Origin of the sequence: Roseibium sp. FZY0029 (assembly GCF_036350355.1) — a bacterium.
In the GTDB taxonomy this organism is placed as follows: domain Bacteria; phylum Pseudomonadota; class Alphaproteobacteria; order Rhizobiales; family Stappiaceae; genus Roseibium.
Genome location: NZ_JAZDVZ010000002.1, coordinates 344,462 through 399,124, shown reverse-complemented (window position 1 = coordinate 399,124; position 54,663 = coordinate 344,462). Strand labels below are relative to the sequence as shown.

At 60.4% G+C, this 54,663-nt stretch carries 59 protein-coding genes (2 of these 59 only partly in view); 22 read left to right on the top strand and 37 right to left on the bottom strand.

All coding sequences use genetic code 11. The annotated features are described in order from the left end of the window. The 6 genes from V1T76_RS06395 to V1T76_RS06370 all read right to left on the bottom strand — a co-directional run. Nucleotides 1–479, bottom strand: the start of a protein-coding gene (locus V1T76_RS06395; protein ID WP_330559774.1) for a TAXI family TRAP transporter solute-binding subunit. 496 nt of this gene lie to the left of the window's left edge; 479 of the gene's 975 nt are visible here — the first part of the coding sequence; the start codon lies at nt 477–479; its stop codon lies beyond the left edge, outside the window. A gap of 28 nt (nt 480–507) precedes the next feature. Next, complete coding sequence (locus V1T76_RS06390) at nt 508–2,619, bottom strand: TRAP transporter permease (RefSeq protein WP_330559773.1); 2,112 nt, start codon at nt 2,617–2,619, stop codon at nt 508–510. A 1-nt stretch (nt 2,620) separates the two neighbouring features. Further along, nucleotides 2,621–4,276, bottom strand: coding sequence for a sulfatase-like hydrolase/transferase (locus tag V1T76_RS06385; protein ID WP_330559772.1), 1,656 nt, complete (start codon nt 4,274–4,276; stop codon nt 2,621–2,623). 106 nt (nt 4,277–4,382) lie between these two features. Beyond that, entirely contained in the window at nt 4,383–5,294 is a 912-nt protein-coding gene (locus V1T76_RS06380) for a LysR family transcriptional regulator (RefSeq protein ID WP_330559771.1), read from the bottom strand. A 95-nt stretch (nt 5,295–5,389) separates the two neighbouring features. Continuing rightward, nucleotides 5,390–6,673 (bottom strand): L-rhamnose catabolism isomerase, encoded by a 1,284-nt coding sequence (gene rhaI / locus V1T76_RS06375; RefSeq protein ID WP_330559770.1) that lies wholly within the window; start codon nt 6,671–6,673, stop codon nt 5,390–5,392. A gap of 153 nt (nt 6,674–6,826) precedes the next feature. Beyond that, nucleotides 6,827–8,929, bottom strand: a complete 2,103-nt coding sequence (locus tag V1T76_RS06370; RefSeq protein ID WP_330559768.1) for a bifunctional rhamnulose-1-phosphate aldolase/short-chain dehydrogenase — start codon at nt 8,927–8,929, stop codon at nt 6,827–6,829. Nucleotides 8,930–9,113: 184 nt separating this feature from the next. Here V1T76_RS06370 and V1T76_RS06365 point away from each other — a divergent pair, with 184 nt between their 5' ends. The 8 genes from V1T76_RS06365 to ttcA all read left to right on the top strand — a co-directional run bounded on the left by V1T76_RS06365 (nt 9,114) and on the right by ttcA (nt 17,368). Then, a complete protein-coding gene (locus V1T76_RS06365; RefSeq protein ID WP_330559766.1) occupies nt 9,114–9,920 on the top strand; it encodes a DeoR/GlpR family DNA-binding transcription regulator in 807 nt (268 codons plus the stop codon). Nucleotides 9,921–9,975: 55 nt separating this feature from the next. Continuing rightward, nucleotides 9,976–10,968, top strand: a complete 993-nt coding sequence (gene rhaS / locus V1T76_RS06360) for a rhamnose ABC transporter substrate-binding protein (protein ID WP_330559764.1) — start codon at nt 9,976–9,978, stop codon at nt 10,966–10,968. Nucleotides 10,969–11,069: 101 nt separating this feature from the next. After that, nucleotides 11,070–12,623, top strand: a complete 1,554-nt coding sequence (locus V1T76_RS06355; protein WP_330559762.1) for a sugar ABC transporter ATP-binding protein — start codon at nt 11,070–11,072, stop codon at nt 12,621–12,623. Then, entirely contained in the window at nt 12,620–13,603 is a 984-nt protein-coding gene (locus tag V1T76_RS06350) for an ABC transporter permease (RefSeq protein ID WP_330559761.1), read from the top strand. Before V1T76_RS06355 ends, V1T76_RS06350 begins: the two co-directional genes overlap by 4 nt. Next, complete coding sequence (locus tag V1T76_RS06345) at nt 13,600–14,616, top strand: ABC transporter permease (protein ID WP_330559759.1); 1,017 nt, start codon at nt 13,600–13,602, stop codon at nt 14,614–14,616. Before V1T76_RS06350 ends, V1T76_RS06345 begins: the two co-directional genes overlap by 4 nt. A 3-nt stretch (nt 14,617–14,619) precedes the next feature. Then, a complete protein-coding gene (gene rhaM, locus V1T76_RS06340) occupies nt 14,620–14,934 on the top strand; it encodes an L-rhamnose mutarotase (RefSeq protein WP_330559758.1) in 315 nt (104 codons plus the stop codon). Nucleotides 14,935–14,940: 6 nt separating this feature from the next. Then, a complete protein-coding gene (locus V1T76_RS06335; protein WP_330559757.1) occupies nt 14,941–16,323 on the top strand; it encodes an FGGY-family carbohydrate kinase in 1,383 nt (460 codons plus the stop codon). Between the two features lie 106 nt (nt 16,324–16,429). After that, complete coding sequence (gene ttcA / locus V1T76_RS06330) at nt 16,430–17,368, top strand: tRNA 2-thiocytidine(32) synthetase TtcA (protein ID WP_330559756.1); 939 nt, start codon at nt 16,430–16,432, stop codon at nt 17,366–17,368. 154 nt (nt 17,369–17,522) lie between these two features. On the opposite strand, the gene V1T76_RS06325 is transcribed toward ttcA, so the two are convergent. Continuing rightward, nucleotides 17,523–18,401: a LysR substrate-binding domain-containing protein gene (locus V1T76_RS06325; protein ID WP_330559755.1), complete on the bottom strand. Its 879-nt coding sequence runs from the start codon at nt 18,399–18,401 to the stop codon at nt 17,523–17,525. Between the two features lie 53 nt (nt 18,402–18,454). On the opposite strand from V1T76_RS06325, the gene V1T76_RS06320 reads away from it, so the two are divergent. Both V1T76_RS06320 and V1T76_RS06315 read left to right on the top strand, forming a co-directional pair. Continuing rightward, a complete protein-coding gene (locus V1T76_RS06320) occupies nt 18,455–19,507 on the top strand; it encodes an NAD(P)-dependent oxidoreductase (protein WP_330559754.1) in 1,053 nt (350 codons plus the stop codon). Then, entirely contained in the window at nt 19,507–20,931 is a 1,425-nt protein-coding gene (locus V1T76_RS06315; RefSeq protein WP_330559753.1) for an aldehyde dehydrogenase family protein, read from the top strand. The genes V1T76_RS06320 and V1T76_RS06315 overlap by 1 nt, the downstream gene beginning before the upstream one ends. 93 nt (nt 20,932–21,024) lie before the next feature. Here the strand turns inward: V1T76_RS06315 and V1T76_RS06310 are convergent, their stop codons facing one another. From V1T76_RS06310 to V1T76_RS06290, 5 genes are all read right to left on the bottom strand, one after another. Further along, the gene (locus V1T76_RS06310) at nt 21,025–21,687 is read right to left on the bottom strand and encodes a L,D-transpeptidase (RefSeq protein ID WP_330559752.1); all 663 of its coding nucleotides are present in this window, start codon (nt 21,685–21,687) and stop codon (nt 21,025–21,027) included. A gap of 7 nt (nt 21,688–21,694) precedes the next feature. Then, a complete protein-coding gene (locus tag V1T76_RS06305; protein ID WP_330559751.1) occupies nt 21,695–22,159 on the bottom strand; it encodes a DUF411 domain-containing protein in 465 nt (154 codons plus the stop codon). Continuing rightward, nucleotides 22,152–22,433 (bottom strand): hypothetical protein, encoded by a 282-nt coding sequence (locus V1T76_RS06300; protein ID WP_330559750.1) that lies wholly within the window; start codon nt 22,431–22,433, stop codon nt 22,152–22,154. The genes V1T76_RS06305 and V1T76_RS06300 overlap by 8 nt, the downstream gene beginning before the upstream one ends. A gap of 119 nt (nt 22,434–22,552) precedes the next feature. Next, nucleotides 22,553–22,909, bottom strand: a complete 357-nt coding sequence (locus tag V1T76_RS06295; RefSeq protein ID WP_330559749.1) for a hypothetical protein — start codon at nt 22,907–22,909, stop codon at nt 22,553–22,555. A 324-nt stretch (nt 22,910–23,233) separates the two neighbouring features. Beyond that, a complete protein-coding gene (locus tag V1T76_RS06290) occupies nt 23,234–23,515 on the bottom strand; it encodes an antitermination protein (protein WP_330559748.1) in 282 nt (93 codons plus the stop codon). 60 nt (nt 23,516–23,575) lie between these two features. Between V1T76_RS06290 and V1T76_RS06285 the strand changes: the two genes are divergently transcribed. Beyond that, nucleotides 23,576–23,734 (top strand): hypothetical protein, encoded by a 159-nt coding sequence (locus V1T76_RS06285; RefSeq protein ID WP_330559747.1) that lies wholly within the window; start codon nt 23,576–23,578, stop codon nt 23,732–23,734. A gap of 499 nt (nt 23,735–24,233) precedes the next feature. Here the strand turns inward: V1T76_RS06285 and grxD are convergent, their stop codons facing one another. From grxD to V1T76_RS06265, 4 genes are all read right to left on the bottom strand, one after another. Further along, on the bottom strand, nt 24,234–24,569 hold the full coding sequence (grxD, locus tag V1T76_RS06280; RefSeq protein WP_330559746.1) for a Grx4 family monothiol glutaredoxin: 336 nt from the start codon (nt 24,567–24,569) through the stop codon (nt 24,234–24,236). Nucleotides 24,570–24,659: 90 nt separating this feature from the next. Further along, nucleotides 24,660–24,893, bottom strand: coding sequence for a BolA family protein (locus V1T76_RS06275; protein WP_006932469.1), 234 nt, complete (start codon nt 24,891–24,893; stop codon nt 24,660–24,662). A 42-nt stretch (nt 24,894–24,935) separates the two neighbouring features. Then, a complete protein-coding gene (gene purL, locus V1T76_RS06270; protein WP_330559744.1) occupies nt 24,936–27,134 on the bottom strand; it encodes a phosphoribosylformylglycinamidine synthase subunit PurL in 2,199 nt (732 codons plus the stop codon). 140 nt (nt 27,135–27,274) lie between these two features. Further along, nucleotides 27,275–28,240, bottom strand: a complete 966-nt coding sequence (locus V1T76_RS06265; RefSeq protein ID WP_330559743.1) for a calcium/sodium antiporter — start codon at nt 28,238–28,240, stop codon at nt 27,275–27,277. 187 nt (nt 28,241–28,427) lie between these two features. On the opposite strand from V1T76_RS06265, the gene V1T76_RS06260 reads away from it, so the two are divergent. From V1T76_RS06260 to V1T76_RS06250, 3 genes are read left to right on the top strand one after another with little or no spacing between them, the layout of a single operon-like run. Continuing rightward, nucleotides 28,428–28,916: a MarR family winged helix-turn-helix transcriptional regulator gene (locus V1T76_RS06260; protein ID WP_330559742.1), complete on the top strand. Its 489-nt coding sequence runs from the start codon at nt 28,428–28,430 to the stop codon at nt 28,914–28,916. Further along, nucleotides 28,888–29,145, top strand: coding sequence for a hypothetical protein (locus V1T76_RS06255; RefSeq protein ID WP_330559741.1), 258 nt, complete (start codon nt 28,888–28,890; stop codon nt 29,143–29,145). Before V1T76_RS06260 ends, V1T76_RS06255 begins: the two co-directional genes overlap by 29 nt. Beyond that, on the top strand, nt 29,132–29,815 hold the full coding sequence (locus V1T76_RS06250) for a class I SAM-dependent methyltransferase (RefSeq protein ID WP_330559740.1): 684 nt from the start codon (nt 29,132–29,134) through the stop codon (nt 29,813–29,815). The genes V1T76_RS06255 and V1T76_RS06250 overlap by 14 nt, the downstream gene beginning before the upstream one ends. A 10-nt stretch (nt 29,816–29,825) precedes the next feature. On the opposite strand, the gene V1T76_RS06245 is transcribed toward V1T76_RS06250, so the two are convergent. The 3 genes from V1T76_RS06245 to V1T76_RS06235 all read right to left on the bottom strand — a co-directional run bounded on the left by V1T76_RS06245 (nt 29,826) and on the right by V1T76_RS06235 (nt 32,443). After that, nucleotides 29,826–30,338, bottom strand: coding sequence for a hypothetical protein (locus V1T76_RS06245; protein WP_330559739.1), 513 nt, complete (start codon nt 30,336–30,338; stop codon nt 29,826–29,828). A gap of 102 nt (nt 30,339–30,440) precedes the next feature. Further along, nucleotides 30,441–30,908 carry a hypothetical protein gene (locus V1T76_RS06240; RefSeq protein WP_330559738.1) on the bottom strand — a complete coding sequence of 156 codons (468 nt, stop codon included), beginning with the start codon at nt 30,906–30,908 and terminating at the stop codon, nt 30,441–30,443. A gap of 23 nt (nt 30,909–30,931) precedes the next feature. After that, a complete protein-coding gene (locus V1T76_RS06235) occupies nt 30,932–32,443 on the bottom strand; it encodes an aminotransferase-like domain-containing protein (RefSeq protein ID WP_330559737.1) in 1,512 nt (503 codons plus the stop codon). A 102-nt stretch (nt 32,444–32,545) separates the two neighbouring features. On the opposite strand from V1T76_RS06235, the gene V1T76_RS06230 reads away from it, so the two are divergent. Continuing rightward, nucleotides 32,546–32,785, top strand: coding sequence for a DUF1127 domain-containing protein (locus tag V1T76_RS06230; protein ID WP_330559736.1), 240 nt, complete (start codon nt 32,546–32,548; stop codon nt 32,783–32,785). Nucleotides 32,786–32,920: 135 nt separating this feature from the next. Here V1T76_RS06230 and V1T76_RS06225 read toward each other — a convergent pair whose 3' ends face one another. Beyond that, entirely contained in the window at nt 32,921–33,457 is a 537-nt protein-coding gene (locus V1T76_RS06225; RefSeq protein WP_330559735.1) for a peroxiredoxin-like family protein, read from the bottom strand. Between the two features lie 107 nt (nt 33,458–33,564). Here V1T76_RS06225 and V1T76_RS06220 point away from each other — a divergent pair, with 107 nt between their 5' ends. After that, complete coding sequence (locus V1T76_RS06220) at nt 33,565–34,365, top strand: AraC family transcriptional regulator (RefSeq protein WP_330559734.1); 801 nt, start codon at nt 33,565–33,567, stop codon at nt 34,363–34,365. Nucleotides 34,366–35,290: 925 nt separating this feature from the next. Here the strand turns inward: V1T76_RS06220 and V1T76_RS06215 are convergent. The 6 genes from V1T76_RS06215 to purC form a co-directional block, all read right to left on the bottom strand. After that, nucleotides 35,291–35,545 carry a DUF2164 domain-containing protein gene (locus V1T76_RS06215; protein ID WP_330559733.1) on the bottom strand — a complete coding sequence of 85 codons (255 nt, stop codon included), beginning with the start codon at nt 35,543–35,545 and terminating at the stop codon, nt 35,291–35,293. Between the two features lie 20 nt (nt 35,546–35,565). Continuing rightward, the gene (gene purQ / locus V1T76_RS06210) at nt 35,566–36,231 is read right to left on the bottom strand and encodes a phosphoribosylformylglycinamidine synthase subunit PurQ (RefSeq protein WP_330559732.1); all 666 of its coding nucleotides are present in this window, start codon (nt 36,229–36,231) and stop codon (nt 35,566–35,568) included. Nucleotides 36,232–36,249: 18 nt separating this feature from the next. Next, complete coding sequence (locus V1T76_RS06205; RefSeq protein WP_006932457.1) at nt 36,250–36,357, bottom strand: phosphoribosylformylglycinamidine synthase-associated small membrane protein; 108 nt, start codon at nt 36,355–36,357, stop codon at nt 36,250–36,252. A gap of 28 nt (nt 36,358–36,385) precedes the next feature. Then, complete coding sequence (purS, locus tag V1T76_RS06200) at nt 36,386–36,628, bottom strand: phosphoribosylformylglycinamidine synthase subunit PurS (RefSeq protein ID WP_040439341.1); 243 nt, start codon at nt 36,626–36,628, stop codon at nt 36,386–36,388. 106 nt (nt 36,629–36,734) lie between these two features. After that, nucleotides 36,735–37,070 (bottom strand): hypothetical protein, encoded by a 336-nt coding sequence (locus V1T76_RS06195; RefSeq protein ID WP_330559731.1) that lies wholly within the window; start codon nt 37,068–37,070, stop codon nt 36,735–36,737. A 325-nt stretch (nt 37,071–37,395) separates the two neighbouring features. After that, on the bottom strand, nt 37,396–38,160 hold the full coding sequence (purC, locus tag V1T76_RS06190) for a phosphoribosylaminoimidazolesuccinocarboxamide synthase (RefSeq protein ID WP_006932454.1): 765 nt from the start codon (nt 38,158–38,160) through the stop codon (nt 37,396–37,398). A 307-nt stretch (nt 38,161–38,467) separates the two neighbouring features. On the opposite strand from purC, the gene V1T76_RS06185 reads away from it, so the two are divergent. From V1T76_RS06185 to V1T76_RS06175, 3 genes are all read left to right on the top strand, one after another. Continuing rightward, the gene (locus V1T76_RS06185; RefSeq protein ID WP_040439292.1) at nt 38,468–38,791 is read left to right on the top strand and encodes a DUF1476 domain-containing protein; all 324 of its coding nucleotides are present in this window, start codon (nt 38,468–38,470) and stop codon (nt 38,789–38,791) included. Nucleotides 38,792–39,035: 244 nt separating this feature from the next. Then, the gene (locus V1T76_RS06180) at nt 39,036–39,842 is read left to right on the top strand and encodes an HpcH/HpaI aldolase family protein (RefSeq protein ID WP_330559729.1); all 807 of its coding nucleotides are present in this window, start codon (nt 39,036–39,038) and stop codon (nt 39,840–39,842) included. A 187-nt stretch (nt 39,843–40,029) separates the two neighbouring features. Continuing rightward, nucleotides 40,030–40,245, top strand: coding sequence for a hypothetical protein (locus V1T76_RS06175; protein ID WP_330559728.1), 216 nt, complete (start codon nt 40,030–40,032; stop codon nt 40,243–40,245). Between the two features lie 6 nt (nt 40,246–40,251). On the opposite strand, the gene V1T76_RS06170 is transcribed toward V1T76_RS06175, so the two are convergent. The 5 genes from V1T76_RS06170 to purB form a co-directional block, all read right to left on the bottom strand. Beyond that, nucleotides 40,252–40,806 carry an RBBP9/YdeN family alpha/beta hydrolase gene (locus V1T76_RS06170; RefSeq protein WP_330559726.1) on the bottom strand — a complete coding sequence of 185 codons (555 nt, stop codon included), beginning with the start codon at nt 40,804–40,806 and terminating at the stop codon, nt 40,252–40,254. Nucleotides 40,807–40,969: 163 nt separating this feature from the next. After that, nucleotides 40,970–41,449, bottom strand: a complete 480-nt coding sequence (locus tag V1T76_RS06165; RefSeq protein WP_330559725.1) for a BA14K family protein — start codon at nt 41,447–41,449, stop codon at nt 40,970–40,972. 113 nt (nt 41,450–41,562) lie between these two features. After that, nucleotides 41,563–42,312: a metallophosphoesterase family protein gene (locus V1T76_RS06160; protein ID WP_330559724.1), complete on the bottom strand. Its 750-nt coding sequence runs from the start codon at nt 42,310–42,312 to the stop codon at nt 41,563–41,565. Nucleotides 42,313–42,315: 3 nt separating this feature from the next. Beyond that, a complete protein-coding gene (locus V1T76_RS06155) occupies nt 42,316–42,717 on the bottom strand; it encodes a DUF4260 domain-containing protein (RefSeq protein WP_330559723.1) in 402 nt (133 codons plus the stop codon). 226 nt (nt 42,718–42,943) lie between these two features. Further along, nucleotides 42,944–44,272, bottom strand: a complete 1,329-nt coding sequence (purB, locus tag V1T76_RS06150; protein WP_330559722.1) for an adenylosuccinate lyase — start codon at nt 44,270–44,272, stop codon at nt 42,944–42,946. A gap of 158 nt (nt 44,273–44,430) precedes the next feature. Between purB and V1T76_RS06145 the strand changes: the two genes are divergently transcribed. Beyond that, complete coding sequence (locus V1T76_RS06145) at nt 44,431–44,913, top strand: NUDIX hydrolase (protein ID WP_330559721.1); 483 nt, start codon at nt 44,431–44,433, stop codon at nt 44,911–44,913. Nucleotides 44,914–44,931: 18 nt separating this feature from the next. On the opposite strand, the gene V1T76_RS06140 is transcribed toward V1T76_RS06145, so the two are convergent. From V1T76_RS06140 to V1T76_RS06120, 5 genes are all read right to left on the bottom strand, one after another. Next, nucleotides 44,932–46,509, bottom strand: a complete 1,578-nt coding sequence (locus V1T76_RS06140) for an APC family permease (RefSeq protein ID WP_330559719.1) — start codon at nt 46,507–46,509, stop codon at nt 44,932–44,934. Nucleotides 46,510–46,647: 138 nt separating this feature from the next. Then, nucleotides 46,648–47,751, bottom strand: coding sequence for a hypothetical protein (locus tag V1T76_RS06135; protein WP_330559718.1), 1,104 nt, complete (start codon nt 47,749–47,751; stop codon nt 46,648–46,650). Between the two features lie 153 nt (nt 47,752–47,904). Beyond that, nucleotides 47,905–48,576 carry a ribulose-phosphate 3-epimerase gene (rpe, locus tag V1T76_RS06130; RefSeq protein ID WP_330559717.1) on the bottom strand — a complete coding sequence of 224 codons (672 nt, stop codon included), beginning with the start codon at nt 48,574–48,576 and terminating at the stop codon, nt 47,905–47,907. A gap of 120 nt (nt 48,577–48,696) precedes the next feature. Beyond that, nucleotides 48,697–49,479 (bottom strand): DUF2259 domain-containing protein, encoded by a 783-nt coding sequence (locus V1T76_RS06125; RefSeq protein ID WP_330559716.1) that lies wholly within the window; start codon nt 49,477–49,479, stop codon nt 48,697–48,699. A gap of 70 nt (nt 49,480–49,549) precedes the next feature. Beyond that, nucleotides 49,550–50,515, bottom strand: a complete 966-nt coding sequence (locus V1T76_RS06120; protein ID WP_330559715.1) for a sodium:proton symporter — start codon at nt 50,513–50,515, stop codon at nt 49,550–49,552. A gap of 100 nt (nt 50,516–50,615) precedes the next feature. Here V1T76_RS06120 and V1T76_RS06115 point away from each other — a divergent pair, with 100 nt between their 5' ends. Beyond that, entirely contained in the window at nt 50,616–51,884 is a 1,269-nt protein-coding gene (locus V1T76_RS06115; protein WP_330559714.1) for an NAD(P)/FAD-dependent oxidoreductase, read from the top strand. A 114-nt stretch (nt 51,885–51,998) separates the two neighbouring features. Here V1T76_RS06115 and V1T76_RS06110 read toward each other — a convergent pair whose 3' ends face one another. Further along, the gene (locus V1T76_RS06110) at nt 51,999–52,478 is read right to left on the bottom strand and encodes an Lrp/AsnC family transcriptional regulator (protein ID WP_006939550.1); all 480 of its coding nucleotides are present in this window, start codon (nt 52,476–52,478) and stop codon (nt 51,999–52,001) included. Between the two features lie 147 nt (nt 52,479–52,625). On the opposite strand from V1T76_RS06110, the gene V1T76_RS06105 reads away from it, so the two are divergent. Continuing rightward, a protein-coding gene (locus V1T76_RS06105; RefSeq protein WP_330559713.1) for an indolepyruvate ferredoxin oxidoreductase family protein crosses the window boundary here: on the top strand, nt 52,626–54,663 show its 5' portion. 1,484 nt of this gene lie beyond the right edge of the window; the window shows 2,038 of its 3,522 coding nt (coding positions 1–2,038); its start codon is at nt 52,626–52,628; the stop codon falls past the right edge of the window.

The following is a 54,663-nucleotide window of genomic DNA, read 5'->3' as shown; positions in this document are numbered from 1 at the left end:
GCTTCGATCCAGCCCTTGGCCGCATTGTAAGCGCCGCCGCCCTGCGGACCGAGGAAAACCGTGGCGCCCTCGATATCATCGAGCACGGTGATGTCGCTGTCGCCGCGCACCGCGAAGTGATACTGGCCGTAAGGGAACCACATCAGAACCTGTACATTCTTGGCAAGTTCGGGAGCTTCCGGCTCGTTCTTGTACATGGCTGCGCCGTTGCTCATCAGGATATGGATGGTCGGCGAGATCATGTACATGTCCAGATTGCCGCGCGCGGTTTCCATCTGGTGCAGCGTGGCCGCACCGCCGCCGGCAACCTCGATCGAGACATCGTCGAGCTTGTCGGTGACGATGTTGGCGAAGGTCGCCATGGTGATTGCCTGACCGAGGCTCGGCTCGATGGTCTGCATCTTCAGCGTGGTGTCTTCAGCCGATGCGGCGCCGGCCAGAAGCAGGCCCGCAAGGGCTGTAAAGGCAAATCGTTTCATTCCGTCCTCCCATGATAATTTGCTCTTGTCATTGTGATGGATTGGGCGCGGAGGTCAGGCTCCGCTGCCGGGTTGCGTGAAAGGCGATATCCGCCAGGATCAAGACCGACGCGGCACCGGCAATAACGACGTGCGGCACCAGGACCAGCAGGCCAAGGCTGAAGCGCAGCAGGCGTTCCCAGTGCGGCAGGCGTCCCCGGTCGAATCCGGCCAGTGCGGATGCAATCGACCACATGGCGAGCGCGAAAGCGGCTATCACCCAAAAGAATGCGCCCCAGGAAATGCTGGCCAGATCGACCATCGCCTTGCTGTCCGGAGCACCCGAACCGAACCAGACGAACAACACCTGCAGCTTGTAGAGAACCGCGGGGTGATAGACGAAGATGAAGGGGATCAGGAACCCGGCGATACCGATGCGGGCGGCCTCGAAGCCAGTGCGGATCGGGTCCGCGCCGGCAATCGGGGCGGCGGCAAAGGCGGCGAGCGCCACCGGCGGCGTGACCGTGGACATGACGGCAAAGAAGACAACGAACATGTGCAGCGTCAGCTCGGGAATGCCAACGGCATCGATGCCGGAGGACAGCGCTATGACGATGATGAAATAGGTCGCACCGGGGGGCAGGCCCATGCCGAGTACGATGGCGCCAAGGGCTACGACGATGAGCACCAGCGGCAACGGGCCACTGGCGAGTTGTGTCAGCAGCAGGGCGAGACGGCCAGCGAAACCCGACACCTGGATCAGGCCGACGATGAGGCCGATGGCGGTGACGATGACCACGATGGAGGCTGCCATGCGTCCGGCATTGACGAAGGCCTGCCATAGGCGTTTTCGGGACCGGAATTCACGGAACAGAACCAGGGCGCAGACAATGGCTGCAACAAAGCCGTAAAATCCCGCCTTGGGCACGGAGGGCTGGCTGAACAGGAAATAGGTGAGGATCCCCAGCGGCACGACAAAGACCAGGCACTGCACCCATTCATTGCCGGTTAACGGTGGGCGCTGCTCCCTTGGCAGAGCGCCGATGCCGAGCCGCCTTGCCTCGAAATAGACAGTCAGGAAGGTGGCGAAGTAGAACATGATCGCGGGCAGGATGGCCGAGACGACGATGTAGCGGTATTCCAGTCCGATCTGTCCGGCGACGAAGAAGGCGACGACGCCCATCACCGGCGGCATGATCTGTCCGCCGGTGGAGGCAGCTGCTTCCACGGCACCGGCAAATGCAGGCTTGAAGCCGGACTTCTTGATGACCGGAATGGTCATCACACCAGTGGAAACCACGTTGGAGATGGCCGCGCCGGAAAGGGTGCCGAAGAGGGCGGAGGAGGCGACAGCTGCATGAGCGGCCCCGCCGACGAGACCACCGGTGAGCCGGTTGGCGATCTTCATCAGAAGATCGCCCGCGCCCGAGGCCATCATCACCGCACCGAAGACGATGAAGATCAGCACGCTGCCGGAAACAACCTGCAAGGGTTGGCCGAACTGACCACCGGTCTGGGCCCAGAAGTTCAGCACCATGGCGCGCAGGCTCTGGCTGAAGGTCGAGTCGGATCCGGCCAGAATGCCGGTCCAGTCGGGCAGGGAGCCGCGGATGAAGAAATAGACCACCCAGAACAGGCAGAAGGCGACGATAAAACCGCCGAACATGCGCCACGTCAGATAGAGCGTGATTGCGGTGGCAATCGGGAACATCACGAAGTCGATTGGGCTGGCGCTGGGCAGCGCACCGCCGTCGGTCGCGAAGATTTTCAGCATCCAGGACACGAAGGCCGCAAGCGCCAGTAACGTCAGTCCCCAGTTGAGCCAGCGTCCGGTCCGGCCCCGGTGCAGCGTCAGCAGGCTGATGGCAAAGGAAAAGACGATCGGCAGGCCGATGATCAGCCCTGTCGGCAGCAGGAAAGAGCGCTCGAACGAGCGATACCCCGAACCCAGCCAATGATCGCGCATGAGCGCGCGCTGGTCGCGGCGAGACAGTTCGTCAAAGCCTTGCGTGGTGGTTTCGATGAACCAGCGAACGAAATCCGTGATCGGGCCGGAAGCCGCATAGGTGAGGATCACGAGCACGAAAAGCACGGCGAGACAGTCGGCAATCCATTTGTCGGTGCGCGGAATGGCCGGTGTGTTGCCTGTTGCCGTGCTCACCTCAGCGTCCTCCCTCTTCGGGCGAAACATAATTCTGCAGGGCCGGGCCGCGATAGGCTTGCGTCAGTTCCTCCGGCACTTCCGAGCCGTCTTTCAGGAATGGCAGGATGCCGCGCCGGGCAGACTTGCCGCGCATGGCGGCAATATCGGCGTCAGACCGGGTCACGCGCTGAGACATGCGCCGGCCCCAGCGGGCCAGTAGGTCATACATGCGGGCGATCTCGGCCGCATGGCCGTCCGTCTTGGCCAGGTCGTGGAATTCCTCCGGATCGGTCCGCAGGTCGAACAGCATCGGCCGGAAGCCGCCTTCGGCATGGATCAGCTTGTAGCGGCCGTCGAACACCATGAAGAGACGGGCATCGCGGGTGGTGACACCCAGGGCCGCGCACATGGGGGTGACGGAATAATCGTATTCGCTGATGACCGCCTCGCGCCACGCAGGCGTCTCGCCGCGCAGCCAGGGCGTCAGGCTCCGGCCTTCCAGAATATGTCCGGCTTCTGCCCCGCCAGCGGCTTCCAGGAAGGTCGGGGCAAGGTCGATGGCTTCCACCAGCGCGTCGCATGTGGTGCCTCTGGTGGCATCAGCCTCGCTGCGCGGATCGTAGACGATCATCGGGATCTTGACGGAAGGTTCGTGGAACAGATCCTTTTCGCCAAGCCAGTGGTCGCCAAGATAGTCGCCATGGTCGGAGGTGAGCACGATCATGGTGTCCTCCATCCGACCGGTCTCCTCCAAGTAGTCCAGCAGCCTGCCGAGCTGGTCGTCGCATTGCTTGATCAGGCCCATGTAGGCGGGAATGACCTTGCGGCGCACGTCGTCCTGCTGAAAGGCGGCCGCGATCTTGTTGGTCATGAAGGCTGCATAGACCGGATGCGCATTGTCGCGCTCAACGTCGGCGCGGATCGCGGCAGGAACGTGGTTTTGCCCGTACATGTCGTGATAGGGGGCCGGGACGATGTAGGGCCAATGGGGCTTGATGTAGCTGACATGCGCGCACCAGGGCGCTTTTGCCTGTTCGATGAAGTCGATGGTGCGGGTCGTCAGCCAGGGCGTTTCGCTGTCTTCCTCGCGGATGTTGGCGGGCTTGTCCGCATTGTCGAACATCCAGCCAGAAGCCTTCTCGCCGTTTTCGACGCCGGCATTGGCGAAGTCCGCCCAGGGGTTCTCTCCCGCATAGCCACGCGACTTGAGGTATTCGTTGTAAGGCGAACGCTTTTCATCATAAAAGCCGTCCGGGCCTTCACCCCAGAGCCCGTCGTCGCGCACCCAGACATCAAAGCCGCATTCGGCCTGCCGGGCGCCGATGACGCTGTCCGGCGAGAGCCCCAGCCGTGTCATGCCTTCCGCATCCACCTTCATGTGGGTCTTGCCGATCAGCCAGCAGTCCATGCCGGCCTTTCGCAGGTGATCGCCGAGCGTGTGTTCGCCGATACGCAGCGGGAAGCCGTTCCACTGTGCCCCGTGCGAGGATGCATAACGCCCGGTGTAAAAGCTCATCCGGCTCGCGCCGCAGATGGGGGATTGCACATAGGCGTTGGTAAAACGCACGCCTCTGGCGGCGACCCGGTCAAAGTTCGGAGTGTGAAGATAGGGGTGTCCCGCGCAGCTCAGATAGTCAAAGCGGAGCTGGTCGTACATGACGAACAGGATATTCACTCAGATGTCCTCCCAAGGAGCCGCTTTTGCGGCCTTCTTGGAACGCAATCTAGCATCCCCGGGGTATATCTCTCAATTAACTCGAACTCATCGATATAACTCCAGGTTATGTCGTTTTGTTCTTGGGGGCCCAGTTGCGGCCTTCCTCGCGAACAATGTCGGCAAAGGCCTGAGCTGCCGGTGTCAGCAGTCTTTCCTTGGTCCGGGTCAGGGCGATGTCCACCGTCAGCATGCTCAGGTCGATTGGCAGAGCGGTCACGGCCCAGCGTACCTTCACCTCGTCGACGATGAGCGATGGAAACGAGCAGACGATATCGGACTGTTCGAGAACCGCCAGAATGCTGAGGATCGAATCGGAGCGGATGACCGGGGCCGGCCCCTGCAAACCGTGCATCCGGAAATAGTCCTGAAACAGCGGACGACGGCTGCTCGGGCCGATGACGGCCCAGCGTGCGGTCAGCAGGTCCTGCGGTTTCGACAGGTCTTTGAGGTGAGACTGCTGTCCGGCAAGGAAGGTCACAGAGGTGGTCAGCAGAGGCTCAACGTGCAGCCCGGCCTTGGGCTGGGCGTCGGGGGCCGGTCCGATGACGAAATCCGCTTCGCCGGACCTCAGCGCATGAAAGGCTTTCGGTGCATGGCCACCGGTAATGTTCAGTTCAACGCCCGGAAACCGGCTCTGAAACCGGCGCATCACCGACGGAATAATCTTGAGTGCGGCCAGCGGTGAGACCACGACAGAAATCATGCCGACATATTGCCCGCGCGACTGGGCCACGTCTTCCGTCAGCTTCTGCAGGTCGCTCTGGATCCGGCGGCAACGGTCGATGACCGTCTGACCTTCCAGCGTTGGCACGATGCCACTCGGCACCCGGTGGAAGAGGACGACACCGAGATCGCCCTCGATCTTCTTCAGCGCCTTGGTGATAGCCGGTTGAGACTTGCCAAGGGCCTTTGCGGCTGCCGCGAGGCTTCCAAGGGTCGCGACCGCATCGATCAGTTCCACATATTGGGCTTTCACGCCGAGCGCCTTCCGGTTGATTACTGGCAGGGCCGGACTGTGCCAAAGTTCGGCCGATCAGGCTACAGCCTCCCGGACCTGAGCGCGGCTTTGCGTCAGACGATCCCGCCACCTGCCCCGGAGACTTCCGGGCGGACCTCCGCCACCTTCTGCCGGTAACCGGCCGCGCGGTAGGCCGCAACGGGGTCAATGGCGCCGCCATTTTCCAGTCTCGCCGTGGCCAGGATCGGCTCCACGTCGGTTCGGAAAGCGGTTTTCAGGGTGGTTGTGGCCATCAGGGCGTCGTTGCTGTCCTGAAAGCCGTCCAGCGCGGAGCGGTCAACCAGCAGGGCCTGCGCGTAGGCACGCTGAACTTCCATGGCGGAGACCATCAGGCTTTCGATGGGGTCGGTGACATTGTGAGACTGGTCGAGCATATGAGCCGGATTGAACCCCGGAGCCTGTCTCGTTTCGGCATCCACCAGCTCGTTGAACACCAGGAACAGCCGGTACGGATCGATGGACCCCGTGTCCAGGTCGTCGTCGCCATATTTGCTGTCGTTGAAATGGAAGCCGCCGAGCTTGCCGAACTGGATCAGCCGGGCAACGATCATCTCGATATTGACGTTGGGCGCATGATGGCCGAGGTCGACCAGGCAAAAGGCCTTCTCGCCCAGTTCCTGCGCGATCATGTAGTTGGTGCCCCAGTCCTGCACGACAGTGGAATAGAAGGCGGGCTCATACATCTTGTGCTCGGTGAACAGCCGCCAGTCTTCCGGCAGCTCCGCATAGATGGTTTGCGCCGCATCCAGGTATCGCTCGAACTGGCGCGTGAAGTTCGTCTGACCCGGGAAATTCGATCCATCGCCAATCCAGATGGTCAGGGCCCTGGAGCCGATGGCCTTGCCGATTTCGATGCATTCCAGATTGTGCTCAACCGCCTGCTGGCGGGTGTCGGCATCGGTGTGGCTGAGCGAGCCGAACTTGTAGGAAAGCGCCTGACCGTCCTGATCCTGAAAGGTGTTGGAGTTCATGGCATCGAAGCCAAGCCCGAGCGAACTTGCCTTGGCCTTCAGCTCTGCCGGATCGGCCTTGTCCCAGGGAATATGCAGGGAAACATTGGGCGTTGCGCGGGTCAGCTGCTGGATGACGCCGCAGTCTTCCAGCTTGTCGAAGATGTTGCGCGGTTCGCCCTTGCCGGGAAACCGTGCGAACCGCGTGCCACCGGTGCCGACGCCCCAGGAGGGGACGGCTACGCCATAGGCGCCGACCTTTTCCTTGATTGCGTCGATGGAAACGCCGCGCCGGTCGAGCCTTTCGCCCAGGGTTTCATAGTCACGCTTCAGGTCGGCTTCGCGGGTCTCGTTTTCCCCGGCGACCAGCGATGTGTCGATCATCATGAGAAGATCCTTTCCTGCCCGAAGAACCTCATCCTGAGGAGGGCCGCAAGGCCCGTCTCGAAGGATGGGCCGCTTGTCTGGAGTGTGCCGCCCATCCTTCGAGACAGCGCTTTGCGCTTCCTCAGGATGAGGTCTGCTTTGTGGATGTGCTGTTTACCGCGTGAACGCCTGCACGTTGCCTGCATCGACATTGATGATGTTCCCGGTCGACTTGGCGGAGAACTCCGAAGCGAAGAAATAGGTGGCCTCGGCGATGTCTTCCGGCAGCACGGAGAGTTTCAGCAGCGAGCGCTGTCGGTAGTGTTCCTCCAGCTCCGAAGTGTCCTTGCCGTAGGCTTCGGCGCGTTCCTTCAGCCAATCGCCGGACCAGATCTTGGAGCCGCGCAGCACCGCGTCCGGGTTGACCACATTGACGCGGATCGCTTCTGGAGCACCTTCCAGGGCGAGACAGCGGGCGAGATGCAGTTCGGAGGCCTTTGCCGTGCAATAGGCGCTGGCGCCCGGAGAGGCCGCGAGGCCGTTCTTGGAGCCGATGAACACGATGGAGCCACCGATCCCTTGGGTCTTCATCACCTTGAAGGCTTCGCGCGAAACCAGAAAATAGCCGGTCGACAGGATCGACATGTTCCGGTTCCACAGGTCAAGCGTGGTGTCCTCGATGGGGGCGGAGGAGGCAATGCCGGCATTGGAGACAAGAATATCGACACCGCCGAATTCCAGTGCGGCGCGGGCAAAGCTGTCTGCCACGGCGTCTTCGCTGGTGACATCCATCGTCACCGTGCGCACGACGTCCCTGGTATAGCGGGCGGTGAGATTGTCGGCGGCAGCGGCGAGCGCGTCCGCATCGATGTCGGCCAGCACCACGCAGGCTCCTTCGCGCAGGAAACGTTCAGCGGTGGCCGAGCCGATGCCGCCGGCTCCGCCTGTCACCAAAGCGATCTTGCCGGCAAGGCTCTTGGGTTTCGGCATGCGCTGAAGTTTGGCCTCCTCCAGAAGCCAGTATTCGATGTCGAAGGCCTCCTGCTCGGGCAAGCCGCAATAGGTGGAGACGCTTGAGGCGCCGCGCATGACGTTGATGGCGTTGGTGTAGAATTCGCCGGAAATGCGCGCCGTCGCCTTGTCCTTGGCGAAGGTGATCATGCCGACGCCCGGTATCAGGTAGACGACTGCATTCGGGTCGCGCAGGGCAGGGCTGTCGTCGTGCTTGCAGCGCTCATAGTAGGCCGCATAGTCAGCACGATAGGCTTCGGCTGCCTGACCGAGACCGGCAAGCGTTGCCTCGATATCCGGATTGGCCGGATCGAAATCGACGACAAGCGGGCGGATCTTGGTGCGCAGGAAATGGTCCGGGCAGCTGGTGCCGAGGGCGGCAAGGGCCTCCATGTCGTTGGCGCAGACAAATTCCAGGACTGCGTCGCTGTCATCGAAATGACCGACCATATGCTGTTTGCCGGAGACCATCCCCCGGATCGCGGGCATCAGACGGGCGGCAATCGTGCGCCGGTCGGATGGAGCAAGGGCGCGGTGTTTCGAACCGCCGAAAGCGTCCTGGCCGGCTGTTTTTTCCTCAAACCAGGCAATCGCCTTGTTGATGATTTCCAGCGTGGTTTCGTAGCAGGTTTTGGCATCGTCTGCCCAGGTGAACAGGCCGTGGCTTTCCAGCACGACACCGCGGGCCTCCGGATTTTCCAGACAGAATTTTTCCAGCCACAGGCCGAGTTCATAGCCCGGACGCTTCCAGGGCAGCCACCCGATCTCGCCGCCGAAAATTTCCTGCGTCAGTGCCTTGCTGTCGCTTGCCGCCGCAATGGCGATGATCGCATCTGGATGCATATGGTCGACATGGCTTTTCGGCACATAGGCATGAAGCGGGGTATCGATGGAGGCCGCGCGCGGATTCAGGTTGAACGTGCAATGAGGCAGGCAGGCGACCATCTCGTCTTCGAACTCGACGCCGCGATAGAGCCCTTTCAGCGCCCGCAGCTTGTCCATGTAGAGCGTCGCAAAGCCGTCCATCTTGATGGTGCCGACATCGCCGCCGGAGCCCTTGACCCAGAGAACCTCGACCTGATCGCCGGTGAGAGGATCCTTTTCCATCGCCTTGGCGGAGGTGTTGCCACCGCCGTAATTGGTGATGCGCTTGTCGGACCCCAGGAGGTTGGAGCGATAGAGCAGAAGCTCCGCTTCACTCATGCCGGATGCCTTCTGGTCATCCCACAGGTTGGCAAGCCGGGAACCGGCAGCGGAATTCAACATCTTTTCCTCCCAGGTAAGCCTGATGGCTTGCATCTCGTTGCCTCGAAATTCGCTTGATCGGATCCTGTTGTCAATCAAAAACGATCAATATCAATCATATTGCGCTGCAAAATGATCATTTTTGATTTTTTGTGATTGACAATGACCAGTGTTGGTGGAAACGTTTGTTCAATGGGAGGACCAGATGCACGAGAAAGAACGCCACAGGATCATATTGTCCGCAGTCCAGGATCGTCCGGTCGTGACGGTTCAGGAACTGGTGGCGTTGACGGATTCCTCTGAAGCGACCATCCGGCGCGACATTGCCCAGCTTCATGTGCAGAAGAAGCTGCGCCGTGTGCGGGGTGGGGCGGAGAGCATTCATCCGCCGCAGTTCGTCGGTCTGGCGGGGCGTCCGTTCAGCGTCAACGAAACGATCAACATCGCTCAAAAGCGCGCAATCGCGCAAAAGGCGGTGGAGCTGTGCGAGGATGGAGATGCCATCATCATCAACGGCGGCACCACCACATTTCAGATGGTGCATCCGCTGGCAACCAAACGCTGCCAGGTGTTCACCAACTCGTTTCCGATCGCAGAGCATCTCCTCAAGAATTCCAAGAACACCATCATGCTCTCCGGTGGTGTCATCTACCGCGAACAGAACATCATTCTGAGCCCTTTCGACAACGATGTGACCCGGAACTTCTATGCCAAGCGCATGTTCATGGGCGCGCAGGGGCTTGGTCCGCTGGGGCTCATGGAGGCCGATCCGCTGCTGATTCAGGCCGAGCAGAAGCTGATTGGCCAGGCGGACGAACTGGTGGTTCTGGCGGATTCATCGAAATTCAGTGCGCGTTCCAGCCTGATCCTGTGCCCGCTCGAGCGGATCTCCACCGTCATCACCGATGACGGGATCCCCGACAGCGCGGCCAACATGCTGGAACAGGCCGACATCCATCTGATCGTGGCGGAAACAAGCGCCGCGCAGACCAAGGCAACCTCGAACGGGTAGCCGGCATACTGTCCGGACCTTGGGAGGGGCCGGCAGCATTTTTGGGAGGAAGACCATGAAATTGCTCAAGTCACTTCTGGCGGCAACAGCAGTCGCCGCTGTCTGCATCGCCGCACCGGCCAGTGCTGCGGAAAAGCGCATTGCCCTTGTCGTCAAGGCGCTTGGCATCGGCTTCTTTGAAGCTGCCGCCAAGGGCGCTGAAGAAGCCGCCAAGGAACTCGGCGACGTCGAGATCATCTACACCGGCCCGACTGACACGACCGCAGAAGGCCAGATTGAAGTCATCAACGCGCTGATCGCCCAGAAGGTCGATGCCATCGCGATTTCGGCAAACGATCAGGACGCCCTGGTGCCGGCCCTGAAAAAAGCCATGGACCGCGGCATTACCGTGATTTCCTGGGACAGCGGTGTTGCACCCGAAGGCCGTCAGTTGCACCTCAACCCGTCGTCCAATCCGCTGATCGGCAACATGATCATCAAGCTGGCCGCCGATCATCTGCCCGATGGCGGTGATGTCGCCGTCCTGTCCGCGTCCGCAACCGCCACGAACCAGAACATCTGGATCGAGGAAATGAACAAGGTGAAGGACAATTATCCGGGCATCAACGTGGTCGCCACCGTCTATGGCGACGACCTTGCCGACAAGTCCTATCGTGAAGCCCAGGGCCTGATGCAGACCTATCCGGACCTCAAGGCGATCATCGCACCGACCTCAGTTGGCATCGTGGCTGCGGCACAGGCTGTTTCTGATGCTGAAAAAGCCGGCCAGGTCAACGTGACCGGTCTCGGCCTGCCGTCCGAAATGGCCGGTCACATCAAGTCCGGCGCGTCCAAGTCCTTCGCGATCTGGAACCCGATTGATCTCGGCTACTCGGCAACCATGCTGGCCTACAACCTCGCCACCGGTGCGGCGGAAGCCAAGCCGGGTGCGGAAATCCCGATGGGCCGTATGGGCACGTTGACGCTCGATGATAACAACGAAGGCGCGATGGCCGATCCGTTTGTCTACGACAGCTCTAACATCGACGACTTCAAGGACATTTTCTAAGCTGGTCGCCACGACCGGACACTAGAAACCTGTCAGACCCGGTGCGCACGGCACCGGGTCTTTTAAACCAGCAACGAAACTCCAGGCTTCGGGACATGGTCATGCTTGCGAACACGCAGGGCATAGCGGACACGCATCCGCAAACGGCAGACAGCGCGGGGCCGGTATTGACCCTCAGCGGCATCTCCAAATCATTCCCCGGCGTGAAGGCGCTTTCCGAGGTTTCGCTGGAGCTTTTTCCGGGTGAAGTCACCGCTCTGGTGGGCGAGAACGGCGCGGGAAAATCCACCATCGTGAAGATCCTGACCGGCATCTATCAGCCGGACGAGGGCACGATCTCGATCAACGGCACCCCGGTGTCCTTTCCAACCGCGCAGGATGCGGGCCGGGCAGGGGTGACGGCCATCCACCAGGAAACCGTTCTGTTCGATGACCTTTCGGTGGCGGAAAACATCTTCATAGGCCATGCGCCGAAAACGCGTTTCGGGCTGATCGACCGCAAGGAAATGCTGCGCAAGGCACAAGCTCTGCTTGAGCGGATCGGCGCGAGGATCGATCCGCATGTGACCTTGAGAGACCTCGGGATTGCCAACAAGCACCTTGTGGCGATTGCCCGGGCGCTCTCCATCGACGCCAAGATTGTCATCATGGATGAGCCGACCGCCTCACTCTCCCACAAGGAAATCGAGGAAACCTACGAACTGGTGGAGCGCCTGAAGGCCGAGGGCAAGGCGATCCTCTTCATCAGCCACAAGTTCGACGAGATCTTCCGCATTGCGGACAGCTACACGGTTTTCCGCGACGGCCAGATGGTCGGCACAGGCAAGATCGAGGAGGTGTCCGAACAAGAGCTGGTCAAGCTCATGGTCGGCCGCTCGGTCGACCAGGTTTTCCCAAAACGAGCACCGCAGCTTGGCAAGGAAGTGCTGAAGGTTGTCGGCTACTGCCACCCCACCGAATTCGAGGATATCGGCTTCACGCTGCGCGCCGGCGAGATCCTCGGGTTCTACGGTCTGGTCGGTGCCGGGCGCAGCGAATTCATGCAGGCGCTGTTCGGCGTGACCAAACCCTCCAAGGGGGCAATCCGGATCGACGATACGGTTGCCGTCATTCGCGATCCCAACGAGGCCATCCGGCACGGCATCGTCTATGTGCCGGAAGACCGGGGCAAACAGGGCGCGATCAAGGGCCTGCCCATCTTCCAGAATGTCTCGCTGCCGTCGCTCAAGGAAACTTCGCACAAGGGGTTTCTGCGTCTCGCAGAGGAATTCAAACTGGCCCGCGATTATACGCAGCGGCTGGATTTGCGTGCGGCAGCACTCGATCAGGATATCGGCGAACTGTCCGGCGGCAACCAGCAGAAGGTCGTTATCGCCAAATGGCTTGCGACAAAGCCGAGAGTGATCATCCTGGACGAGCCGACCAAGGGCATCGACATCGGGTCCAAGGCCGCCGTGCATGAATTCATGGCGGAACTGGCGGCCGAAGGTCTGGCTGTGATCATGGTGTCGTCCGAAATTCCGGAAATTCTCGGCATGTCCGACCGCGTGATCGTGATGCGCGAGGGGCGTATCGCGGCCGAATATGAAGGCGGTGACCTGACACCGGAACATCTGGTGCGGGCGGCTGCCGGCATCACGGAGGTGCGCTCATGATCCGCTCGTTGATGAAATCCCGTGAGACCATCCTTGCCGGGGCGATATTGCTTCTGGTGATCGGCATTGCCATCCGCTTTCCCGGCTTTGTGACCCCGTCCAACCTTGCCAACGTCTTCAACGACACGGCACCGCTGATCATACTGGCACTCGGCCAGATGGTGGTGATCCTCACGCGCTGCATCGACCTGTCTGTTGCCGCCAACCTAGCGCTCACCGGCATGGTGGTTGCCATGCTCAACATGGCCATGCCCGGCCTGCCGGTGCCGGTGATCCTTGTGTTGGCGCTCGGCCTCGGGGCCTTGATGGGGCTCGTCAACGGGCTGCTGGTCTGGAAGCTGGATATCCCGCCCATTGTCGTCACCCTTGGCACCATGACCATCCACCGGGGCATCATCTTCGTGATTTCCGGCGGGGAGTGGATCAATGCCCACGAGATGAGCGACGCCTTCAAGGCGTTTCCGCGTGAAGTCGTGCTGGGTCTGCCGGTTCTTTCGTGGATCGCGATCGCCGTGGTGCTCGGGTTCATTGTTCTGGTCGGGCGCACGCCGCTTGGCAGGGCTTTCTTTGCCGTCGGCGGCAATCCGCATGCGGCCGTTTACACCGGCATCAATGTTGGTCTCACCCAATGTGCGGCCTATGTCCTTTCCGGTGCGCTTGCCGGTCTCACCGGTTATCTCTGGGTTGCACGTTACGCGGTTGCCTACGTCGATATTGCCGGCGGTTTCGAGCTGGAAGTGGTTGCAGCCTGTGTCATTGGCGGCATCTCGATTGCGGGCGGCATCGGGTCTGTCGGCGGGGCGCTGATGGGGGCGTTGTTCCTCGGCATCGTCAAGAATGCGCTCCCGGTCATCAATATCTCGCCCTTCTGGCAGCTCGCCATTTCCGGCAGCGCAATCATCATTGCCGTTGCCTTCAACGCCACGTCCAGCCGGGCCAAGGGTCGGGTGATCCTGAAAAAAGCGGAGCACGCAGCATGAGCCTCGCCACTCCAGACACCGGCGCGCAGGGGCGCCAGATCCCGGACAGGCTGAAGTCACCGTTGCAGCGGTTCCTGGTCAGCTGGGAGCTGCTTCTGCTGGTGGTTGCTGTCGCCGTGTTCACGCTGAACAGCTTTGCCTCGCCCTATTTCCTCGACCCGTGGAATCTCTCCGACGCGACCTTCAACTTTACCGAAAAGGCCATGATCGCTTTCGCCATGGGACTGTTGATCATCTCCGGAGAGATCGACCTTTCGGTTGCCTCGATCATTGCGCTTGCGTCGACGGCCATGGGCTTTGCCGTCCAGATGGGGGCGGATACGCCGGTTCTGGTGATGATCGGGTTGGGAACGGGTCTGCTGTGCGGAGCGTTCAACGGCTTCCTGGTGACCGGCTTCGGCCTGCCGTCCATCGTCGTTACCATCGGCACCATGAGCCTGTTTCGCGGCATTTCCTATATCGTCCTCGGCGACAAGGCCTACACCGGCTATCCCTCAAGCTTTGCCTTTTTCGGGCAGGGCTATGTCTGGTGGGTGATCTCCTTCGAGTTCGTGCTGTTCGCGCTGCTGGCCATTGTCTTTGCCGTCATTCTGCACAAGACGAATTTCGGAAGGGCGGTCTATGTCGTCGGCAACAATCCGGTCGGCGCGCTTTTTTCTGGCATTCGTGTGCCACGGGTGAAATTCGCGCTTTTCCTGCTCACCGGCCTGATGTCCGGCGTTGCCGCCATCTGCCTCACCTCGCGTCTCGGGGCGACAAGGCCGTCTATCGCCTTCGGCTGGGAGCTTGAAGTGGTGACAATGGTGGTGCTGGGCGGTGTCAATATTCTCGGTGGCTCCGGCTCCATTCCGGGCGTGGTGATCGCGGCCTTCGTCATGGGCATGGTCACCTTCGGTTTCGGCCTGCTCAACGTGCCGGGCATCGTCATGTCGATCTTCATCGGTCTGCTGCTGATTGCCGTCATTGCCTTGCCGCGCATTGCCGGCCGGGTCCTCGCGAAACGGAAGGCCTGAGCCATGGAAAAATATGCCTTCAAGATGCAGCTCAACCCGGGCATGGAAGCCGAATACCGGAAGCGCCACGATGAGATCTGGCCGGAGCTGGTGGCTTTGCTGAAAGAAGCAGGCATCAGCGACTATTCCATTCATCTGGACCCGGAAACAAACATCCTCTTCGGTGTGCTTTGGCGTCAGGACGGCCACACAATGGACGACCTGCCGAACCACCCGGTGATGCAGAAATGGTGGGCGCATATGGCCGATCTGATGGCGACAAAACCGGACAACGAGCCGGTGGCAACGCCGCTCACAACCGTCTTTCACATGGATTGAGCATTGATGGCAGCGATCCGGAATGTGGGCGTCATCGATATCGGCAAGACCAATGCCAAGGTCGCCGTGGTCGATCTGGAGCAGCGCAGGGAACTTGGAGTTCTGACGCGGCCGAACACCGTCCTGCCGGGGCCACCTTATCCGCATTTCGATCTGGAAGGCCATTGGAATTTCATCTGCGACGCACTGAGAGAGCTGCGCAAGGCCCATGGCATCGATGCCCTGTCGGTGACGACCCATGGCGCCAGTGCGGTTCTTCTGGACACGGAAGGGAACCTTGCCGCGCCGATGCTGGACTATGAGTTTACGGGCCCGGACGATCTTGCCGCCGACTATGTTGCGATCCGGCCGGACTTCGCTGAGACCGGTTCACCTCGGCTTGGCATGGGCCTCAATCTGGGTGCGCAACTGCACTGGCAACTGAAAACGGATCCGGGGCTTCTGGACCGGGTGGCAACGGTTCTGACCTATCCGCAATACTGGGCCTACAAACTCACCGGCGTTCTTTCCAACGAGGTAACGTCCCTCGGCTGCCACACAGACCTCTGGTGCCCTTCGGAAAACCGGTTTTCCTCACTGGTGGAGCGGCTTGGTCTGACAGGCAGGATGGCGCCCGTGCGTAAGGCCGGTGACAGGCTCGGGCCGATCCTGCCGGACGTGGCAACCCGGACCGGACTGCCGGAAGGCACCCCGGTTACCTGTGGGGTCCACGATTCCAATGCCTCGCTTTACCCGCACCTAATCGCGCGTGAACCGCCGTTCTCGGTCGTCTCCACCGGCACCTGGGTCATTGTGCTGGCGATAGGTGGTGGCGAGGTCACGCTCGATCCTTCGCGTGACACGCTGATCAACGTCAACGCGTTCGGCAACCCGGTGCCTTCGGCGAGGTTCATGGGGGGGCGCGAGTTCGACATGATCCTGCAAGGCCGTGAAAAAGGCTGCTCTGAAGAGCAGCTCGAAGCCGTGCTGAACCGCGAGATCATGCTCTTTCCCGCCGTCGATCCTCGCTCTGGCCCTTTTCAGGGACGGGAACATCACTGGAGCGTGGACGATACGACATTGGGCGACGGCGACCGCTTTGCGGCAACCTCCTTCTACCTTGCGCTGGTGACGGCGGAATGCCTGGCGATGACCGGGGCAGACGGTCCAATCGTCGTGGAGGGCCCCTTTGCGCAGAACCGGCTTTATCTCGACATGCTGGAGACAGCGACAGGGCGGCCGGTTGAAGCGTCGGCAGGGTCGGTCACCGGGACCAGCATCGGGGCCGCATTGCTATCGGCGGATGCTCAAGCTCGGCAACTGGGAGAAACCAGGGCAGGTAAGCCCGCGGCCAAACGCGATCCTCGACTGGCAAATTACGCAAGGAAATGGCGCGAACAGCTTCGGTGAGGGAACTGCCATCCCTTGATAAGCGCGGCTTTTCCCTTTTCCCGGTAGCCGTGATCCGCTATGTCAGCGAAAGATCCAGATCCCGATACGCCGCCGAGCTTCTCTCATGAACGATATTGCCGACAGTACCGACATCGATGTGCCCGCGTTGCTCCGCAATGCGCCTTCAAGCGTTGAGTTCAAGAAGCTGCGCAAGCGCCTGTTGCGCCAGACGCGCGAGGCGATTGCCGATTTCGGGATGCTGCCGGAAGGAGCATCGCAGGAAAACCGTCCGAAATGGCTGATCTGCCTGTCGGGTGGCAAGGACAGTTACACGCTGCTGGCGGTGCTGATCGAACTGAAATGGCGTGGTCTCCTGCCGGTTGACTTGATCGCCTGCAATCTGGATCAGGCCCAGCCCGGTTTTCCGACGGACATCCTGCCGAAATTCTTCGAGGACAACGGCATCGAGCACATCATCGTGCGCGAAGACACCTATTCCATCGTCACCGACAAGATCCCCGAGCACCGCACCTATTGTTCGCTCTGCTCGCGTTTGCGGCGTGGCATTCTCTACCGGATCGCGCGGGAGCAGGGCTGCGAAGCCATCGTGCTCGGCCATCATCGGGAAGATATCCTGGAGACGTTCTTCATGAACCTCTTCCACGGCGGGCGTCTGGCCTCCATGCCGCCGAAGCTGATCAATGACGAGGGCGACCTTCTGGTGCTGCGCCCGCTTGCCTATTCCGCCGAAAGCGATATCGCCCGCTTTGCCACCGGCATGCAGTTCCCGATCATTCCGTGCAATCTCTGCGGCTCGCAGGACGGTCTCCAGCGCGAGGAAGTCAAACGCATGCTGCAAGGCTGGGAAAAGGCATCGCCGGGCCGCCTTGGCGTCATGGCGCGCGCACTCGGCCACACCCGTCCGTCACATCTTCTCGACCGCGCGCTCTACGACTTCGTGAACCTGCGCCCGGCTGAGGGCATGTCCGAGGCGAGCGGTGAAGCGGAAGAGCCCTGCGGTGCCAGCCTCGCCATGACCGCGAAGCTGTTCGCTGCGGAGTGACCTCCTGAGGCGCATCCACGGTAACAACGGCGTTAAGACTTCCCCTAACCTTATCCAGCACTCTCCCCGTCATTGCAGGGCTTGACCCTGCAATCCACTCCGTGACCTTTCCGCCAGGAGAGGCGATGCCGATCAGTGGTGGGCCGGTGTAATTTCAGGCAAATAGCTGCCTCAGCCACATCTCCACGCGTTGTGTTGCCGGTTTCCCTGGTGATGCGCTGTCCCGCTGCAGGAGGTAGTGGGTGCGTACGGAAGGAACGGGGATGTCGAAAGGAACGGCCAGCCGTCCGCTTCCCGCCAGCCGGGCTGCTACCTTGCCCAGGAGCAGGGCGATGCCGCCTCCGGCGCTGGCCAGTTCGACCGCAGCCAGCGATGTGTCGACCGTTGCACTGGTTCGGGGAGAGGGCTGTGAAAGGCCGAGAGTTTCGAAATAGCGTGGCCAGTGATCGTCGAACCCCAGAATGTGAATGCGCGGAAGGTCGATCAGATCAGCGGGTTGCTTCAGCTCTCGTGCCAGATCCGGATGGCATACGGGCACGATTGTTTCCGGTCCCAGAGGCTCCGCATGCACACCGGGCCAGTTGCCCGTACCGAGACGGATTTCAATGTCGGTGCCGGTCTCAAGCGCCGTATCTGCCCAGATGGCGGACAGAAGACGGATATCGAGGGTCGGATTGGCTTTTTGAAACTCTGCCAGGGCCGGCGCGATGATGAGCACGGTTTCGGAAATTGGTGCGCGAATGGTCACGGACCCGGCAGACCGGTTGCCGAATAGGCTGTCGGTCGAAACCGCCAGCTCCTGCAATGCCTTGCGCACCGAAGGCAAATAGGCCCGGCCGCTCGCGGTCAGTTCCAGCTTCCGGGTCGTGCGTTCAAGGAGCTGATGGCCGAGCTGGGTTTCCAGACTGCTGATGTGCGTGCTGACGGCGGCCTGGGTGAGCCCGAGTTCCACGCCCGCCGCGGTGAAACCACCAAGCCGACTGACGGCTTCGAAGCTTCTCAGCCATAGAAGATTTGGCAATGAAGGCATCATGCGCACTCATAAAAATAATCGGGTAATCTTCTGAATTAATATCATTTCTCTGTTTGCGGGGCGAGGCGCAAAGTGAAGCTTGGTCACTTCCTGCTTCACGAAAGGCACGTCTCATGCGGGTCGGATTTATCGGTTTGGGCAATGTCGGCGGCAAACTGGCCGGCAGTCTTCTCAGAAACGGATTTGAGGTTGCGGTTCTCGATCTGAACCCGCTGTTGATGGAAAGTTTTGCGGCGAAGGGCGCGGCACGTGGTGAAAGCCCCAGGCAGCTTGCGGAGAGCTGCGATGTTGTCATCACCTGTTTGCCCAGTCCGGCGGCCTGTGCGGCGGTCGTGGAGGGCCAGGACGGCATACTGGAAGGGATCGGCCCGGGCAGGATCTGGGCGGAAATGTCGACCACGGATGCGGGTGAAGTGCGGCGTCTTGCCGGGCTTGTCGCGGCCAGGGGCGGTGAGGCGATCGAATGCCCCGTGTCCGGCGGCTGCCATCGGGCGGCCACCGGAAATATCTCGATCTTTGCCGGGGGCGCGCGGCAAACCTTCGAGCGGATGCTTCCGCTGCTCACCGTTCTGGGCCGCCGGGTGCTACACACAGGCGAGATCGGCTCGGCGTCTGTTCTGAAGGTCGTCACCAACTATCTGGCAACGGTCAATCTGGTATCGCTTGCCGAGGCCCTGACCACTTGCAAGGCGGCGGGGATGGATCTGGGTACCGCCTATGAGGCGATCCGGATTTCCTCGGGCAATTCCTTTGTGCATGAAACGGAGAGCCAGGTGATCCTGAATGGCTCACGAGACATTTCCTTCACCATGGATCTGGTTGCCAAGGATGTCGGCCTTTTCCAGAAAATCGCAGACGATCATCAGGTTCCGCTGGAAGTGTCACCGCTCATCAACCGGATTTTCGCTGACGGCATTGACCGCTACGGGCCGCGAGAATTGTCGCCCAACATCATCAGGCGCCTGGAAGAAGCGACGGGTCTCGACATAAGAGCTCCGGGTTTTCCGGAGGAGATGGTTGACGACGAGCCCGAAGAAGCTGGATATGAAGTCACGCCCAAACGCGGCGGCGAGATGAAACTGAACAGATGGGAAGCAGCAGGCTGATGATTGAAAAGCGCCAGTTCTATATCGGTGGATCCTGGGTCGATCCGGTTGAGGCAAAAACGCTTGAGGTGATTAACCCGGCAACGGAACAGCCGATTGCCGTGATTTCCCTCGGCAGTGCCGCCGATGTGGACAAGGCGGTGGCCGCAGCCAAGGCCGCATTTGCCGACTGGTCGGAAACAAGTGTCGATGAGCGCGCTGCGCTTCTGGAGCGGATCATCGCGATCTACAGGCGCCGGTCGGAGGAAATGGACGAGGCGATCCGGCTGGAAATGGGAGCACCGCGCAGCTTTGCGCGCGACAGCCAGACACCAACCGGCGCCGGCCATCTGGAAGCCACCCTGGAAGCCTTGAAGGATCATGTGTTCGAACGTCCCAGTCCCCGTGGCGGCAGCGTGCTGCGGCACGAGCCGATTGGTGTCTGCGGGCTGATCACGCCCTGGAACTGGCCGATCAACCAGATCGCGGCCAAGGTGGCGCCTGCGCTTGCCGCCGGTTGCACCATGGTGCTGAAGCCCAGCGAAATCGCACCGCTTTCCGGACTTCTCTTCGCCGAGTTTCTCGACGAGGCCGGTTGTCCGGCCGGCGTGTTCAACCTGGTGAATGGCGATGGACCGGGTGTGGGCGTGGCTATGTCCTCCCATCCGGATATCGACATGATGTCCTTTACCGGCTCCACCCGGGCGGGCATTTCCGTCAGCCAGAACGCAGCGACGACCGTCAAGCGTGTGGCACAAGAGCTTGGTGGCAAGTCGGCCAACCTGCTTTTTGCCGATGCGGACCTGGAAACGGCCCTGCGCACGTCGCTCTCGGGCTGCTTTTCCAACACCGGCCAATCCTGCGATGCACCGACCCGTCTCTTGGTGGAGCGGAGCGTCTATGACGAAGCCGTTGAACTTGCAGGAAAGATCGCGGCAGAGACCAAGGTCGGCGATCCGGCCGAGGAAGGCAATCACATCGGACCGGTGATCAGCGAGCTGCAATACGAGAAGATCCAGGGACATATCGAGCGTGGTCTGGCCGACGGCGCGCGCCTTGTTGCCGGCGGCCCGGGCAAGCCGAAGGGCTTCGAAACCGGGTATTTCGTGAAGCCGACCGTCTTCGCGGATGTCACCAACCAGATGTCGATTGCCCGCAACGAGATCTTCGGTCCGGTGCTGGTGATGATCCCGTTTGAAACGGAAGAGGACGCCATCGCAATCGCCAACGATACGCCCTACGGCCTTGCGGCCTACATCCAGACCGGGGATCCCGAACGGGCCAAGCGCGTTGCCCGCAAGCTGCGCGCAGGCAGCGTCTATATCAACGGCGCCAGCCCGGATTACGACGTGCCCTTCGGCGGTTACAAACAGTCCGGCAATGGCCGCGAGTTCGGCGAATTCGGACTGGAAGATTTTCTGGAGCTGAAGGCAATCACCGGCTAAGGCAAGCCGGCTGAGCTCACGCGGCATCGATGATGCGCGGAGATGGCGAAGGGACCGGCCTACCGGTCCCTTTTCCATTGTTTTGGCAAGGCCTTACAAGACGACGATCTGCGATCCGTCCGGTACGCGGCCATAAAGGTCGATGACATCCTGGTTGATCAGGCGGACGCAACCGCTGGAGACAGCGGATCCGATGGTCCAGTATTCGGCGGTGCCGTGGATACGGTAAAGCGTGTCCTTGTTACCCTGGAAGATGTAGAGCGCTCTGGCCCCAAGCGGGTTTTCGATGCCCGGAGGCATGCCGCCGTTGCGCCAGCTCCACTTTTCCAGCTCGGGCTGCCGCTGGATCATTTCTTCCGGTGGCGTCCACTTGGGCCAGGCGGCCTTGCGGGCAATCCGTGCCCGTCCGGACCATTCGAAACCGGCCCGGCCGAGGCCGACGCCGTAGCGCATTGCCTTGCCGTTTTCCTGAACGAGGTAGAGGTAGTAGTTGTTGGTATCGACCACCAGCGTGCCGACCTTTTCGCTGGTCGGATAGTCCACCTGCTTGCGGTAATAGCGTTCCGGCACCTTCTTCAAATCAGGGGCAGGGATCGGAAACTGTTCTTCCGGCATCGCACGGTACATGGCAAGGACAGCCGGGTCCTGCCACGGCGCAAGTGGCTGCTGGGGGGCGGTCGACATACAACCGCTGACGGCGAGCCCGGTGAGGCTCGCCGACCCGGCAAGAAAGGATCTTCTTGTAAGGTTCGTCATGTGAAGGCTACTGGCCTGTCTCTAGATAGGGGATGGGAGGATCGGCCGGGTTCTGGCCGAGTGTGTAAACCGTGTATTGCGCCGTCGGATCGTCGCCCATGCCGAGCGAGCCCTGGGGCATGCCCGGGACTGCGATACCGCGAATGTCCGGCCGCTCCGACAGCATTTTTTCAACCGCTTCCAGCGGCACATGTCCTTCGATGATGTACTTCCGGTCGCCGCCGGTTACCGCCGTGTGGCACGCCTGCATATCGTCCGGAATGCCTGCCTGGGCCTTCACCTGGCTGAGGTCGTCCACATCGTGAACGACGACCTTGTAGCCGGCAGCTTCGACGGCCTCCGTCCACAGTTCGCAGCAACCGCACCAGGGCGACTTGTAGACCGTGATGGTGGTGTCTTCCGCTGCCCAGGCGGCCGAGGACAAGGCGAGAAATCCACCGGCAACTGTCAAAGCGAGATGTCTCCTAGACATGGTCGGTCTCCTTTCGCGCAGGCGCGTGGCTGGGCTGGCCCATGACACGATGCAGAAGCGCATGCATGGCAACGCAGCCGAACACCGGCGCGGCCAGAAGCAAAGCTTCGCCTGCGGTCAGTCCAGCCGGGGCGGAGACGATCAAAAGACCGGTCACCATCGCCATAATCAGGCAGCCACCTGACATAAACAGGGTGGTCCTGTTCAGATTTTTCCGAGTTCGAAATCCTGGCGCAGCATAGGATGCCTGTGTGCCGTTTTCCTGAAGACTCATGTTTTTTTCCTGTCATTCAGGCGAACTGTCTTCTCGCCGGTTCTACATATCCCGACAAGAAATCGTTCAACCTTCCAATAGAATTGGCCAAGCTGGAACTTCGCGTTCCGAGGGAGCTTTCAGCCTTTTATGGGAGGTTGATCTTCCGTGGATGGCAGTCTGTCCGTCAGGACGGGAGGCGAGGTGGATTCCGGTCCGGTTTCAGCCGTGGGGAATTGCAGAGCCATGACGGAAAAATGCGAGACGCAATCAGGGCCGCATCCAAAGAGTTTGCTGGGCGTTCCGGCCTGGCTGTCCGGTTGGCAACACTGGGCATAATGCACCGCGGTCAACTGCCCCGTCTTTGCCGGCAGGCCCGTTTCCAGCGCCATCGTGCGTTCCAGGGCGCGGATGCTCTTTGGAACATGCGTATAGGCTGCGGTGGAAGTGACCCCGGCAAAGAAACAGATCAGCAATGTGATCAGGACGGTGCGCATATAACTTCAGTACCCGACAGGGTTTTCAATTTCCATACTCTGACTGCTCACAAGCGCGTAATCGCGAATTGAGGTCAAACCGTGGCTTGAACTGGTGTCTGCACCGTTGAGCACCTATGCGTTTTTTGCAGGTGCCCTTTGCAAGGGGGTAAGCGGAAGGCGCGCCGATGTTTTTTGGACAGCCTGCCGCCCGTCCGTTCCGAAGAACCTTGAGGACCTTGTCTGGAGGACGTGACGACTTGGGCGAGGTCGATCAGGTGCGGTGGAATGAGCCGCTCACGCCGGCGCAGGCGCGCAATCGATCAGAGTGTTTTTCGGCAGACGTCAGCGGACGGTGTTTTCACCATCAAAGCCGCCCATCGGCTGATTGCGGACGAGAATCACCAGGCCCTGCTTGCTGGGCTCCGCATCCTTCAGCGCAACACCGCCGTAGTTGGCACAAAGCTCTTCGGCGCTCTTGCTTCTGGCGGGTGTGAACATGGTGAGAGCCTGGCATTCAACCCGGCGCAACTCGCTGTCTGTCCTGATGTCGCCAGACATTACGACGCCTGCTCCGACGAGTGCCAGAACGAAAGTGGAGGTGGCAGCAACTGCAATCTTGTTCATTGTCCCCGGTCCCATTTCCCGGCCCCGTTGTTCGATGGGGCCCTGTGATATGGTCGGAGAATGACGGAACGCACCTGTACTCACCCTGAAATCCGCATTCACCTTGCGTTCAGTTTAGGTGATTCGGCAAAATTTGCCGAGGTGCTGCCTAAATTCGACCGTAATCGATTCTGGTTTGCATTGGATAAAGCGCAAATCCTGACGGTTTTGACGGGGTAAGAAGGCTGATTGCCGTCGTTCAGGTTCTTCAGTGGGTTGATTCCGAAGTGTCATCAAGCACTCGTCATCTCCCTCCCGTCATTCCGGACAAGTGCAGCGAAGCTTCGCGCCGATCCGTAAACCAGGTTTATTTCGCGCCGGAGGCGCGGCCTTCCTTTGATGTAAAGAGTTCGCTTTGCTCACGATGACATCTGGATTCCGGACCGGCGTTCGGCGGTGCTTCACTTGTCCGGAATGACGGGAGGGGAAGCGCAACTCAACACGCTCGAAAAGCGCAGTTTGAACAGTCGCCCGATCCTCTCCCTCACCATCGTCATCCCGGACAAGCGAAGCGCGAGCGGGGGGCGGGAAGCTGTCAGTGGTCACGGCTGCGGGTATGTTCACCCCACAGCCTGGCTCTACATTTCCCGATAAGTACCCTCGCAGGAAACCCCGCAGACACGAAAAAGGGGCGGTAGAACCGCCCCTTGGAAAGCTGTCTTCAGAAATCGATTCAGACTCAGGCGGTCTGCTGCGTGGTCGAGATGCCTTTTTCGGTCAGAAGGCCCTGCAGTTCCTGGTTCTGGAACATTTCGCGGATAATGTCGCAACCGCCGACGAATTCACCCTTCACATAAAGCTGCGGGATGGTCGGCCAGTTGGTGAATTCCTTGATGCCCTGGCGCAGGTCGTCATCTTCCAGAACGTTGATGCCTTTGTACGGGGCGCCGACGTAGTCGAGGATCTGTACGACCTGACCGGAAAAGCCGCACTGCGGGAAGTTCGGCGTGCCTTTCATGAAAAGCACAACGTCGTTGGTGTCGACTTCGTTCTTGATCCAGTCCTGGATGCTCATGGGGTCCGTCCTTTGTGTCTTTGCCGCTTATCTGGCGAAATAAGGCGGCGTGTTCAAGTGCGCGCGCTGTCTGCGCGGCAATGTGTCAGCTCAATCCGGTGCCTTGGTCTGAAGGGCGAGGGCATGCAATGCGCCGCCCATGTTTCCCTTCAGCGCCTCGTAAACCAGTTGGTGCTGCTGCACACGGCTTTTGCCCCGGAATGATTCCGAGACGACATTCGCCGCATAGTGATCACCGTCTCCAGCCAAATCCCGGATCTCGACCTGAGCATCGGGCAGGGCTGCCTTGATCAGGGTCTCGATCTCATTTGCGTTCATCGGCATCGTGCGTCCGTCCTGTTGTTAAGTTCCTGAAGGTCAAACGGCTTATGCCGTTGCCATGTAATTCGGGAACCAATCTTCGTGCGCTTTCTTCAAGTTTGCAACGGATATGGTGAGGATGCCCTCAACAGTCAAATCCGTGCCTCCGGTGGTGCCGATTTGTTGAACATCGACTCCGCCGTCCAGAATGTCTTCCAGAACGGCTTCCAGCTTGTCCTCTGCAACAGTAACGACATACCGGCCTTGATCTTCGCCGAAGAGCGCAGCATGGGCCGGCCCATCAATCTTGACCTTGGCGCCAATGCCGCTCGCCATCGCCATTTCGGCGAGCGCGACACCCAGGCCACCTGAGGAAATGTCGTGTACGGCCGTCACACGGGCCGCGCCGATCAACTGGCGAACCAGCGTGCCACGGCGCTTTTCGGCGGCCAGGTCAACCGGCGGCGGTGCGCCTTCCTCACGGCCGAGAATGTCGGCGAGATACTGGGAAGCGCCCAGATGGGTGCCGTTGCCACCGATGAGCAGGATCGCGTCGCCTTCGTTCACGAAGGCTGCGCCCGCGCGCACAGTGACGTCCGGCAGCAGGCCGACGCCGCCAATGGCCGGGGTCGGCAGGATCGCTTCGCCATGGGTCTCGTTGTAGAGCGAGACGTTGCCGGAAACGATCGGGAAGTCGAGTTCGCGGCAGGCTTCGCCAATGCCTTTGATGCAGCCGACGAACTGGCCCATGATTTCCGGCTTTTCCGGGTTGCCGAAGTTCAGGTTGTCGGTCGCCGCCAGCGGCTCGGATCCGACAGCGGTCAGGTTGCGCCATACTTCGGCAACGGCCTGCTTGCCGCCTTCGAACGGATCTGCCTCGCAGTAGCGCGGGGTCACGTCGACGGAGAAGGACAGACCCTTGCGCGTGCCTTCCACGCGAATGACACCGGCATCACCGCCCGGCGTTGCGGCCGAGTTGCCCTGGATAAGCGTGTCGTATTGTTCATAGACCCAGCGGCGGGACGAGCCGTTGGCGTTGCCGACCAGCGTCTTGAGGGCTTCGGCATAATCCGCCGGTTCCTCGATTTCGGAGGCCGACAGAACGGGACGCTTCTTCGGCTCGACCCAGGGACGGTCATATTCGGGAGCTTCGTCGCCGAGTTCCTTGATCGGCAGATCGGCAACCACTTCGCCCTGGTGCTTGACGATGAAGCGCAGCGTGTCGGTGGTCTTGCCGACGATGGCGAAGTCGAGGCCCCATTTCTTGAAGATGGCTTCGGCTTCGTGTTCCTTTTCCGGACGCAGCACCATGAGCATGCGCTCCTGGCTTTCCGAAAGCATCATCTCGTAGGCGCTCATCTGGTCTTCACGAACCGGAACCTTGTCCAGATCCAGCTCGATGCCGAGGTCGCCACTGGCGCCCATTTCAACGGCCGAACAGGTGAGGCCGGCAGCGCCCATGTCCTGAATGGCGATGACCGCGCCGGTCTCCATCAGCTCAAGGCAGGCTTCGAGCAGGCATTTTTCGGTGAAAGGATCGCCGACCTGAACGGTGGGGCGCTTTTCCTCGATCGTGTCATCGAATTCCGCGGAGGCCATGGTCGCGCCGCCGACACCGTCGCGGCCTGTCTTGGCGCCCAGATAGACGACCGGCAGGCCGACGCCTTCGGCCTTCGCCAGGAAGATGGCATCAGATTTCGCAAGGCCTGCCGCAAACGCATTGACCAGGCAGTTGCCGTTGTAGCGGGCGTGGAACTCGACTTCGCCGCCGACCGTCGGAACGCCGAAGGAGTTGCCGTAGCCGCCAACACCTGAAACGACGCCGGAAACGAGGTGCCGGGTGCGCGGATGATCGGGTTCGCCGAAGCGCAGGGCGTTCATGGCTGCCACAGGACGTGCGCCCATGGTGAAGACATCGCGCAGAATGCCGCCGACACCGGTCGCCGCGCCCTGGTAGGGCTCGATGTAGGACGGGTGGTTGTGGCTCTCCATCTTGAAGACCACGGCCTGGCCGTCGCCGATATCGACCACGCCGGCGTTTTCACCCGGGCCCTGCAGCACGCGCGGTCCCTCGGTCGGCAAGGTCTTCAGCCATTTCTTGGAGGATTTATACGAGCAGTGCTCGTTCCACATGGCGGAAAAGATGCCCAGTTCGGTGAAGGTCGGCTCGCGGCCGATCAGTTCCAGGATGCGTTCATACTCATCCGGCTTCAGGCCGTGGGAAGCAATCAGGTCGGGCGTGATCTTGATGTCGTTCGGGATCATGACGTTTCACTGTTTTTGGCCAGTGTTTTTGGCCAATGGGTGGGGCCGCGACAGCACGGGCAGACGATGATGCCGCCGTTTAGCAGATTGTCCGCGAAATGGGGAGCCTCGGAGTGCCAAGAAAATCCGATAAATTGGCCTCATCCAAGGGCCTTTGTCAGGACTACGGTGGTGTAGGCCCCGTAAGCGAGCAGCATGATTGCCCCTTCGCGCCGGCAAATCCGCCATCCGCTCATGGAAAAGACCAGGAGAATCGCCGTTGCACCCAGCAGCACCCAGATGTCTAGCTGCATGATTTCCTGCGGCACCTGCAAGGGCGAGACCAGCGCGGTCACACCCAGAATGCCGAGAATGTTGAAAAGGTTCGATCCCAGGATGTTGCCAAGGGCGATATCCGTCTGCCGCTTCAGGGCGGCAATGACGGACGTTACCAGTTCCGGCAGCGACGTGCCGACGGCAACAATGGTGACGCCGATGACGGCATCGCTGATGCCTGCCGCCTGCGCCAGACGGGTGGCGCCTGCCACCAGAAAATGTGCGCCGCCGAGGATCATCACGAGCCCGCCGAATGCCATAACCAGACTGAGCAGCAGGCCGGTTGTCCGGGTGGGCGGAGCCACCAGCTGGACTTCACCCCTGTGCAACTCGGCCGAGGGCGTGTGCGTGCCCTTTTCCATCCGGTAGGTGAGGACGAGATAGGCCGCCAGCACCAGCACCAGCGCCACCCCCGCTTCGCGCCCGATAAAGCCGGTTATCGCAAGGCCGGTAAAGGCAAGAGCCGCCAGCAGGTTGGCCGGTCCATCGCGCATCAGTGCGGCGGGTTCCACCCGCAAGGGACAGATCACGGCTGTCAGACCCAGAATGAGCAGAATGTTGGCAATGTTGGAGCCTGCCACGTTGCCGACGGCAATGCCGGAAGAGCCGTTGAGTGCCGCCAGAACGCTGGTCATCAGTTCCGGCGTCGAGGTGCCGAAGCCGACCAGTACGAGGCCGATCAGGAGTTCCGACAGCCCGAAGCGCTTGGCAAGGCCAACAGATCCGCGCACCAGCACGTCGCCGCCGGCAACAAGAAGCACGAGGCCGAGCGCAATCTGCAGAAATGTCATGATGCGGATCCAGTCGAGGAGGTTTTCCGCAAATGGGTGTTGGTCATGCACGGCACAATGGCTGCGCCTGGGTAAACCACAAAAATAGTTGCTGTCCGCCCACGACGCGGAAACAGACGGACAAGCATATTGACAGTTAGACTGTCGAACATTATATGACAGCTAGACTGTCAATATGGATTGTGTCATGTCCGATGAAAAACAGGCAGGGGCTGCTGCCTTGCGCGATCTGATCCTGGAGGTCCGCAAAACGTTCCGCGCCATGGCGGGGCTTTCCGACAGGATGCTGGAAGCACGCGGCCTGACCGCGTCCCTTCGGGCAATCCTGGAGTATCTCGCCGAGGAGGGCCCGAGCCCGGTTCCGAAGATGGCGTCGGCCAAGTCGATGACACGGCAATCGATCCAGGCCCTTGTCGACCGGTTGGACGTATTGGGTCTGGTCGAAAGCCGACCAAATCCTGATCACAAGCGTTCGGTGTTGATCGCCTTGACGGAGCGTGGCCGGGCTGTGTTTGCGGAAATTCGAGCCGAGGAGCAGGCGCTTCTTTTGGAAATCGCCGAGACCTGGACGGACACCCATCTGCAGGAGACCTGCCGAACCCTGCAGACGTTTCGAACCCGGCTGAACGATGTGAGGAGTGAAAATTATGCAGAAACTCTTGAAGACAGGGAGTGAGGAAGGCGCGGCAGTGCGCATGAAGGGGCATATGTTCCTGAAATTCTTCCTTGCTTTTCTGGCAAGCGCGGTTGCGATTATCTGGTTCTGGTCGACAACGGCCGTTGAGCTGTTCCAGGCACCTCCGCTGCGCTTCAGCGATGCGATTGCCGGACTGCTGGCTCTGGTGGGGATCGGCTATGCCGCCGGGACCGCATTTCGCCTTGGGCAGGACCATGGACGCGACTGAGGTCAATCGGCGGGACGGGGCTTCCGGTCTGCAAGCGGTGATCGCTGGTCAGTTCCGGCGCCCGCACGGCCTTCTGGGAGCGCTTGCCGGCTGGATCATGGCCAACCGAGCCTCAAACATTGCGAGAAACCATTGGACCGTCGATTTGATGGAACTGGCGCCGGGGGCTGAGGTTCTCGAAATCGGCTGTGGACCGGGCAGTGGCATTGGCGCTGTTCTGGAAAAAGTGCCACACAGCCGTGTGACCGGTGTCGATCATTCCGCGCTGATGATCGCAAGAAGCGCCCGTCGCCATGCAGCGGCTCTCAAGGCGGATCGGCTGGATCTGTGGCAAGGAGAGGTGTCCTCCTTGCCCGAGGGACGCAGGTTCGATGCGGTTTTCAGTTGCAACGTGCTGCAATTCGTCGAGGAGCGGACGGCGTTTCTGGAAGAGGTGCGGCGCCGCCTCAAGCCTGGCGGGATTATTGCCACCACCTACCAGCCTCGCGGCCAATGTGCCTCGGCGGCCGAGGGCAGGGTCTGGATCAGCCAGTTTGCGGAGGACCTTTGCACCGCCGGATTTCAGGATGTGGACGTCAGAGAGAAGGTCTTCGGTGCCATGCCGGCCTTCTGCGCTCTCGGCAGCCTTGAGGCACAGCAAAAAGCCGGTGCGGCGAAGTGCTCCGGCTGAGGTTTTATCTTTAGCCCTTCGGTGCCGGTTGGATCTCCGGGTTGATGTGGTAGCCGGGACCGATCGTCAGCGCCTTGGTGGGCATGGCCTTTGGCGCGACGCCGCTCTTCAGACCCTTTTCGTGATGCTCGATCTCCTGGCCCGTCTTGGCATCGAAAACGTGAAGAACGGCGGTATAGGTGCGGTCGGCTTCGACATCTCTCAGGGACGGCGTTTCAAAGCTGTAGTTGCGCCTGGCATGGGAAACGGCCTTCTCGATCTCGATCTTGCCTCCCTGAGGGTTTTCGAATTCGGCAACGAGCCGGGTTCCAAGCGGGAGCGGCTTGACGAGACCAACCGTGATGCCAGCCCGGATATCGGCGATGCGGTAATTGTAGATGAAACCGCCACCGGTGATTTCGGCAAAGCTGACATTTTCCAGAATGGACTGGTTGTAGCGGTAAAGGGTGCCGAAGACGGCGATGCAATAAACCGCCGCCGCCACGCCAGCCAGCTTCACCCACAACGGCACAGACCCTGTCATTGCACCCTCCAAGTCACCAGCTCACATTGGCACCAGAGCGGGTGCGGGACAACAAAAAGGTGGTCCGGTTTCAAGCGCTGCCAGGCCGGCAGTCAGTTGTGGTTATCGCCGGTCGAGAGCGTTGCCGTTGCGTCTCAGGCAGTCCTCGATCGCCTCGACAAATTCTGCGCCGTAGAAGGACACCCGTCTCTCCTTGCCGCTGCCGGTCAGAGGTACGTCAAGCGTGAGTGTCGGCGCAAACCACAGGTCGTGCCGGTTGGCGTCCGAAATGGCTTTCCAGGGTATGAGGATCGGCTTGTGGCCGATCCTGAAGGGAAAGATCGGGCGCATGTAGAGGCCAGCGTCGGACAAGGATACGTCCACGGCGTTGCGGTAGTTGCCGAAGAGCCCGAACCTGATGCTTCGCCAGTTCCAGCTTCGGCCTTCCGGCTTTTTAGTGCCGGGATAGGCGTTCGCCAGTCCGGCCCAGCCACCGGTATGGGCAATCACGAAGACAATCAGCGACCAGAACAGGGTGAAACCGACGACGAAAACCGGAAGGATGACGAAGGGCAAGCTGGTTTCCGGCATATTTTTCTGCCTTCAAATGATCGCTATTCGAAACTGTCGTAGCAGGCTCCGCTGTCTTCCAGCAAATTTTGCAGGATCAGCAGGCCCTTGGCGGTTTCTGCCCGGGTCATTGGGTTGGTGATGCCGATGCGCACGCGGTGATAGACCTTGCCGGACCGGCCGGTCTTGAACTCGTCCTCATCGTCGACCAGCACATTGGCGGCAGCAGCGGCTGCCTTGAAAGTGCCGGAGAGCCAGGGTTCAGGCACCTTGAGCCACAGGAAAGGGGCATCTGCGGCAGCGCACATGTCGTAAGCGCCGAGAGACTTCTGCACCAGTTCGATGCGGGTGGAGATTTCGGCAAGAATTTTCTCGCGGATTTCGTCCGCGGCGCCGGACAGAACCAGCCGGGTGGACAGTTCCGACAGGAGAAAGGATATGCCGCCGGTCAGCATCTTGTGGGCGGTGTAGATCCGCTGTGCGTGAGACAACGGGCTGGAAACCCAGCCGCCGCGCACGCCTGCGGTGACGGATTTCGACAGCGAACCGACGTGAAACGTGCGCTCGGGCGCCAGTGCGGCGAGCGGGGGCGGCGAGGTTTCGCGCAAGGACCCGTAGACCTCGTCCTCGATGATCCAGAGATTGTACTGGCGGGCGATGGTCACAAGGTCCGCGCGGCGCTGTTCGCCCATCATGCCGAGGGTCGGGTTATGCATGGTCGGCATCACGAACAGCACCTTCGGGTGCTTCTGAGCGCAGACCCGGGCGAGATCTTCAGGCAGGGGGCCTTCGTCATCGCGCGCAATCTGAACTGGCCGCCTGCCGGAGAGGGCCGCGCCGCGGGCAATCGAACTGTAGGTCAGCTCCTCAAAGGCGACCTGATCGCCAGGGGCAGTCGTTGCCGCGATGATTGCCATGATCGCTGCCTGCGCGCCTGTTGTCGGCACGATGCTGCCTTCCGGCGGTTGCCATCCTGCGCGGGACAGCCAGATACGCCCCGCCTGGCGCCAGCTGTCGGGCACGGAGCGGGTGTAACTGGCAATTTCGTAGGGCGCGTCACGGGTGATTTCGGCTGTCAGCCGTCCGATAACGGCAGCCTGACCGATCTCGGGCGCAGAGGTGCTGTCGAAACGGATTGCCTCAGGGGAGGGTACCATGACCCGGGTACCACCAAAGGCGACGTCCTTCGGCACATGCATGGCACTCTGGGTCCAGGAAGACGCGGATGCATGCTGCTGTGCGGAGCCGTTGGTGTGATGGATGGGCCGGTCGAGATCGGGCTTGGTGTCTTCTTCCAGCGCTGGATCGGAGGTGCTTCCGAGAACGAACGTGCCGCGGCCGACTTCCCCACTGACAAGACCGCGCTGGCGGATCAGCGCATAGGCGCGGCCGATGGTGCCAACGGTGACGCCCAGGTCGTAGGCGAGGTCGCGCTGCGGCGGCAGTTTGGAGCCGGCTGACAGCGCGCCGGTGGCGATATCCTCTGCGATGCGATCCGCCAGACGGATATAGAGCGGGCCCTGGCCCTCGGGAATCTCTGGGTGCCAATTTGTCATGGTGACAATTTAATATATTGCATCCCAATCGGAGTCAATTCATATGATTGTAGCGCTACAATGCGTCCAATTGATGTAATTGTCACCCTGGAGACAACTCAAATGAGTTCAATCGAAACAATATCCGGGCGCCCGATATCGCGGCTCCGGATCCCTGGCGGTCTCGCCCGAACGGCTTTCAGGTATCTGAAGGAATGGTTTGTGAGACGCCGGACCCGCCTGCAACTTCTGGAACTGTCAGACGCGGCCCTTGAGGACCTCGGACTGACCCGCGAAGCTGCGCTTGACGAGGCGATGCGCCCCTTCTGGGATACCGAGAGCCGGCGCAAGGGCAGGCATTGATGCGGAGATCGCTGCTGATCCCCCCGAACAAGGACCTGCTTCCCCTGGCAAGTCTTTGTTGATGCCGGACACGATGCAGCCCGTGTCCGGCATCCTTGTTTTGAGATCTGCTTTCAGATCTGTTTTAAGGCACCGTCAGACTGCGCCGGTATATTCACCGCGTGCAGGATAGTCGTTCTTCTGAACGAAATCGAGCGCACCGACCATTTCCTGGAAGTGCGGGCGCACGAAAGGCATGGTCTGGACGGAGGCGAAGTACAGCGTGCCGTCCGATTTCACCAGAAAGACGCCAGGTTCTGAAAACAGCGCCGGCTCGTCGATGCCGATGGACGTGGTGCCTCGGCTGGTGGAAACGTAAAGCCCCCATTCTCTGGCAACAGTGAGCGGCAGGCCGTAGCCGAAACGCAGATCCGGATGGCCGACTTTTTCCGCCATTTTTTCTGCGCGCTCCTTATCATCCGACGAAATCGCGATGGTCTTGACGCCCTTTGCCGCGAAATCGGCGGTGAGGCGGCCGAGTTCTTTCAGATAGGTTGCGCAGATCGGGCAATGCAGACCCCGGTAGAAAACGACAAGCGTTGCGAAATCGGCATTATCCTTGGACAGATCGAAGGATCCGGAGGTCAGTGTCTCGACCGTCAGGCCGGGAACAGGTTGGCGTGGAACAAGCATGTTTTCCTCATTTGGCTGGGCAAGGCTTTCCATTTCCCTGCGAATAGCTGTAAGGTAGTGAACGAAAGCGCCATAAACATTCATAAAAAATGCTCAGGAGTACGGAAATGCCGGTCCCCTATCGAACGTCCTTCAATGGCAGACTGGACCGGCTGTCTTCGCTCATCGACCGGCTGCGCGTGCAGGTGGACATCTCATTGACCGCGGACGCGGACGGCAGCGATTCCAATCTGAGGATCTACGACAGCCCGGTGAGAGGGCTGAGGCTGGTCTTTTGTCCTGTGCGGGATGGAAAGGGAACGCTTTGCGGCATGGAGCCCGCCAGCGACGAGGCGCCGCTTGTTGCCGCCCGGATCACGATCTCCGGTGTCGGCCGTCAACTCGTCAGCGCCTTGCCAGACTGCATTTCCGTGCGGATGGTGGAAGACCCCTATCTCGCCGCCGTGGTGACGCCGCTGATCGAGGAAGCCACCATGCCCAGGTGTGGCGGACAGGCCGCATTCCAGCGGTTATGCGAAGTCGTCGTGATCCGGCTTCTGCGTCACGCCATGGAGGAGGGCAAGGCCGACACGGGCCTTCTGAACGGTCTGGCCAACCCACGGATCGCAGCTGCCCTGGTGGCGATCCATGAGGTGCCCGGAGAGCCCTGGACCTTGGAAAAGCTGGCCGAAACGGCCGGCATGTCGCGCACGCAGTTCGCGGTGACCTTCAAGGAACTCGTCGGCACCACGCCCATGGGCTATCTCTCCAACTGGCGTCTCGACATTGCCCGCTCCGAGCTGGAAACCGGCAGACAGGTCAAGGCTGTCGCCAGCCTCTGCGGCTTCGCAAGCCCCGCCGCCTTCTCCCGAGCCTTCTCCCGCCGCTTCGGCTACTCCCCCAAACAAAAGCGCAGCCAGGCTGCCTGAACCGTCTCTTCGCTGAGCTTCCGTAGCCTCACAAGCCCCCGTTTTTGTTATCCCGGTTTAGTGCACAGCACCAGGACCGGGATCCAGTAGCCGCCTGAGCTGACGTGGAGAAGCGAAGCGGCCGAGGCAGCCGGTTACTGGATCCCCGCCTTCGCGGGGATGACAAGGAGAGGGGAGGTTTGGGTTCGTGAGGGGCTGGTTGATTGGAGCGCTAGGGGGCTGCATTCGCTGAGTGGCGGTGCGCGCTACTGCGTCTTCCCCAAGCCCGCTTGTCATCCCGGTTTGGTGCGCAGCACCAGGACCGGGATCCAGTAGCCGCCGGAGCTGTCGGGGTTACACGAAGCGGCCGAGGCAGCCGGTTACTGGATCCCCGCCTTCGCGGGGATGACAAGGAGGGGGAGGGTTGGGCTCCTGAGGGGCTGGCTGTCTGAAGCGCGTGAGGGCACTGCGTTAGCTCAGCGATGGTCAGGTTCCGGCGTCTTCCCCAAGCCTGTTTGTCATCCCGGTTTGGTGCGCAGCACCAGGACCGGGATCCAGTATCCGCCGAAGCTGACGGGATGATGCGAAGCGGCCGAGACCGCCGGTTACTGGATCCCCGCCTTCGCGGGGATGACAAGGAGAGGGGCGGTTTGGGTTCGTGAGGGCGTGCGGGAGCGCTGTCTCCGCTGAGCGCTGCATGTTGTGAATGGCCCTGCAGTCTACTGCGTCTATTCGAAGCCAGTTGTCATCCCTGTTTGGCGCGGCGCGTCAAGACCGGGATCCAGTACACACCAGATCTGATGGGACGGGGCAAAGCGGCTGGGGCCACGAGTTACTGGAACCCCGCCTGCGCGGGGATAACAAGGGGAAAGTTCGGTTTTTGGTCGCGAGAGGCGAGCAAACGTGAGCTGCGATGGAGCATACGCGCCGCTACATGCCGTGCAGCTTAGCCGCGATCCTGAACCGGTTTTTCCAGGGCGTAGAGTTCGTCGTTGATATCGTCGACCTTGCGGGCGAGCAGTGCCTGCGCGTCCTTGAGGCCGAGGTTGTAGAACCTGGCCCCCAGAGACGATGTCAGGAAATCGATCAGCAATTCGGCGTCCATGTTGCCGATGTCGATATCCAGATCTGTTTCGAGATAGTGCTTGATCTCGGAGGCGAGGCGGGTTCTGGCGTCTTTGTCGAGTGTCAGGTCCGTCATGCCCGCCTCCCGAATGGTTTTCAGGCTGCTTCCAGCAGGCTTTCAAACAGCAGGCGACCGTCGAGACCGCCGTTGATCGGTTCGATGAGGTTTTCCGGATGCGGCATCATGCCGAGCACGTTGCCCTTGGCATTCATGATGCCGGCAATGTCGTTGAGGGAGCCGTTCGGATTGGTGCCGCCCGCATAGCGGAAGACGACCTGGCCGTTGTCCTCGATCTGCTTCAGCGTGTCGGCGTCGGCAAAGTAGTTGCCGTCGTGATGGGCCACCGGGCAGCGCCAGACCTGGCCCTTTTCGAATTTCGAGGAGAACCTCGTCGCGGTGTTGACCGTTTCCATCAGGACTTCGCGGCAGACGAAGGTCAGCCCGGCGTTGCGCATCAGGGCGCCCGGCAGCAGGCCCGCCTCGGTCAGGATCTGGAAGCCGTTGCAGACACCCAGCACAGCAACGCCGCTGTCGGCCTTTGCCACGAGGTCCTTGAGGATCGGGGAGCGGGCCGCAATTGCACCGGAGCGCAGGTAGTCGCCATAGGAAAAGCCGCCGGGAACAACCACAAGATCCACATCCGGCAAGGTGCTTTCCGTGTGCCAGACGCTCTGCGGCCTGGTGCCGGTGATCAGTTCCAGGGCATGGAACATGTCGCGGTCGCGGTTGGAGCCGGGGAAAACGATGACTGCGGTTTTCATGTGGGCAATCCAGTCGGTTCAGAGCAGAACAAGTACGGCTATCAGAGCCGCGATGGCGGGCACCAGAATGAATATCGCCGCTTTGGTGGCCATGAAGATCAGAGCCTTGCGGGTATCGTCATCCATCGGCGGTGCCCCGGTGTCGAAGTCTCGGTCAGGCGATCTCGATCGCGTAGTTCTCGATGACGGTGTTGGCGAGCAGCTTTTCGCACATCTGCTCCAGTTCAGCCTTGGCGGCTGCCTTGTCGGTACCGGTCAGTTCGACATCGAACACCTTGCCCTGACGAACGGAGCCGACGTCGCCGAAGCCGAGGCCGCCGAGCGCGCCTTCGATGGCTTTTCCCTGAGGATCGAGAACACCGTTTTTCAGGGTGACGATCACACGTGCTTTCATGATTGGGATCTCCGCAGCAGACTGCAGATTCTGCAGTTGAATGACTTTGGGGCTCCCCATACACGAGGAGCCCCATTTGCGAAAGGCCTGTGTGCAGAAAACCTGCGAATTACGGCACCCGCCTGATCGTCGTCTGCTTCAGGAAGCGGCTCAGATTTGCGTTTGCCCTGGAGCTTGATGTCGCAAAGGAAGCAACGGCGCTGCCGCGGTCGTTTTGAACGATGATGCGCGCAGAGACATATACGTTGCCCTTGTCCGTCCGGTACCGGGCAGTCATGTCGAAGCCGGAATAGGTTTTTGTGACGACACGGCGATTGGTCTTGAAGCGCACCTGGCCCTTTGAGGCCACATTGGCGATGTTGCCGACGGCATTCATCAATTCGGCAGAAAGCAGGTTTTGCCGGATGGCCGTTTCGACATCGCCTTCGACCTTGATCGGTCCCACTACGACAACTTCAGGCGACTTGCACCTGGATGGAAGGCAAACATAGACGGTCTTGTTGCTGCTTTGCTTGCTGGCCCAACCTTTGGGTGCAAAGCTGGAGGAAATGCTGCCGGGCTTCAGGCCCGTGGTTTGACAGGCTGCAAGAAAACCGCACAGAAGTGCAATCGATACGGCCTTGAAAATGGGAGAAAATCTAAAAGACATGACGCCCCCTTGTTGAACAAGGAGGCGTCATAGTTGGCAATACCGTTGGTTGCAATATTGACGTAAGGGCCGTTTGCGGCGATTGCTCCGGCCTGTGTCAATACTGCATCAGCAGCGGGTCTTACTTGACCAGGGTCGGTCCGGAACCTGCAGGGCGTTCGCTGGTGATCATGATCCCCAGCCGCTTGGCAACTTCCTGGTAGGCTTCCAGCATGCCGCCCATGTCGCGGCGGAAGCGGTCCTTGTCCATCTTGTCGTTGGTCTCGATGTCCCAGAGACGGCAGCTGTCCGGGGAAATCTCGTCGGCGACGACGATGCGCATCATGTCGCCTTCGAACAGACGGCCGCATTCGATCTTGAAATCGACAAGGCGGATGCCGACGCCCAGGAACAGGCCGCACAGGAAATCGTTGACGCGGATGGCGAGCGCCATCATGTCGTCGAGTTCCTGCGGGGTGGCCCAACCGAACGCGGTGATGTGTTCTTCGGCAACCATCGGATCGTTGAGCTCATCGTTCTTGTAGTAGAATTCGATGATGGAACGCGGCAGCTGCGTGCCTTCTTCCAGGCCCAGACGGGTGGCGATGGAACCGGCGGCAACGTTGCGCACGACCACCTCCAGCGGAATGATCTCGACTTCCCGGATCAACTGTTCGCGCATGTTGAGGCGGCGAATGAAGTGAGTCGGGATGCCGATGGCATTCAGATGGTTGAAGATATATTCGGAAATCCGGTTGTTGAGCACGCCTTTGCCGTCAACAATCTCGTGTTTCTTGTTGTTGAAGGCAGTCGCGTCGTCCTTGAAGTGCTGAACCAGGGTTCCCGGTTCCGGACCTTCGTAAAGGATCTTGCCCTTACCTTCGTAAATGCGCCGGCGGCGGTTCATTGGCTATACCGTGTCTTTTAGAGAAACCTTTGACGGGACATGCTTACCTTGTCTGAAAATCCACCGGGACGAGGTCCGTCAACCGGCCGATGCTTAAAGGCAGCTGGCCCTGTTTTGCGGCGCGGAACTTAACCGAAGCCGGGCAAAAGTACAATCTTATGTTTCCAGAGAGTGCGCAGGCCGGTTATGCTTTTGACGCATGCATGTACGTACTGCGTTGATTTGATCGCCATGCGGGGATATGCAAGAGACCAAATCAGCCCCATATGGGGGGAAATGCATAAGCGCAGTTCAGGAGACGATGAGTATGAGCACATTCGACAAGCGCGAGCAGGGGTTTGAAAACAAGTTCGTGCATGACGAGGAGCTGCGGTTCAAGGCAACCGCACGCCGCAACAAGTTGCTGGGGTTGTGGGCAGCCGGTCTTCTGGGCTTTGAAGGCGAAAAGGCCGACGAATACGCCAAGGAAGTCGTCCGGGCCGATTTCGAAGAGCCGGGCGAGGAAGACGTGTTCCGCAAGCTTCGCGAAGATTTCGACGCAAACAACGTCGAGCAGTCAGATCATCAGATTCGCCGCACCATGGACGAACTGATGCACACGGCAATCGACCAGTTGCAGAAAGAAGGCTGATCGCAGCTTTCCTTTGTTTTTCGCTTCAAACGCCCGCCGGAAACGGCGGGCGTTTTGCGTTGTCAGGCCGGGCTTCGACCAAGACTTGCGGCAGACCTTGCATCTGAGGCAGTCCGCTTTCGGCTGCAAGCAGGAAAATTGCTCTCTTCCTTTGCGTCAACCAAGCGCGTGGATTTGCAAAAAGAGCGCTTGCGGTTGGGTCGGCAGACGGATTTGATACCTCCACTTACGGAGGAGACGTCCCGTGTCAGAAAATGCCTTTCTCGCCGACAAGCTGCGTTCCGGAAAAGCCGTCATTACCGGCTGGTCGCAATTGTCTGCCCCCATGGTTCCGGAGATGTTGGCGCGCTCGGGTTACGAGGCGGTGACGCTTGATCTTCAGCATGGCATGTATGATTTTGCCTCCGCTTGCGAGGCAATGGCCGTCATTGCCCTGGCCGGGGCCCACCGCATCGTCCGCATTCCCGTGGGCGACAACGCGCTTGCGGGCCGGCTGATCGATATGGGCGCAGATTGCATCATCGCGCCGATGATCAATTCCTTCCGGGATGCGGAAACCTTTGCGCGCGCCGTCAAGTATCCGCCGATCGGCGAGCGAAGCTGGTCGCCGTTCCGCGCAACCATGCTGAGCGGCCAGACGCGGGACGAGTACCTTGAAAATGCCAACGCCCAGACGCTCGCCTTTGCCATGATCGAAACCCAGGATGCCATCGATGCATTGGACGAGATCCTGAGTGTCGATTGTCTCGACGGCGTGTTCGTCGGCCCGAGCGATCTTTCCCTGACATTGTCGAAGGGTGCTTCCCTTGATCCGAACGGGGCGCATACAGGGGAAGTCGCCGGCGAGATTGCGGAAAGGGCGCTAGCGGCTGGCAAACTTGCCGGGATATTCTGCCTGAACGCCGACAAGGTCGAGGAGGCCTATCATCAGGGCTTCCGGCTGATGTCTCATGGCGTCGACACGCTTTTTCTCGATCATTCCGCCAGGGCGGCCCTCAAGGAAGTCGCCTGGCTGTCGGAGCAGGCCAAAGGACCAGCTGCCAGATATTGATTTTCCTTTTCGTGGGGACGCTTGACCTGCGTCAATGCTGAAAGTTTCGATATTGCGCAAGTATTGAAGTATCGAAACCGCGACGGTTCTGAGCTTCCGTCGGCAAGGTGGTTATGTTCAATAACCAACTCTTGCCAATGGTGCTGCTCAGGACGGAGAACCGCCGCTTTCCCGATGGGAGACCCTCATGTGGAAACTGGCATTGATCCTTTTCATCGTCATCGGTCCGACACTTGCCGGACTTGGTGCTCTCGTTCCGCTTTCTTTTTACGGCGTCGGCGATTTCAATGCGCTGCTGCTGATTGGCGGCGCGGCGGCAGGGGCCGCGCTTGCCGCACCAGTCAGTTACTGGGTTGCGACACGGATCGGCGCTATGATGGATGCCGCCTCCGCGCGGACCTGACCAAAATCAGCCCAGCTTTTTCATGAAGTGCGCGAAGGACATCATGCCTTCCGGCCAGGGGCCGTGGCCGCTTTCCAGGTTGATGTGGCCTGCCGCCCCGGCATCCTGGAAAGTGGTGCCCCAGACCTTGGCAAAGTGCTCGGCACGCGCGTAGTCGCAATAGGGATCGTCCCGGCTGGCAACAAGATGCGCCGGGAACGGCAACGGGTGCTCCGGAATGGGCTTGAAATCACCGCCGTCGAATTCGGCCACCAGTCCCTCGCGGTCCCAATCGGACGGAGCGACCAGATAGGCGCCGACGATCTTTCCCTTCAGCGCATGAGCGCCATGGGCAACCAGGATGCAACCAAGCGAATGGGCGACAAGCACGACGGGCCGCTCGGCGGCATCGACTGCCTCGACAAGCGTTTCCAGCCATTCCTTCTTGCTCGGACTGTGCAATTCGGCCTGTTTGACCACACGGGCGTTCGCCATCTTGTCGCGCCATCGCAGCATCCAATGGCCCGGCAAGGTCTTGCCGTAGCCGGGAACAAGCAGAATATCGGTGTCTGAAATTTTCACGGGCTACACCTTTTGCGTGGCTGTCGAAGATGTGCCGCTGTCTCGCAGTTTTTCCGTGCGCTTGTCAATCGCGTCAGGCAAGGGGGCGGGGGTGGTGATTGAAGGGAATGCAAAAGAGCCGGCCCAGGGGACCGGCTCTTTGTTTGACGAGTGTCAGTTGCAGTCACGGCCCATAGGGCGAGACGCATGCACGGCGCGGGCCATGGTAGGGCTGGAAACTGTTGTCCACGGCGCGGTAGGACCTGTAGCGGTGGTCGCACCATTGATAGTGGGCAGGGCTGTACCCTCGGCCGTACCGCGGCGGCGCTGCGTAGCGGGGTGGGGCCACGTAGCGGGGCGCGGGGGCAACGCCGATACCGAAGCCAAAGGCAGCGGGCGGGAACCACCAACCGTTATAGCGGCGATAACCCTGGCGGTATTTCCGATATCCCCGGTGTCCGTTGTAATAGTGCCGGCCGTTGTGCTTGTTATAACCGCGGTGCGGATTGTGTCCGCGCCTGTGGTCGATTTTAAGAACGTTGACCGGCGCCTCCGTTTGCATCTGATCCCTCACCGGTGCGGGCTTATGCAGAGGCAGCGGTGCGGCAACTGCAGGCAGAGCCAGACCCACCGCGAGACCGCCGATGGCAACATGACTTAACACGGATTTCCAGATCGGCATGACTTACTCCATCATCATCATGGAGATAAAACGTCGATCGTCCGGCTTTTGTTCCGCCAAACTCTCCCGCGCCCTCAAATGTGACAGGCGCTTGATCAGGAAAGTGGGCCGTAAAACCCGTGTTTGAGCGCGCGCGCCCAGCCCGGTCGCCCGTTCTTTTCCGCTTCGGCTGAGGCGGCATCCCAGTCATAGGTCAGGATCTTTTCCTGAAAGTTCCAGGCGCCGTGATTGTTGGTCATCAGGGCATAGCGGGCGTGCGGACTTCCGGCTTCCATGACATGCCGGTGCGGGTGGTCGTCTTCGTAGGACGGAAGGCCGACGCTGCCGGGATTGAGCAGCACCTGCCCGGTTTTCTGCAACCGGATGACCCTTGGAATGTGCGTATGACCGCAGCAGACGACAGGCGCCGTTTCGCCTTTCAGCTCATCCAGCAAGGTTTGTTCGTCCGGCAGGTGTCCTTTGGGTCCCTCCACCTTTTCGGTCAGGTAGCGGTCGTCATTGTCCGGCGTGCCATGGCACAGAAAAATCTCGTCGGTCAGACGGATGGTCGGCTGGCTGGTTGCCAGCCAGTCGCGGCTAGCCTGGGAAAGACGCTCCGCGGCGAAGACGTCGGTCGGACCCAGCTTGTCGATCGGGTGGTCCAGGACGAAGCGATCGTGATTGCCGCGCACGGTCGGCCAGGCGGTCTCGCGCAGAATGGCGGCGGTTTCCTCCGGCCAGAGTGGGCCGGAAACACAATCGCCCAGATTGACGATCACGTCCGGTGCTTCCAGCTTCAGGTCTGCCAGCACGGCCTCAAGAGCCAGGACATTGCCGTGAATGTCCGAAACGACGGCGATTTTCATGGTTCAGCTATCCTGTCGGCCGATCCGGCCAAGGTGGGTGATCTTGAACCCTTTCGGGCTCTTCAGGCCGTAGCCCAGAACCCGGTCGAACGCAATGTGAGCCGTCCAGATGATCGCAATCGGGGCAAAATCCCAGAAGGCGTAGGGATCGAGATCATTATCGGTGAGGATCACCCCGAGCCCCATCAGAAGCGCAGGGCCGATGTAGGTGTGAAAGAGATTGTAGATCAGGGCGCCGATCCTTGGATTGGCGAAATAGCCCAGCATCGACAGGTCAGGCACCAGAATGAGGATGACAAACGTCAGCCAAGGCGCCCCTGTCCAGAAATAGAGGACCAGCGAAGCAATCAGGATGAAAAGCGCTTCGATGCGCTGCCAGACAACAAGGGATTTTTCGCCGGACATGTCCAATCTCCCGACTCAAGAGGAAAGGGAGGCGAATACCTCCGGCCCACGCTGACTTCGTATTTGCCTTCTGATGTCATCCCGGCCAAACGAAGTGCGAGCCAAGACCGGAGAGCCACAGGTTTTGCCGTGGCTCTGCCAATGTCGGTTATGCCTTGGCTCTCCGATCCCGGATCTTCGCTTCGCTGCGTCCAGGATGACGAACCCACCAGGATAAAGTGGCGGCTTACGCCTTGCCGAACACCCGTTCGAAGATCACATCGACATTCTTGGTGTGATAGCCAAGATCGAAGCGGTCACGGATTTCTTCTTCGGACAGATACTTGCGGACATCCTCGTCGTTCAGAAGCTCGGTCAGGAAGTCGACGGAGGCAGCGCCTGCCACCTGGTAGCTGTCCCATACCTTCATGGCATTGCGCTGAACCAGGCGGTAGGCGTCCTCGCGTGAGGAACCGGCCTGGGTGAGGGCAAGCAGGATGCGCTGGGAGTGCACGAGACCGCCGAGACGGTCCATGTTGCCGATCATGCGCTCCGGATAGACCAGCAGCTTGTCGATGACACCGGTCAGACGCGCCAGTGCAAAATCGAGGGTGATGGTTGCGTCCGGGCCGATCATGCGCTCGACGGAGGAATGGGAAATATCGCGCTCGTGCCACAGAGCCACGTTTTCCATTGCGGGAATGGAGAAGCCGCGCACGATACGGGCGAGACCGGTCAGGTTTTCGGTCAGGACCGGGTTGCGCTTGTGCGGCATGGCCGACGAGCCCTTCTGGCCCTTGGAGAAGAATTCTTCCGCTTCCAGAACTTCGGTGCGCTGCAGGTGCCGGATTTCGGTTGCCAGGCGCTCGATGGACGAGGCGATCACGCCGAGGGTCGCGAAATACATGGCGTGACGGTCACGCGGGATCACCTGGGTTGAGACTGGCTCGGCCTGCAGGCCCATGGCCTTGGCGACATGTTCTTCCACGGCCGGGTCAATGTTGGCGAAGGTGCCGACTGCACCGGAAATGGCGCAGGTGGCGATTTCCTCTCTCGCGGCCAGCAGGCGCTTCTTGCAGCGGTCAAACTCGGCATAGGCTTCGGCCATCTTCAGGCCGAAGGTCACCGGTTCGGCATGGATGCCGTGGGACCGGCCGATGCAGACGGTGTCCTTGTGCTCCATCGCCCGGCGCTTGATCGCGGCCAGCAGGGCGTCCATGTCGGCCAGCAACATGTCGGTCGCTTTGACGAGCTGCACGTTGAAGCAGGTGTCGAGGACGTCGGATGAGGTCATGCCCTGGTGCACGAAACGGGCGTCCGGGCCGACGATTTCCGCCAGATGGGTCAGGAAGGCGATGACGTCGTGCTTGGTCTCGCGCTCGATCTCGTCGATACGGTCGATGTCGAACGTGGCATTGCCGCCCTTTTCCCAGATGGTCTTGGCCGCTTCCTTCGGGATCACACCGCGTTCGGCCAGAGCGTCGCAGGCATGCGCCTCGATCTCGAACCAGATACGGAACTTCGATTCCGGCGACCAGATGGCAACCATATCGGGGCGGGAATAGCGCGGGATCATCGGCGAATGGACCTCATATTTGGAAATTCTGGCTGCGGAATAGCAGAGGGGCGCTGCCCCTTCAATGAGGAGAGGCGGTTTTTGCTTGCAGCACGGTGCCTGAATGTGAATTTTACGGTGCACACGTAGACGATGCGACTGTCTTTGAGGACACACGGATGACGATCTGGCGGCCGGCTAACACGATTTCGGTGAAGGCGCTTGCCTTGATCTGGCAGGACGACGCGTTGCTACTGTCAGATGTCTGCGACGACACGGGACGTGTCACCGGAATGCGGCCGCTGGGCGGCACGGTGGAATTCGGCGAGCCCTGGCGCGACACGCTTCAGCGCGAGTTCCTGGAAGAGCTGGGCGCAAGGATCATCCTGCTCGACGATTTTATCGTGATGGAGAACATTTACGATCATCACGGCGTCCCGGGACATGAGGTGGTTTTCCTGTGCCATGCCCATTTCACCGACAACAGCTATTACCGGACGGATACGATCATTTACGAGGTGAATGACGACACCACCGGAACAGCTCGCTGGATCACGCTGGATGAACTGGCCGCCAAGGGGCTTGAACTCTATCCCACGGGACTGAAGGACAGATTGCCGGGGCAGGCCGGGAAAACCGTTCCGGGCCGCCGGTTCAGCTAGTCCGGCTTCTGAAAGCCGTCACGGCGTATCGCCGTATTCCATCTGCTCGTCTGCCTTTTCCTCGGCCATGTAGAGATCGAACTTGTCCTGGCGAAGGCGCAGACGCACCGCCAGGATGTAGACCGCGACTGCCAGGGCAGAAACCACGGCGATATCCGGTCCGACCGGCAGGTAGCCCGCACCGCCGCCGAAGGATCCAAGCCAGGAAATGAGCACAAGACCTGCAAGATAGGGAGCAAGCCAGGCCGCTTCGCGCCAGTCCAGGCTGTCGAAGCCGCCTCTGCTGTTGCGGTAGATCATCAGCAGGAAACCGATGAGCAGGCAGACGCCCAGATGCAGCATGGTGTCCCAGCCGCTCCAGTAGATGATCAGGCTGGCGACGACGAAGGCAAGACACCCGGTGACAGGCGCGGCCGGCAGCACGAAGGCGCGCGGGGCGTCGGCCATCAGCTGGCGGAAGGCCAGCACGGCGACAGGGCCGACGACGAAAGACAACACGATGGATGACGTGTTGAGGGCGAGCACTTCGTTGAATGGCAGAATGAAGAAGAACAGAGCCGAGACAACGAAGTTGATCAGCAAAGCGAACAGCGGCACGCCGCGCGCCGAAAGCGTTTCCATGAACTTCGGAAAGAGACCGTTCTGGGCCATGGCAAGGCCGAGGCGGGCGTTCGAGCCGACGGACACAAGCGCCGAGGCAAAGCTGGAGATGCGGGCACTGCTGTCCAGAATGCTGACGATCCAGAGTGCGCCGACGGCGGTCGCAAGGGCCGCCATGGGGCCCAGCTCGCCCGGGAAGCTGAGCGCCGCCCAGCCTTGCTTGAGCTGTGACTGATCAAGGGCGCCCAGGAAGGCGAGCTGCAGGCCGCCGTAGATCAGCAGGCAGACGACCAGGCTGATCACCAGCGCCAGCGGCACGTTCACCTTCGGATTGCGGGCTTCCCCGGCCATATCGATCACGTGGCGGAAACCGATCAGGGCGAAGATCACGCCGCCGGTTGAGATCGCCGACAGGATGCCCTTCAGCCCTTCGGGGGCAAAGCCGCCGTATTCACTGAAATTGGCGTATCGGAACTCGGACGTGAGGATAACGGCGGCCAGTCCGGCCGGAACAAGGATCTTGACCCAGGTGAGCGCCGTGTTGAGATGGGCGAAGAAGCGGACGCCAAAGGCATTGAGTACCGTGAAGACCGCCAGCAGGACGCAGGCAACCGCCAGACCGGCAGGGCTGAGCAGTCCGTCTGACCCGTAAAGCCAGGGGGCAAGGCTCTTGGAATAGCGCAGTACTGCCTCCACCTCGATGGTGGCGGTGGTGTTGTAGCCAACCCAGGCCGTCCAGCCCATTGTCATGGAGACGACCGACCCGTGGGAGAAATGCGGCACACGGCCGATGCCCCCTGCAACCGGCAGGATCGCCGCGATCTCGGCGAAGGTGGCGGCAAGAAGCAGCATCGCGAAGCCGCCGATCATCCAGGCGATGAGTGATGACGGCCCGGCAGCTTGCGCAGCCATCAAGGGCGCGAACAGCCAGCCAGATCCGAGAATTCCGCTGATCGCCACAAATGTGAGGCTCAGCAGACCGATACTGCGTTGCATATGCGCCAAGACGAATCCCCCCGGAGTTGCCTTCGTAAGGCAGCTTAGCCGAGGGAAGGTCTCAACTGGAAGGCTGGATGTGTTTCGTTGAGCACAATCCTTAGAGAACCAATGCCGCGTTGAACCTGAAATTGCCCCTCAAATCTTATTTTCAAGTTTCTTGGCGAAAACCTCGCAATATGCCGAGTTGTCCAATGTTTCTGGGCAGATCGCCAGAAAATCCGCTGCATGGCTTTTCAAGTACGGTAGCAACTCAAACTGTTGATTTCCGGAGGTCATGCGCGAAAGGACTTGGTAGGTCCACTTGTCGTCCCGGAGTTCCGTTCGAATGAAATGCGAGAACTCGGGTGTAGAGGGCCATTGGCCAAGTAGCATAACGGCCTCTTTCGTCCTGTTGTTTTTTTCGGCGCTGAGGATCCGCAGCGCCTTCAAGGCGTCGGCGCTCACCGCATATTGCGGGTAGTCATCCAGCACGTGATAGCCCATGGCATTGGTCACAAAGGCCAAGCCGTCAAAGGGCGTTTCGGGTTTGTCTACTACGCATTTGGAGAGGTAGAGGCCTTGCTTTTTGTCCGGCGAAATCCAGGGACCGACCAATTCCTTTCTTGATGCCACTTCGTGGTAGGCAATCAGGGCACCGCCACCGATAGCGTTGTTCCATCTGAATTCGACATTCTCATCGGTTTCGGGTCCTTGGCATTCTCTGCGCCGGCCGATGTTCGTTCTTCCTGAATAGAGTACCGCGTCAAATTTCGGTTGGACTCCGGTTTCGTCGACTTTCGAACACGAGAAGAACGCGTTGCGTGCCCGGACCGCACCGAAGAAATCTTCCTGTGCGTGTGCCTGCGATACGCAGTGCTCGCCCCAATCGCGATGATGCACCTTTCCATAGGCCGCAACCGTGTCGACAATTGCGAAGTCCAGGAGCTCGCTGTCGATCCTTCCGGAAACAACCCGAATAGACTTGATGTCTCCCTTTTGTTTGACTGGCTTGCGCGGCCACGAATTGACTTCTGCTACTCGATTCTGAAACTCGATGTAGAGTTGATTCTTCGAATAATAGTAGTAGAGAATTGGAGATATGCCGACAATTAGCGCAATTGATCCAAAATATGTTCTTCTTTTATTGAAAAGCCTAAAGCTTATATACAGAGATATTACGAAGGGTGCATAAAATATCAAATTTGCGGCAAATAAAATCGAAAGAAGGATCGCGAATATGACGGCAAATCCGGATGCCATATCGAACCTATACTCTGAATAGCGCGGTGCGCAGAATTAATTATGAGATCAACAAACAGCGGCCTGAGCCGTCGCCGATCATGGCGGCCTTCAGGCTATAACCAATTGGTTGCCAAACTCTATAGTTAGTATCGTGGGTAGAGCCGCTGCCGCTTACGCCGCTTCAGCAGCCTTCCGGATCGCCGAGATATTGCCGGCATAGCTTTCCACCGTGCCGCCCTTGAAGACTGCGGACCCCGCCACCAGAACATTGGCACCTGCTGCAGCAACGAGGGGGGCGGTTTCGGGGGTGACGCCGCCGTCGATTTCAAGATCGATCGGGCGGTCGCCGATCATCTGGCGGATGCGGCGGGTCTTTTCGACCTGGGACTGAATGAACTTCTGGCCGCCGAAACCGGGGTTGACCGTCATCACCAGAATGAGGTCCAGCCGGTCGAGAACATATTCAAGGACGCTTTCGGGTGTGGACGGGTTCAGCGAGACGCCGGCCTTCTTGCCCAGATTGCGGATTGCCTGGAGCGAGCGGTCGAGGTGGGGGCCGGCCTCGGCATGAACGGTGATGATATCGGACCCGGCCTTGGCGAAGGCTTCCAGATAAGGATCGCATGGGGCGATCATCAGGTGGGTGTCGAAGACCTTGTCCGTGTGCGGGCGCAGCTTGGCGATGACGTCCGGGCCGAAGGTGATGTTCGGCACGAAGTGGCCGTCCATGACGTCGAGATGGATCCAGTCGGCTCCTGCTTCCACCACGTCGCGGACTTCCTGACCGAGTTTTGAAAAGTCGGAGGCGAGGATGGAGGGGGCAATCTTGATGTCGCGCGGCATGGCAAACTCCCGGACAGGCCAGACGGGTCGTCATCGTCCCGTTTTTGATGGTACCGCCGCGCTAGCACTTCTGGTGCGGCCGGGCAAGATGCCCGCGCCCACCTCAATCGTTTTAGACGCTCAAAGCCGACCCGTTATCGCCAGATATCTGCGATCCGGCCCTTCGAAGCCGAGGCTGTCCATCTGGATGAGCACGGCGAAGACGGGCGGGGCTTCGTCGGGAAAATGAGTGACGATGCGCTCGATCCGGTAGGCCAGCGGGCAGCGCCGGCTTTCAGGCACGCTGTTGTCCTCGTTGAGGATGCGGGTGACGCCATTGTGGACCATGGTCAGGCGGAAGCCTTTGGTTTCGGCGCCGTAGCTCTGGCACTGGGCATTCGGCAACGGGTACTCCGACAGGGTGAGGTCGATTGGATCGTCACCTGACAGGAAGGTGACGCGCGGGGCGACGAGCATCTTGTGAGGATCGGAGGTCAATTCCGTGCGTGGGTTGAAGCCGACGGTCTGGCCTTTGCCGGCAATGGCTTTTTCCTGTAGCAGCGGCTGGGCGGCAAGACGGTTCTCCGCCCGGGTTTCAGACAAGGCATCGTCTGCCGCTTCACCTGGGCCGGTGTCGACATCCTTGCGCAGACGGAAGGGCGAGGGCGGCACCCAGGTGTCGCCGATCACGTCGACAACGAAGATTTCCGAATAGGGAAAGCCAGAGCCGTCCTGCACGCCGTATTGTTCGAAGGCGAAGAAGTCGCCGTGTCTGGAAAAGCCGAGAAGCTGAAGCTCTGCAGTGTCTCCGGCAAGTGCTGCCGGGGTGAGGCCGACACCGGCCAGAAGGAGCGTTGCAGCACACAGCAGACCGCGTCCTGCGGAAGCGGTCATGGTTTTGACGGTGGATGGCAGAACGGGCACGGCGTTTTCCTCATGCGAGATGTTTGGTCTGGCAAGAGGTAAGCCTAGCAGGTTTGCCTGTCAGGGGGGGCTACGTCACAGTTTTGACGTTCAGACGGCAGAAAACGCGCACAAAGGGCTTCAGGAACAGCGGCAGGATATAGATCGGAAACTGGCCGACCGCGAACCAGAGCCAGGTGAATTCCGGAAGCGTGCCCCCAAAGGCGGCAACCATCAGTCCCATGTTGCGGGTTCCGCAGGTATGGGCGATCGCGTAGGCGTCTTCCCGGGTGGCCGGTGAGAACAGGAGCAGGCTGAGCGCGATCTGCACCAGCGCAAGGCAGAAGGTGAAGGCGGTCAGGCCCAGCGTGAACAGCGGCTTTTCGGCAAAACTCGCGGCGACGCCGTCCATCGCGGCAATCGCGAACACCAGGAGCAGAAGCACGTTGAGGCCGCTGATGTGGTGGGACGAGCGTGCGAGACGCTCTTCACCGGCGAGTTTTCGAAAGGCAATCGAGACGGCAAAGGCACCGGCGAGCAGAATCGAGAGTTGGACGGCAAGACCGCCGACACTGAGAGGCAGCGCAGGGCCCAGGATCAATTCGCCGATGAAGGGCGCCGTCAACGGGGTGACGATCAGAGCGGCAACGGAGAGTGCAAGGCTGAGGGTGCCGTCAAGGCCGAGCAGATAGATAAAGGCCGGGGCCGCCATCACCGGCGGCGCGGCGGTGGCGATGAACAGGGCCAGCATGACCTCAGGACCGAGCGCCTGCAGGCCTGACAGATCGATCAGGAGCCAGGTCAACAAGGGCGCACCCAGCATCATCCACAGGAGAGCGGAAATCAGAAGGCCCGGCCGGCGCAGGCGCATTCTTATGGCGAATGTGTCGACCCGCAAGAAGGCCAGGGTCAGCAGGCTGAAGACGGCAACGGTCAGATAGGGCCGCAGATAGGCCGACAGGGCCGGCAAGGCCATGCCGATGAAAATACTCACAGCAAGGGCGGTGGTTCCGTTGCGCCCGATCCATGCCAAGCCTGCACCACACCATCGAATCATCTTAAGTTGTCCTTTGACCGCGAGTTGTGGCAGGCACTTCCGCGCCTCTTAAAGGATCCGGACCCTGGGCGCCAGATTTACGCCACGGTCCGGAACAGGCATGACAGCAAAAAACAGGCAAATGCAATCCTTCGACGTGATGGTGCTCGGCGCCGGTATCGTCGGCGTGTCGACGGCACTGCATCTGCAGCGGCTGGGCCTTTCGGTTGCCCTCATCGACCGCAAGCATCCGGGGGAGGAAGCTTCCTTCGGCAATGCCGGTATTGTCCAGCGCAATGGTTTCGTGCCGCATGCGGTGCCGACACAACCGCTGAAGCTTCTGGGCATCCTGTTCGGCCGCTCAAGCGCCGTTTCCCTGGATCTCGCGACCGTATATCGACGGCTGCCGTGGCTGCGCCAGTTCCATGCCGCCGGCAGTGCGCGGGGTGTCGAAGCCTATTCGCGGGTGGTTGCCCCGCTGCGGGCCTTCGCGGTCGAAGAACACCTGGATCTGGCGCATGCCACCAATGCAGACCGCTTTTACCGCCAGGGAGGCTGGCTGCATCTTTACCGCTCGGAGGCAAGCTTTCAGGCAAGCGATTTCGAACGGCAATACGCAAGGGTGTTCGGCGTCGCCTACCGGGAACTTTCGGCGGGCGACATCGGATCGCTGGAGCCGGGGCTTTCGGCACAGGGCCTGAGGGGCGTGCATTGGCCTGAGAGTTGCTCGGTCTCCAACCCAGGTGCCGTGGTCGATGCCTTCTGGCGCAACTTCGTCTACGAAGGCGGCGGGTATTTTCGCGCAGACGCCCGCAAGGTGAAGCAGGAGCGCGGCGGCTGGGAAATCGAAGGGGAACTGGGAAAAGTGTTCGCCCGCCAGGCCGTGGTCGCTCTCGGTGCGTGGTCGGCGGATCTTCTGGATCGCCTCGGAGAAAGCTATCCGCTTGCGGTCAAGCGCGGTTACCACATGCACTACCGGCCGCTGTCTGGCGCATCGCTGTCGCGTCCGGTGGTGGACGTCGAGAATGGCTTTGCCCTGACACCGACCGATAACGGCATACGGCTGACGACGGGTGTGGAGCTGGCCGAGCGTGACGCGCCGCCAAATCCGGCAATCATCAAACTGGCGAAGCGACGGGCGGAGGAGCTCATTCCGCTTGGCCGGGCGTTGCAGGACCAGCCGTGGCTGGGCAGCAGGCCGTGCCTGCCGGACTCGCTGCCGGTGGTCGGGCCGTCCGCGAAGTTCCCGGGCCTTTGGCTGAATTTCGGTCACGCCCACGACGGCTTCACCTTTGGGCCGGTGACCGGACGACTGCTGGCCAGCATGATTGCGGGCAAGCAGCCATTTCTGGATCCGGCCGGACTGTCTCCGCTGCGCTTCGCCACCTGATCCGAAAGGCCGGATGTCAGGGGGCTTGCTGCTGCGAGGTCTGCAAAGAAGCACTTTGGGTGGGCTTGAGACTGAAAGACACTCCGAAAGATGCGTGGTTTTCGCGGTCCGGGGTCAGCTTTCGCGCAAGGGCAGGGCGACGGTATCCTTCACCGTATTGACGACGATGCGCGATTGCACATCCGAGACGAGCGTATTGTCCAGCAGCTTCAGGCGCAGAAAATTGTCGTAGGTTTTGATATCATCGGTCACGACCTTGATAAGGTAGTCGACGGCACCGGTGATACGCTCGCAGGTAACGACCTCGGGCCAGTGATGGACCAGCTTGTCGAAGGTTTCCATGTTCTCGCGGCTGGGAACCGCAAGCTTGACGAAGGAATAGGCCACGAAGCCGAGGCCCACGGATTCGCGGTCGATGATGGCAGTGATCTGGCGGATGATTCCCTGTTCTTTCAGGCGCTTTATTCTGCGCCAGCAAGGGGTTTGGCTCATGCCCGCTTCCTTTGCCACTTCGGCAATGGAGAGCGAGGCATCCCGCTGCAGCACTCGCAGAACACGTATGTCCGACGGGTCGAGAAGATATTTATCTGTCATTGGATATTTTAGGAATTTTTATTCTGCCTCTGGGTGATTTGCCGTGACGATAGCACAGAAATTGCCTGAGAAAAGGATGATATTACCTTCTATGTGAGGTTGCCGCGCGGGGACATTGCCCCAGATGTCGGTTGAGGAGGAATTCGGATGAATGTGCACATGCCAACCGTTACCCTGGAAGACAAATATGTCGCCACGGAGGGACGGGTCTATCTGACAGGCATACAGGCGCTTGTCCGGCTGGCGCTCGATCGGGCGCGTCTGGATCAGTTGGCCGGCCTGAAGACAGGCGGCTTCATTTCCGGCTACCGTGGGTCGCCGCTTGCCGGTTACGACACCGAGCTGATGCGCGCTCACCGCCACCTCAAGGGATATGACGTCGTCTTCAAGCCGGGCGTCAACGAAGAGCTGGGCGCGACTGCCGTGTGGGGAAGCCAGAAGCTGCGCGGCGAGGGCGGTGTCGGACGGGCAACCGCTTACGACGGCGTTTTCGGGATCTGGTACGGCAAGGCACCGGGTGTCGACCGTGCCGGTGACGCACTGCGCCAGGCGAATGCGTCGGGTACCGACCGCAACGGCGGTGTGCTAGCGCTTGCCGGCGACGACCACCTTGCAAAATCCTCGATCCTGCCGGCGCAGAGCGAATTCTATTTCGAGCACGCGGAAATTCCGGTTCTGAATCCGGCCGATATCCAGGACGTTCTGGACTATGGCCTGCACGGGCTGGAAATGTCCCGGTTCACCAGCCTATGGACGGCCCTGATCTGCGTGGCTGATACGATGGACGCCTCGGCGACCATCAACATCTCCTCGAACAGGCTGCGTATGGTGCGTCCGCTGGAAGGCGACCCGCGCAAGGACTATCACCAGAACCGCGATCTGCTGCTTGGCAACCGCCTGGAAACCGAGCGCCTGGTGCGTGATCTTCGCATTCCGGCAGCCCAGGCCTATGTGCGCACCAATGGTCTGGATCGTGTCACCTTCGGCGCGAGAACCAACCCGAAATACGGCATCGTCGCCTCCGGCAAGGCCTACCGGGACCTGCTGCAGGCACTTGACCTGATGGGCATTACCGAGGACTTCGCCAAGGCGCTGGGCCTTGGCATCTACAAGGTGGCGATGAGCTGGCCGCTGGAGCCGCTGGGTCTGCGCGACTTTGCCCGTGGCACAGAGCGGCTGCTGGTGGTGGAGCACAAGCGCGCCTTCATGGAACGCCAGATCAAGGAAATCTCCTATCACTGGCCCGAGATGAGCCGGCCGGAAATCTGGGGCAAGCGCCGTCCGGATGGCACGCCGTTCCTTTCGGATGTGCTTGAGCTTTCCGTTGCCGAACTGATCGAAGGCCTGATGACATGGCTGCCGGAAGACGTGGTTTCGGAAGAAATGCGCGCCGTTGCCAACCGCATGACCAAGCAGGCCATGTGGGCCCAGGGCCACGCGGAACGCGCAGCCCGTATTCCCTACTTCTGTTCCGGTTGTCCCCATTCCACGTCGACCAGGACACCGGAAGGCTCGCGCTCGATGCCGGGTATCGGCTGCCATGCCATGACAGAAATGGCCGGCCGGACGACGGAAGGCCAGATCGCAATGGGCGGCGAGGGTGTCCTTTGGGTCGGTCAGCAGCCATTCTCCGGCGACAGCCATGTCTTTGCCAATGTCGGTGACGGCACCTATTTCCATTCCGGCATTCTGGCGATCCGTCAGGCGCTCGCCTCCAACGTGCCGATCACCTACAAGATCCTTTACAACGATGCGGTTGCCATGACCGGTGGTCAGAAGGTCGACGGCCAGCTCAGCGTGCCGCAGATCACACGTCAGCTTGAAGCCGAGGGCGTTGAGCGGATTGCGGTGGTTTCGGAGAACCCGGATGCCTACGGCTCCTGGACACCGCTTGCGCCGGGAACCAAGGTGCACCACCGCGACGAGCTGATGGATGTTCAGGAAGAGCTGCAGTCCTACAAAGGCGTCTCGGTGATCGTTTACGACCAGACCTGTGCCGCGGAAAAACGCCGCCGGCGCAAGCGCGGGCAGTTTCCCGATCCGGACATGCGCCTCTTCATCAACGACCGGGTCTGTGAAGGCTGCGGCGACTGCTCGGTGCAGTCCAACTGCCTGTCGGTCGAACCGCTGGCAACGCCCTTTGGTGAAAAGCGCGTCATCAACCAGTCGAGCTGCAACAAGGACT

What these genes read in the sequence shown, in the direction of transcription:
- rpe (WP_330559717.1), bottom strand. Translation starts at nt 48,576, where the DNA reads ATGCCGCGCGACATCAAGATTGCCCCCTCCATCCTCGCCTCCGACTTT.
- V1T76_RS06370 (WP_330559768.1), bottom strand. Translation starts at nt 8,929, where the DNA reads ATGTTGAATTCCGCTGCCGGTTCCCGGCTTGCCAACCTGTGGGATGAC.
- V1T76_RS06305 (WP_330559751.1), bottom strand. Translation starts at nt 22,159, where the DNA reads ATGTCTAGGAGACATCTCGCTTTGACAGTTGCCGGTGGATTTCTCGCC.
- V1T76_RS06310 (WP_330559752.1), bottom strand. Translation starts at nt 21,687, where the DNA reads ATGACGAACCTTACAAGAAGATCCTTTCTTGCCGGGTCGGCGAGCCTC.
- V1T76_RS06295 (WP_330559749.1), bottom strand. Translation starts at nt 22,909, where the DNA reads ATGCGCACCGTCCTGATCACATTGCTGATCTGTTTCTTTGCCGGGGTC.
- V1T76_RS06260 (WP_330559742.1), top strand. Translation starts at nt 28,428, where the DNA reads ATGTCCGATGAAAAACAGGCAGGGGCTGCTGCCTTGCGCGATCTGATC.
- V1T76_RS06335 (WP_330559757.1), top strand. Translation starts at nt 14,941, where the DNA reads ATGGCAGCGATCCGGAATGTGGGCGTCATCGATATCGGCAAGACCAAT.
- V1T76_RS06265 (WP_330559743.1), bottom strand. Translation starts at nt 28,240, where the DNA reads ATGACATTTCTGCAGATTGCGCTCGGCCTCGTGCTTCTTGTTGCCGGC.
- V1T76_RS06240 (WP_330559738.1), bottom strand. Translation starts at nt 30,908, where the DNA reads ATGCCGGAAACCAGCTTGCCCTTCGTCATCCTTCCGGTTTTCGTCGTC.
- V1T76_RS06115 (WP_330559714.1), top strand. Translation starts at nt 50,616, where the DNA reads ATGACAGCAAAAAACAGGCAAATGCAATCCTTCGACGTGATGGTGCTC.
- V1T76_RS06290 (WP_330559748.1), bottom strand. Translation starts at nt 23,515, where the DNA reads ATGAACAAGATTGCAGTTGCTGCCACCTCCACTTTCGTTCTGGCACTC.
- V1T76_RS06140 (WP_330559719.1), bottom strand. Translation starts at nt 46,509, where the DNA reads ATGCAACGCAGTATCGGTCTGCTGAGCCTCACATTTGTGGCGATCAGC.
- V1T76_RS06225 (WP_330559735.1), bottom strand. Translation starts at nt 33,457, where the DNA reads ATGCTTGTTCCACGCCAACCTGTTCCCGGCCTGACGGTCGAGACACTG.
- purC (WP_006932454.1), bottom strand. Translation starts at nt 38,160, where the DNA reads ATGAACCGCCGCCGGCGCATTTACGAAGGTAAGGGCAAGATCCTTTAC.
- V1T76_RS06235 (WP_330559737.1), bottom strand. Translation starts at nt 32,443, where the DNA reads ATGACAAATTGGCACCCAGAGATTCCCGAGGGCCAGGGCCCGCTCTAT.
- V1T76_RS06245 (WP_330559739.1), bottom strand. Translation starts at nt 30,338, where the DNA reads ATGACAGGGTCTGTGCCGTTGTGGGTGAAGCTGGCTGGCGTGGCGGCG.
- V1T76_RS06155 (WP_330559723.1), bottom strand. Translation starts at nt 42,717, where the DNA reads ATGTCCGGCGAAAAATCCCTTGTTGTCTGGCAGCGCATCGAAGCGCTT.
- V1T76_RS06205 (WP_006932457.1), bottom strand. Translation starts at nt 36,357, where the DNA reads ATGGATGACGATACCCGCAAGGCTCTGATCTTCATGGCCACCAAAGCG.
- V1T76_RS06185 (WP_040439292.1), top strand. Translation starts at nt 38,468, where the DNA reads ATGAGCACATTCGACAAGCGCGAGCAGGGGTTTGAAAACAAGTTCGTG.
- V1T76_RS06350 (WP_330559761.1), top strand. Translation starts at nt 12,620, where the DNA reads ATGATCCGCTCGTTGATGAAATCCCGTGAGACCATCCTTGCCGGGGCG.
- ttcA (WP_330559756.1), top strand. Translation starts at nt 16,430, where the DNA reads ATGAACGATATTGCCGACAGTACCGACATCGATGTGCCCGCGTTGCTC.
- V1T76_RS06345 (WP_330559759.1), top strand. Translation starts at nt 13,600, where the DNA reads ATGAGCCTCGCCACTCCAGACACCGGCGCGCAGGGGCGCCAGATCCCG.
- V1T76_RS06250 (WP_330559740.1), top strand. Translation starts at nt 29,132, where the DNA reads ATGGACGCGACTGAGGTCAATCGGCGGGACGGGGCTTCCGGTCTGCAA.
- V1T76_RS06215 (WP_330559733.1), bottom strand. Translation starts at nt 35,545, where the DNA reads ATGACGGACCTGACACTCGACAAAGACGCCAGAACCCGCCTCGCCTCC.
- V1T76_RS06175 (WP_330559728.1), top strand. Translation starts at nt 40,030, where the DNA reads ATGTGGAAACTGGCATTGATCCTTTTCATCGTCATCGGTCCGACACTT.
- V1T76_RS06300 (WP_330559750.1), bottom strand. Translation starts at nt 22,433, where the DNA reads ATGAGTCTTCAGGAAAACGGCACACAGGCATCCTATGCTGCGCCAGGA.
- V1T76_RS06110 (WP_006939550.1), bottom strand. Translation starts at nt 52,478, where the DNA reads ATGACAGATAAATATCTTCTCGACCCGTCGGACATACGTGTTCTGCGA.
- V1T76_RS06255 (WP_330559741.1), top strand. Translation starts at nt 28,888, where the DNA reads ATGCAGAAACTCTTGAAGACAGGGAGTGAGGAAGGCGCGGCAGTGCGC.
- purB (WP_330559722.1), bottom strand. Translation starts at nt 44,272, where the DNA reads ATGATCCCGCGCTATTCCCGCCCCGATATGGTTGCCATCTGGTCGCCG.
- V1T76_RS06230 (WP_330559736.1), top strand. Translation starts at nt 32,546, where the DNA reads ATGAGTTCAATCGAAACAATATCCGGGCGCCCGATATCGCGGCTCCGG.
- V1T76_RS06135 (WP_330559718.1), bottom strand. Translation starts at nt 47,751, where the DNA reads ATGGCATCCGGATTTGCCGTCATATTCGCGATCCTTCTTTCGATTTTA.
- V1T76_RS06365 (WP_330559766.1), top strand. Translation starts at nt 9,114, where the DNA reads ATGCACGAGAAAGAACGCCACAGGATCATATTGTCCGCAGTCCAGGAT.
- V1T76_RS06355 (WP_330559762.1), top strand. Translation starts at nt 11,070, where the DNA reads ATGCTTGCGAACACGCAGGGCATAGCGGACACGCATCCGCAAACGGCA.
- V1T76_RS06160 (WP_330559724.1), bottom strand. Translation starts at nt 42,312, where the DNA reads ATGAAAATCGCCGTCGTTTCGGACATTCACGGCAATGTCCTGGCTCTT.
- V1T76_RS06315 (WP_330559753.1), top strand. Translation starts at nt 19,507, where the DNA reads ATGATTGAAAAGCGCCAGTTCTATATCGGTGGATCCTGGGTCGATCCG.
- purL (WP_330559744.1), bottom strand. Translation starts at nt 27,134, where the DNA reads ATGATCCCGAACGACATCAAGATCACGCCCGACCTGATTGCTTCCCAC.
- grxD (WP_330559746.1), bottom strand. Translation starts at nt 24,569, where the DNA reads ATGAGCATCCAGGACTGGATCAAGAACGAAGTCGACACCAACGACGTT.
- rhaS (WP_330559764.1), top strand. Translation starts at nt 9,976, where the DNA reads ATGAAATTGCTCAAGTCACTTCTGGCGGCAACAGCAGTCGCCGCTGTC.
- V1T76_RS06325 (WP_330559755.1), bottom strand. Translation starts at nt 18,401, where the DNA reads ATGATGCCTTCATTGCCAAATCTTCTATGGCTGAGAAGCTTCGAAGCC.
- V1T76_RS06145 (WP_330559721.1), top strand. Translation starts at nt 44,431, where the DNA reads ATGACGATCTGGCGGCCGGCTAACACGATTTCGGTGAAGGCGCTTGCC.
- rhaI (WP_330559770.1), bottom strand. Translation starts at nt 6,673, where the DNA reads ATGATGATCGACACATCGCTGGTCGCCGGGGAAAACGAGACCCGCGAA.
- rhaM (WP_330559758.1), top strand. Translation starts at nt 14,620, where the DNA reads ATGGAAAAATATGCCTTCAAGATGCAGCTCAACCCGGGCATGGAAGCC.
- V1T76_RS06120 (WP_330559715.1), bottom strand. Translation starts at nt 50,515, where the DNA reads ATGATTCGATGGTGTGGTGCAGGCTTGGCATGGATCGGGCGCAACGGA.
- purQ (WP_330559732.1), bottom strand. Translation starts at nt 36,231, where the DNA reads ATGAAAACCGCAGTCATCGTTTTCCCCGGCTCCAACCGCGACCGCGAC.
- V1T76_RS06285 (WP_330559747.1), top strand. Translation starts at nt 23,576, where the DNA reads ATGACGGAACGCACCTGTACTCACCCTGAAATCCGCATTCACCTTGCG.
- V1T76_RS06275 (WP_006932469.1), bottom strand. Translation starts at nt 24,893, where the DNA reads ATGCCGATGAACGCAAATGAGATCGAGACCCTGATCAAGGCAGCCCTG.
- V1T76_RS06220 (WP_330559734.1), top strand. Translation starts at nt 33,565, where the DNA reads ATGCCGGTCCCCTATCGAACGTCCTTCAATGGCAGACTGGACCGGCTG.